Source organism: Azospirillum sp. UENF 211521, from assembly GCF_058780535.1.
This window is the reverse complement of record NZ_JBSNCF010000005.1, coordinates 1-57,671: the sequence shown is the minus strand read 5'-3', so window position 1 is coordinate 57,671 and position 57,671 is coordinate 1. Positions and strand designations below refer to the sequence as shown.

At 71.0% G+C, this 57,671-nt stretch carries 44 protein-coding genes (1 of these 44 running past the window's edge); 24 read left to right on the top strand and 20 right to left on the bottom strand.

Annotated features, from left to right (window positions below; genetic code table 11):
* The 6 genes from ACWPN5_RS29545 to ACWPN5_RS29520 form a co-directional block, all read left to right on the top strand.
* Positions 1 to 244 carry the 3' portion of an ABC transporter substrate-binding protein gene (locus tag ACWPN5_RS29545; protein WP_492299055.1) on the top strand. Its footprint begins 707 nt before the window's first position, so 244 of the gene's 951 nt are visible here — the last part of the coding sequence; its start codon lies beyond the left edge, outside the window; it ends in the stop codon at positions 242 to 244.
* 68 nt (positions 245 to 312) lie between these two features.
* The gene (locus ACWPN5_RS29540) at positions 313 to 1,173 is read left to right on the top strand and encodes an ABC transporter ATP-binding protein (protein ID WP_014199178.1); all 861 of its coding nucleotides are present in this window, start codon (positions 313 to 315) and stop codon (positions 1,171 to 1,173) included.
* Entirely contained in the window at positions 1,170 to 1,919 is a 750-nt protein-coding gene (locus ACWPN5_RS29535) for an ABC transporter permease (RefSeq protein ID WP_145683663.1), read from the top strand. Before ACWPN5_RS29540 ends, ACWPN5_RS29535 begins: the two co-directional genes overlap by 4 nt.
* A 5-nt stretch (positions 1,920 to 1,924) precedes the next feature.
* Complete coding sequence (locus ACWPN5_RS29530) at positions 1,925 to 2,662, top strand: ABC transporter permease (protein ID WP_492299052.1); 738 nt, start codon at positions 1,925 to 1,927, stop codon at positions 2,660 to 2,662.
* A gap of 23 nt (positions 2,663 to 2,685) precedes the next feature.
* Complete coding sequence (locus ACWPN5_RS29525; protein WP_492299050.1) at positions 2,686 to 3,564, top strand: isocitrate lyase/PEP mutase family protein; 879 nt, start codon at positions 2,686 to 2,688, stop codon at positions 3,562 to 3,564.
* 213 nt (positions 3,565 to 3,777) lie between these two features.
* On the top strand, positions 3,778 to 4,098 hold the full coding sequence (locus ACWPN5_RS29520) for a carboxymuconolactone decarboxylase family protein (protein ID WP_200478762.1): 321 nt from the start codon (positions 3,778 to 3,780) through the stop codon (positions 4,096 to 4,098).
* Between the two features lie 263 nt (positions 4,099 to 4,361).
* Here the strand turns inward: ACWPN5_RS29520 and ACWPN5_RS29515 are convergent, their stop codons facing one another.
* The 3 genes from ACWPN5_RS29515 to ACWPN5_RS29505 all read right to left on the bottom strand — a co-directional run bounded on the left by ACWPN5_RS29515 (position 4,362) and on the right by ACWPN5_RS29505 (position 14,922).
* Positions 4,362 to 7,637 carry an efflux RND transporter permease subunit gene (locus tag ACWPN5_RS29515; RefSeq protein ID WP_200478763.1) on the bottom strand — a complete coding sequence of 1,092 codons (3,276 nt, stop codon included), beginning with the start codon at positions 7,635 to 7,637 and terminating at the stop codon, positions 4,362 to 4,364.
* Positions 7,638 to 7,651: 14 nt separating this feature from the next.
* On the bottom strand, positions 7,652 to 8,878 hold the full coding sequence (locus ACWPN5_RS29510; protein ID WP_492299048.1) for an efflux RND transporter periplasmic adaptor subunit: 1,227 nt from the start codon (positions 8,876 to 8,878) through the stop codon (positions 7,652 to 7,654).
* Between the two features lie 293 nt (positions 8,879 to 9,171).
* Entirely contained in the window at positions 9,172 to 14,922 is a 5,751-nt protein-coding gene (locus tag ACWPN5_RS29505; RefSeq protein ID WP_492299046.1) for a trifunctional serine/threonine-protein kinase/ATP-binding protein/sensor histidine kinase, read from the bottom strand.
* Between the two features lie 265 nt (positions 14,923 to 15,187).
* On the opposite strand from ACWPN5_RS29505, the gene ACWPN5_RS29500 reads away from it, so the two are divergent.
* Together ACWPN5_RS29500 and ACWPN5_RS29495 are read left to right on the top strand one after the other, a co-directional pair.
* Positions 15,188 to 17,482, top strand: coding sequence for an NAD(P)-binding protein (locus ACWPN5_RS29500; protein WP_492299044.1), 2,295 nt, complete (start codon positions 15,188 to 15,190; stop codon positions 17,480 to 17,482).
* Entirely contained in the window at positions 17,479 to 18,444 is a 966-nt protein-coding gene (locus ACWPN5_RS29495) for an acetoacetate decarboxylase family protein (protein ID WP_492299042.1), read from the top strand. The genes ACWPN5_RS29500 and ACWPN5_RS29495 overlap by 4 nt, the downstream gene beginning before the upstream one ends.
* A 40-nt stretch (positions 18,445 to 18,484) precedes the next feature.
* On the opposite strand, the gene ACWPN5_RS29490 is transcribed toward ACWPN5_RS29495, so the two are convergent.
* The 5 genes from ACWPN5_RS29490 to hisN form a co-directional block, all read right to left on the bottom strand.
* Positions 18,485 to 19,864: an OmpP1/FadL family transporter gene (locus ACWPN5_RS29490; protein WP_492299040.1), complete on the bottom strand. Its 1,380-nt coding sequence runs from the start codon at positions 19,862 to 19,864 to the stop codon at positions 18,485 to 18,487.
* 13 nt (positions 19,865 to 19,877) lie between these two features.
* Complete coding sequence (locus ACWPN5_RS29485; RefSeq protein ID WP_492299038.1) at positions 19,878 to 21,887, bottom strand: NAD(P)-binding protein; 2,010 nt, start codon at positions 21,885 to 21,887, stop codon at positions 19,878 to 19,880.
* A 116-nt stretch (positions 21,888 to 22,003) separates the two neighbouring features.
* Positions 22,004 to 22,801, bottom strand: coding sequence for an ethanolamine ammonia-lyase subunit EutC (eutC, locus tag ACWPN5_RS29480; RefSeq protein WP_492299036.1), 798 nt, complete (start codon positions 22,799 to 22,801; stop codon positions 22,004 to 22,006).
* Positions 22,798 to 24,192, bottom strand: a complete 1,395-nt coding sequence (locus ACWPN5_RS29475) for an ethanolamine ammonia-lyase subunit EutB (RefSeq protein WP_492299034.1) — start codon at positions 24,190 to 24,192, stop codon at positions 22,798 to 22,800. The genes eutC and ACWPN5_RS29475 overlap by 4 nt, the downstream gene beginning before the upstream one ends.
* Positions 24,193 to 24,225: 33 nt before the next feature.
* Complete coding sequence (hisN, locus tag ACWPN5_RS29470) at positions 24,226 to 25,059, bottom strand: histidinol-phosphatase (protein WP_492299032.1); 834 nt, start codon at positions 25,057 to 25,059, stop codon at positions 24,226 to 24,228.
* A 163-nt stretch (positions 25,060 to 25,222) separates the two neighbouring features.
* Between hisN and ACWPN5_RS29465 the strand changes: the two genes are divergently transcribed.
* The 6 genes from ACWPN5_RS29465 to ACWPN5_RS29440 all read left to right on the top strand — a co-directional run bounded on the left by ACWPN5_RS29465 (position 25,223) and on the right by ACWPN5_RS29440 (position 35,133).
* Positions 25,223 to 26,242 carry an ABC transporter substrate-binding protein gene (locus tag ACWPN5_RS29465; RefSeq protein ID WP_492299030.1) on the top strand — a complete coding sequence of 340 codons (1,020 nt, stop codon included), beginning with the start codon at positions 25,223 to 25,225 and terminating at the stop codon, positions 26,240 to 26,242.
* Between the two features lie 180 nt (positions 26,243 to 26,422).
* Positions 26,423 to 27,430: an ABC transporter ATP-binding protein gene (locus tag ACWPN5_RS29460; protein WP_492299028.1), complete on the top strand. Its 1,008-nt coding sequence runs from the start codon at positions 26,423 to 26,425 to the stop codon at positions 27,428 to 27,430.
* Entirely contained in the window at positions 27,427 to 29,127 is a 1,701-nt protein-coding gene (locus tag ACWPN5_RS29455) for an ABC transporter permease subunit (RefSeq protein ID WP_492299026.1), read from the top strand. Before ACWPN5_RS29460 ends, ACWPN5_RS29455 begins: the two co-directional genes overlap by 4 nt.
* A 3-nt stretch (positions 29,128 to 29,130) precedes the next feature.
* Positions 29,131 to 29,886, top strand: a complete 756-nt coding sequence (locus tag ACWPN5_RS29450; protein ID WP_200477728.1) for a DeoR/GlpR family DNA-binding transcription regulator — start codon at positions 29,131 to 29,133, stop codon at positions 29,884 to 29,886.
* 168 nt (positions 29,887 to 30,054) lie between these two features.
* On the top strand, positions 30,055 to 30,921 hold the full coding sequence (locus ACWPN5_RS29445; RefSeq protein ID WP_492299024.1) for a lysozyme: 867 nt from the start codon (positions 30,055 to 30,057) through the stop codon (positions 30,919 to 30,921).
* Positions 30,922 to 31,050: 129 nt separating this feature from the next.
* On the top strand, positions 31,051 to 35,133 hold the full coding sequence (locus tag ACWPN5_RS29440) for a tetratricopeptide repeat protein (protein ID WP_492299022.1): 4,083 nt from the start codon (positions 31,051 to 31,053) through the stop codon (positions 35,131 to 35,133).
* Positions 35,134 to 35,173: 40 nt separating this feature from the next.
* On the opposite strand, the gene ACWPN5_RS29435 is transcribed toward ACWPN5_RS29440, so the two are convergent.
* The 10 genes from ACWPN5_RS29435 to ACWPN5_RS29390 form a co-directional block, all read right to left on the bottom strand.
* Entirely contained in the window at positions 35,174 to 35,944 is a 771-nt protein-coding gene (locus tag ACWPN5_RS29435; protein ID WP_492299020.1) for a short-chain dehydrogenase/reductase, read from the bottom strand.
* Positions 35,945 to 35,947: 3 nt separating this feature from the next.
* Positions 35,948 to 36,838: a polysaccharide deacetylase family protein gene (locus ACWPN5_RS29430; RefSeq protein ID WP_492299018.1), complete on the bottom strand. Its 891-nt coding sequence runs from the start codon at positions 36,836 to 36,838 to the stop codon at positions 35,948 to 35,950.
* Positions 36,835 to 37,602, bottom strand: a complete 768-nt coding sequence (locus tag ACWPN5_RS29425; RefSeq protein WP_040137559.1) for an ABC transporter ATP-binding protein — start codon at positions 37,600 to 37,602, stop codon at positions 36,835 to 36,837. The genes ACWPN5_RS29430 and ACWPN5_RS29425 overlap by 4 nt, the downstream gene beginning before the upstream one ends.
* Before the next feature lie 127 nt (positions 37,603 to 37,729).
* The gene (locus ACWPN5_RS29420) at positions 37,730 to 38,611 is read right to left on the bottom strand and encodes an ABC transporter permease (RefSeq protein ID WP_172428375.1); all 882 of its coding nucleotides are present in this window, start codon (positions 38,609 to 38,611) and stop codon (positions 37,730 to 37,732) included.
* Between the two features lie 79 nt (positions 38,612 to 38,690).
* Complete coding sequence (locus tag ACWPN5_RS29415) at positions 38,691 to 39,677, bottom strand: ABC transporter substrate-binding protein (protein ID WP_137106917.1); 987 nt, start codon at positions 39,675 to 39,677, stop codon at positions 38,691 to 38,693.
* 51 nt (positions 39,678 to 39,728) lie between these two features.
* Positions 39,729 to 40,538 carry an enoyl-CoA hydratase gene (locus tag ACWPN5_RS29410; protein ID WP_492299015.1) on the bottom strand — a complete coding sequence of 270 codons (810 nt, stop codon included), beginning with the start codon at positions 40,536 to 40,538 and terminating at the stop codon, positions 39,729 to 39,731.
* On the bottom strand, positions 40,538 to 41,731 hold the full coding sequence (locus tag ACWPN5_RS29405) for a CaiB/BaiF CoA transferase family protein (protein WP_492299013.1): 1,194 nt from the start codon (positions 41,729 to 41,731) through the stop codon (positions 40,538 to 40,540). The genes ACWPN5_RS29410 and ACWPN5_RS29405 overlap by 1 nt, the downstream gene beginning before the upstream one ends.
* A complete protein-coding gene (locus tag ACWPN5_RS29400; protein ID WP_492299012.1) occupies positions 41,728 to 43,101 on the bottom strand; it encodes an amidase family protein in 1,374 nt (457 codons plus the stop codon). Before ACWPN5_RS29400 ends, ACWPN5_RS29405 begins: the two co-directional genes overlap by 4 nt.
* Before the next feature lie 95 nt (positions 43,102 to 43,196).
* Positions 43,197 to 44,099 carry a LysR family transcriptional regulator gene (locus ACWPN5_RS29395; protein WP_492299010.1) on the bottom strand — a complete coding sequence of 301 codons (903 nt, stop codon included), beginning with the start codon at positions 44,097 to 44,099 and terminating at the stop codon, positions 43,197 to 43,199.
* A 103-nt stretch (positions 44,100 to 44,202) separates the two neighbouring features.
* On the bottom strand, positions 44,203 to 44,985 hold the full coding sequence (locus tag ACWPN5_RS29390; RefSeq protein WP_145683715.1) for a FadR/GntR family transcriptional regulator: 783 nt from the start codon (positions 44,983 to 44,985) through the stop codon (positions 44,203 to 44,205).
* 157 nt (positions 44,986 to 45,142) lie between these two features.
* On the opposite strand from ACWPN5_RS29390, the gene ACWPN5_RS29385 reads away from it, so the two are divergent.
* From ACWPN5_RS29385 to ACWPN5_RS29345, 9 genes are all read left to right on the top strand, one after another.
* Complete coding sequence (locus ACWPN5_RS29385; RefSeq protein WP_492299008.1) at positions 45,143 to 46,336, top strand: four-carbon acid sugar kinase family protein; 1,194 nt, start codon at positions 45,143 to 45,145, stop codon at positions 46,334 to 46,336.
* On the top strand, positions 46,333 to 47,361 hold the full coding sequence (gene pdxA, locus ACWPN5_RS29380; RefSeq protein ID WP_145683720.1) for a 4-hydroxythreonine-4-phosphate dehydrogenase PdxA: 1,029 nt from the start codon (positions 46,333 to 46,335) through the stop codon (positions 47,359 to 47,361). The genes ACWPN5_RS29385 and pdxA overlap by 4 nt, the downstream gene beginning before the upstream one ends.
* Before the next feature lie 16 nt (positions 47,362 to 47,377).
* Positions 47,378 to 48,532 carry an iron-containing alcohol dehydrogenase gene (locus ACWPN5_RS29375; protein ID WP_492299006.1) on the top strand — a complete coding sequence of 385 codons (1,155 nt, stop codon included), beginning with the start codon at positions 47,378 to 47,380 and terminating at the stop codon, positions 48,530 to 48,532.
* A 79-nt stretch (positions 48,533 to 48,611) separates the two neighbouring features.
* Positions 48,612 to 49,514, top strand: a complete 903-nt coding sequence (locus ACWPN5_RS29370; RefSeq protein ID WP_492299004.1) for a dihydrodipicolinate synthase family protein — start codon at positions 48,612 to 48,614, stop codon at positions 49,512 to 49,514.
* 5 nt (positions 49,515 to 49,519) lie between these two features.
* Positions 49,520 to 50,770 (top strand): sialidase family protein, encoded by a 1,251-nt coding sequence (locus tag ACWPN5_RS29365; protein ID WP_492299002.1) that lies wholly within the window; start codon positions 49,520 to 49,522, stop codon positions 50,768 to 50,770.
* 19 nt (positions 50,771 to 50,789) lie between these two features.
* The gene (locus tag ACWPN5_RS29360; RefSeq protein ID WP_247883135.1) at positions 50,790 to 51,596 is read left to right on the top strand and encodes an ABC transporter ATP-binding protein; all 807 of its coding nucleotides are present in this window, start codon (positions 50,790 to 50,792) and stop codon (positions 51,594 to 51,596) included.
* The gene (locus tag ACWPN5_RS29355; RefSeq protein ID WP_109138944.1) at positions 51,596 to 52,456 is read left to right on the top strand and encodes an ABC transporter permease; all 861 of its coding nucleotides are present in this window, start codon (positions 51,596 to 51,598) and stop codon (positions 52,454 to 52,456) included. The genes ACWPN5_RS29360 and ACWPN5_RS29355 overlap by 1 nt, the downstream gene beginning before the upstream one ends.
* Before the next feature lie 56 nt (positions 52,457 to 52,512).
* Positions 52,513 to 53,598 carry an ABC transporter substrate-binding protein gene (locus ACWPN5_RS29350; RefSeq protein ID WP_492298999.1) on the top strand — a complete coding sequence of 362 codons (1,086 nt, stop codon included), beginning with the start codon at positions 52,513 to 52,515 and terminating at the stop codon, positions 53,596 to 53,598.
* Positions 53,591 to 54,310 (top strand): SDR family oxidoreductase, encoded by a 720-nt coding sequence (locus ACWPN5_RS29345; protein ID WP_492298998.1) that lies wholly within the window; start codon positions 53,591 to 53,593, stop codon positions 54,308 to 54,310. The genes ACWPN5_RS29350 and ACWPN5_RS29345 overlap by 8 nt, the downstream gene beginning before the upstream one ends.
* Positions 54,311 to 54,325: 15 nt before the next feature.
* Here the strand turns inward: ACWPN5_RS29345 and ACWPN5_RS29340 are convergent, their stop codons facing one another.
* On the bottom strand, positions 54,326 to 55,288 hold the full coding sequence (locus tag ACWPN5_RS29340) for a bile acid:sodium symporter (protein WP_492298996.1): 963 nt from the start codon (positions 55,286 to 55,288) through the stop codon (positions 54,326 to 54,328).
* 52 nt (positions 55,289 to 55,340) lie between these two features.
* On the bottom strand, positions 55,341 to 55,772 hold the full coding sequence (locus tag ACWPN5_RS29335) for a MerR family transcriptional regulator (protein ID WP_145683735.1): 432 nt from the start codon (positions 55,770 to 55,772) through the stop codon (positions 55,341 to 55,343).
* Between the two features lie 109 nt (positions 55,773 to 55,881).
* On the opposite strand from ACWPN5_RS29335, the gene ACWPN5_RS29330 reads away from it, so the two are divergent.
* A partial coding sequence (locus ACWPN5_RS29330) for a heavy metal translocating P-type ATPase (RefSeq protein WP_492298994.1) occupies positions 55,882 to 57,671 on the top strand: 1,790 nt, incomplete at its 3' end.

Genomic DNA, 57,671 nt, shown 5'->3' with positions numbered 1-57,671 from the left:
CAAGGGGGTGGACTTCGTCTACGCCAACCCCGAGGAGACCGCCAAGATCATGACCAAATACTACGACATCGACGAGGCGGTGGCGCTGCAGGCGCTGAAGAATTTGGCGACGATCAAGTACTGGAGCGCCGGCGACTTCGAGTATAACGGGATGAACAACCTGATCAAGGGCCTGCAGATCATCGGCGAGGTCAAGGGCGATATCGACTGGTCGAAGCACGCCGACGCCACTTTCCTGAAATGATCGGCCTGAAATAACCGCCCTGAAGAACATCCGCCTGACGCATCACGATGACCGGGAGGAAGCCCCCGATGAAAGCCAACGTCGCCGCCAAGCGCGACCTGCACGAGGAGGCGGGGGCCAACCCCGCTCCGGCCGTCCACGCCGAACTGAAGGGGGTGAGCCGCATCTACGGCGTTCCCGGCCACGGCGGGGTGCACGCGCTGGGCCCCGTCGACCTGACCCTGCGGCAGGGGGAGTTCTTCTCCGTCGTCGGGCCGTCGGGTTGCGGCAAGTCCACGCTGCTCGACGTGCTGTCCGGCCTGTCCGTGCCGACCGAGGGTTCGGTGAGCTTCGAAGGCAAGCCGGTGGCCGGCAAGGTCCCGGACGGCGTCGGGGTGGTGTTCCAGGAGGACGCAACCTTCCCCTGGCTGACCGTGTGGGACAACATCGCCTTCGGCCTGCGCCGGGCGGGCGTCGATCCGGCGGAGATCGAGCGGCGGGTCACCTACGCCGTCGGCTTCGTCGGGCTGAAGGACTTCGCCAAGGCCTATCCGGTGCAGTTGTCCGGCGGCATGCGCCAGCGCGTTTGCATCGCCCGCACGCTGGTGATGCGCCCGCGCCTGATCCTGCTGGACGAGCCGTTCGGCGCGCTCGACGCCCAGACCCGCCTGATCATGGGCGACGAGCTGCTGAAGCTGTGGCGCGAGACCGGCGCCACAGTGATGCTGATCACCCACGCGCTGGACGAGGCGGCCATGCTGTCGGACCGCATCGGGGTCATGTCGTCCCGGCCCGGACGGATCATCGAGGAGATCGAGACGGGCTGGCCGCGCGAGCGCGATTCCCGCATCGCCAGCGAGGACGGCTTCGGCCAAATCACCGCCCGGCTGTGGCGCCTGCTGCGCGAGGAGAGCCTGAAGGCGGCGGGCCTCGCCGGGGGTGGGTCGTGAGCTGGGCGGGCTGGCTCCGGCTGATCGTGGTGAGCGGCGCCGTCCTGCTGCTGGAGGTGCTGTGCCGGGCCGGCGTCATCGCCAAGACGGTCCTGCCAGCACCCAGCGTCATGGCCGGCGATCTCTACCGCCTTCTCGCCTCGGGGGCGGCCAGCGCCGACATCGGCGAGACGCTGGGCAACGTCGCGATGGCGGTGATCGCCTCGATCCTGCTCGGCTTCATCGGCGGCGTGGCGATCCACGCCATGCCGCGGGTACGCCGGGCGCTCGACCCCTTCCTGGCGACCTACTACGCGGTGCCCTTCTTCGTCTTCTACCCGGTGCTGATCGTCATCTTCGGGCTTGGGGCGGCGCCCATCGTGGTGATCGGCACGCTGTTCGGCGTGGTGGCGATGCTGATCAACACGCTGAACGGGCTGGACCGGATTCCGCGCGTCCTGCTGAAGACCGCGCGCGTCCACGGCATGGACCCGGTGCGCACGGCGCTGATGGTCAAGCTGCCCAGCGCCGCACCCTTCCTGTTCACCGGGGCCAAGCTCGCCATCGCCTACTGCTTCATCGGCGTCATCGCGGCGGAGTTCATCATGTCCTCTTCGGGCATCGGCTACAGCATCGCCTATGCCTTCAACAACTTCGACAACGCGCGGATGTACGCGCTGATGCTGTTCATCATCGTCCTGGTGACGGTGCTCAACGCGGTGCTCTTCACCTGGGAGCGCCGGATCATGCAGCGGCGGAGGCGCTGACGGCCATGCACAGAAAGACCGATACGCTCCTCGTCATCGTCGCGCTGGTGACCCTGTGGCAGGTCCTGCACTGGATCGTCGGCAGCGTCGCCCTGACCTCGCCCGCCGACACGCTGGCCCGCGCCGTGGAACTGCTGGGCTCCGCCACCTTCTGGCCGCACGTCGCGGAGACTGGCGTAGCGCTGCTCTATTCGCTGCTGTTGGCGGTGCTCGGCGGGCTGACCATCGGCATCGCGCTCGGCATCAACCGGCTGGCCGGGGAGGTGGCGGAGCCGATCCTGGTGTCGCTCTATTCGCTGCCCAAGATCACGCTCTACCCGGTGATCCTGCTCGCCTTCGGGCTGGGCCTGTCGGCCAAGGTGGCCTTCGGGACGATCCACGGCATCATCCCGGTGATCATCTTCACGATGAACGCGGTCCGCACCATCCCGCCGGTGATGCTGCGCAGCGCGCGGGTGATGCGCCTGTCGCCGCCCCAGCTCGTCTCCACCATCATCCTTCCCGCCGCCTTGCCGGAACTGGTGTCCGGCCTGCGGGTGGGCTTCTCGCTGACCCTGCTGGGCGTGCTGATCGGCGAGATGTTCGCCTCGCAGCGCGGCCTCGGCTACCTCGTCATGAACGCCATCGGCGGGCACGACGTGCGCACCATGATGGCCGTGGTGCTCATCCTCGCCACCACCGCCGTGCTCATCAGCGCCGGCCTGCTGCACATCGACCGGCGCATGCACCGGCGGGCCTCGTAAAGACTTCCGGAGATTCCAACGACATGACCACATCCCTCAAGCCCAAGTCGCTCAAACAACGCCTGTCGCAGCCGGGCCTGATCTCGGCCCCCGGCGTGTTCGACATGATCTCGGCCAAGGTGGCGGACGGCATGGGGTTCGACGCGCTGTACATGACCGGCTACGGCACCGTCGCCAGCCATCTCGGCCTGCCGGACGCCGGGCTCGCCACCTTCAGCGACATGGTCGGCCGGGTGCGGGCCATCGCGCGCGGCACCACCACACCGCTGATCGCCGACGGCGACACCGGCTACGGCGGCCTGCTGAACGTCGATTTCACCATCCGCGGCTACGAGGAGGCCGGGGCCGCCGCCATCCAGCTCGAAGACCAGGAATTCCCGAAGAAGTGCGGCCACACGCCGGGCCGCCGGGTGATCCCTATGGCCGACATGGTGCGCAAGATCCGCGTCGCCTGCGAGGCGCGGTCGTCGAGCGATTTCCTGATCATCGCCCGCACCGACGCCCGCACGACGCTCGGCCTCGACGAGGCGCTGCGCCGCGCCGACGCCTACGCCGAGGCCGGTGCCGACATCATCTTCGTGGAAAGCCCGGAGAGCGAGGCGGAGATGGAGCGGATCTGCCGGACCATCGGCAAGCCGCTGATCGCCAACATGGTGGAGGGCGGGCGCACGCCGGTGATGACCGGGGCGCAGCTGGAATCGCTGGGCTACCGCATCGCCATCTTCCCGGCCACCGGCTTCCTGGCGATGGCCGCGGCGCTGCGCAGCGCCTACGGCGAAATCCTCGCCAAGGGGTCGAGCGCCGAGTATCCGGGCGACCTCTACCCCTTCCCCGACTTCACCCGCCTGATGGGTTTCGAGCGCGTCTGGGAGTTCGAGAGGCGCCACCCCGAGACGGCGTGATTTTCCGCCATCTCAGGGCATTGGTGCGCGGTGCGACGCAACGCTCATGTCGCGATTTCGCATCTCGGACAATTTGCGCACTTCCGTGCGGCGACCCCAGGGTGTCATGGTCGGCAAGTGAACATCCTGGGGATGAAACACCCAGATCATTGGGTCGCAGGCACCGATCGGCGGAAGCCCCAAAGGAGCCTGCGACCGGAGCGGACTGAGCCGATGACCGACACGCCACACGTCAGCAATGCTTTCCAAACGTTCAGCAAAGAAGCGCCGGCCCATCAGCAGGCATGGCTCGAAGCGGTGAAAAGGCTGGAGGTGGCCTCCGCCCTGGACGCCAAAACCGCTGAGCTCGTCTACATCGGAATTCTGGCTGCCGCCCGTCTCGAGAGCGGACTGCCGTTCCATGTCGCCGACGCCAAGCGTTTGGGCGCCACGCGGGACGAGGTCGTCAGTGCCGTGCTGGCGGGTCTTCCCGCGGTCGGCAACGCTGTGATCCAGGCTTTGCCGGTAGCGCTCGCGGCTTACGACCGCAGCTAGGAGACCGGTGTGCGGGTAGGAACATCTGGCGGGGCAATCCGGACGTCGAGCGCCATGGGAGCGGTCGATCGGTTGCTGCGGGCGCTGCCTGCAACCTCGGCACTTCGGCACGCCGGGCGCTGATCGATCTGCGCATGGTCTCCCGTGGTGACGGCGCGACGCCTGGGGGATGATCGTTTCCCATGTTAAGGACGGGTGCTTCCGGCCGGCGCCTCTGGGACGCGCCACAGCCGCGCGGCAGCACCCGATCAACGCTCCGGGGATCAACGCTCGGGGGCGGAGGTTCCCGGGATTTCACGGGTCGCCGGATTGTACCTCCCGGACGCCGCGGGGTCCGCTGCAACGGGCCCCCGGGCGGGCGCTTCCGCGGTCCGCGAGGGATGCTGGTCGGCGGGATGCTGGTTGACGGCCAGGGGCCCGCTGAACAGGCGGCGGATCACCGTGTAGAAAACGGGGGTGAAGATCAGGCCGAACAGGGTGACCCCGAGCATCCCCATGAACACCGCGGTGCCCAGCGACTGGCGCATCTCCGCCCCGGCTCCTTGGGCGATCATCAGCGGCACGACGCCCAGGATGAAGGCGAAGGACGTCATCAGGATCGGGCGAAGCCGGGTGCGCGCCGCCGCGACCGCGGCCTCGAAACGGTCCTTGCCCTCGAACAGCTCGTTCTGGCGGGCGAACTCGACGATGAGGATGGCGTTCTTGGCGGCCAGCCCGACCAGCACGACGAATCCCACCTGCGCCAGGATGTCCACCGCCAGCCCGCGCATCAGCAGGCCGGTCACCGAGGCCAGCAGGCACATCGGCACGATCAGGATGACAGACAGCGGCATCGCCCAGCTCTCGTACTGCGCCGCCAGCACCAGGAAGACGAAGACGACGGACAGCCCGAACACCAACAGGCCGGTGTTGCCCGCCGCCTTCTCCTGGTAGGCCAGTTCGGTCCATTCGAAGCCGAAGCCGTCCGGCAGGGTGTCGGCCGCCGCCTTCTCCATGGCCGCCAGCGCGTAGCCGGTGGAGAAGCCGGGCAGCGTGTTCCCCTGAAGCTCCGCCGCCGGATAGAGGTTGTAGCGGGCGACGCGATAGGGTCCGGTGATGTTCTGGAACTCCGCCACAGCGCCGATCGGGACCATGTCGCCCTGCGCGTTGCGGGTCTTCAGGTTGGCGATGTCGCGCGGGGTCTGGCGGAACCGCCCGTCGGCCTGCGCGGTCACCCGGTAGGTGCGGCCCAGCAGGTTGAACTCGTTGACGAAGGAGGAGCCGACATAGATCTGCAGCGCCTCGAACACCTGGTCGGCGGTGACGCCCAGCATCTCGGCGCGCTGGCGGTCGATGTCGGCGAAGACCTTCGGCGTCTTGGTGTTGAACAGCGAGAACACGCCGACGAGGCCCGGAATGCGGTTCGCCGCACCGGCCAGCTCGTTCACCGCCTCCTCCAGCGCGGGCAGGCCGCGGCCCCGCTTGTCCTCCACCATCATCTTGAAGCCGCCGGAATTGCCGATGCCGCGCACCGGCGGCGGCGGGATGGTGATGATGAAGGCGTCCTCGATGGCGCCCAGCCGGGTTCTCAGGTCGCCCAGCACGGACTCGGCGGTCTGGCCCTTCGGGATGCGGTCGGCGAAGGGAGCGAGAGTGACGAAGATCGCCCCGGCGTTCGGCGCGTTGGTGAAGGTGGCGCCGTCGAAGCCGGCGAAGGGCACGGCGTGGATCACCCCCGGCGTCTTCAGCAGCGTGTCCACCGCGGTGCGCACCACCTCGTCCGTGCGGGCCAGCGACGAGCCGGGCGGCAGCTGCACCACCGTGATGAGATAGCCCTGGTCCTGGTTCGGAATGAATCCGGTCGGCGCCCGGCTGAACTGCCATCCCGTCAGGGCGAGCAGCACGCCATAGACCGCCAGAACGATCACCGGCAGCCGCACCAGCCGCCCGGTGAGCCCGGCGTAGCCGTTGGACAAACGGTCGAAGCCGCGGTTGAAGCCGCCGAAGAAGGCGTTGACCGGGCGCATCAGCGGCGACGGCTTGGGCGGGTGCGCCTCGTGCGGCTTGAACAGCAGCGCGCACAGCGCCGGGCTGAGGGTCAGCGACACCAGGCAGGAGATCACCGTGGCGGTCGCGATGGTCACCGCGAACTGGCGGAAGAACTGGCCGGAGATGCCGCTGACCAGGGCCGCCGGGATGAACACGGCGGTGAGCACCAGGGCGATGGCGATCAGCGCGCCGCCGACCTCGTTCATCGTCTCGTGCGCGGCGTCCTTGGGCTTCATGCCCTGGCGGATGAACCGCTCCACATTCTCCACGACGACGATGGCGTCGTCCACGACGATGCCGATCGCCAGCACCAGCCCGAACAGCGACAGCGTGTTCAGCGAATAGCCCAGTGCTGCCAGCACCGTGAAGGTGCCGATCAGCGAAACGGGGATCGCGACGATCGGCACGATGGAGGCGCGCCACGTCTGAAGGAACAGGATGACGACGATGACGACCAGCGCCACGGCCTCGAAGATCGTCTTATAAACCTCCTCCACCGACTGCGCGATGAACTCCGTCGGGTTGTAGACCACGTCGTAGCGCATCCCGCTGGGGAAGCCCTTGGACAGGTCCGCCATGGTCGCCAGGATGCGGTCGGCGGTTTCCAGCGCGTTGGAGCCCGGCCTCTGGAAGATGACCAGCGGTACCGCCTGCTGGCGGTCCAGATAGGCGTTGAGGTTGTAGTCCTGCGCGCCCAGCTCGACGCGCGCCACGTCGCGCAGGCGGGTGACCGCGGCCCCGTCGGTTTTGACGATGATGTTGCCGAACTCGCGCGGGTCGGTCAGGCGGCCCAGCGTCTCGACGTTGAGCTGGAAGGCGCCGGGGGCCGGCACCGGCGGCTGGTTGATGACGCCGCCCGACACCTGGACGTTCTGCGCCTGGATCGCCCGCACCACGTCGCCGGCGGTCAGGCCGCGCGCCGCCACCCGGTCGGGGTCGAGCCAGACGCGCATGGCGTAGTCGCGGGCGCCGAACACCTGGATGTCGCCCACCCCGTCCAGGCGCGCCAGCACGTCCTTGATCTGCAGCAGCGCGTAGTTGGACATGTAGAGCTGGTCGCGCGTCCCGTCCGGCGAGTTCAGATGGATCACCATCAGCATGTCGGGCGAGTTCTTGCGCACGGTCACGCCGATGCGCCGCACATCCTCCGGCAGGCGGGGCTCGGCCACGGCGAGGCGGTTCTGCACCAGCACCTGTGCGTTGTCCAGGTCGGTGCCCAGCTTGAAGGTGATGGTGAGCTGGAGCCGTCCGTCGCTGGTCGCCTGCGAGGCCATGTAGAGCATGTCCTCGACGCCGTTGACCTCCTGCTCGATGGGGGCGGACACGGTGTCGGCGACCACCTGCGCCGACGCGCCGGGGTAGGTCGCGTTGACGACGATGGTCGGCGGCGCGATCTCCGGATACTGCGCGACCGGCAGGGTCAGATAGGCGAAGACCCCGATCAGCGTGATGAAGATGGACAGGACCGCCGCGAAGATCGGCCGGTTGATGAAGAAGTGCGAGATGTTCATGGTCCCGGCTCCGCTCAACCGGCCGGCGGCTTCGGCGGCTCGATCCGTCCGTCCTGCGGGGTCACCTTGGTGCCCGGCCGGGCCCGGACGAGGCCGTTGATGATGACCTTGTCCGTTTCCTCCAGCCCGGAGCGCACGACGCGCAGCCCGTCCTCGATGGGGCCGAGGCGCACCGGCTTCGGCACCACCGTGCCGTCGTTGCCGACCGTCAGGACGATCTTGTTGGCCTGATCGCTGACCACGGCCTGATCGGGGATCAGAGTGGCGGTGTAGCGGTCCGATCCGGGCAGGCGCAGCCGCCCGAACTGGCCGGGCGTCAGCAGCAGCGACGGGTTGGGAAAGACGGCGCGGGCGCGGATGGTGCCGGCACCGGGGCTCACCTGATTGTCGATGAAATTGAGCGTGCCCTTCAGGGTCCAGCTCTGCTCGTCGAACAGGCGGCCCTCGACCTCGATGCCGCCGTCACGCTGCGACCTCAAGGCGCCGCGCGCCGCCGCCCGCTGGTAGGCGAGGTAATCGGATTCGCTCATGTCGAAGGTGAAGTAGATCGGGTCGAGCGAGACGATGGTGGTCAGCAGGGTCGTCGTGCCGGTGTCGCCACCGACGATCAGGTTGCCGACGCTGACCTCGCGTCGGCTGATGCGGCCGGCGATCGGGGCGGTGATGCGGGTGAAGTTCGCGTTCAGCTCCGCCGTCCGGACGGCGGCCTTCGCCACCTCGACCCCGGCGGCGTCGACGCGGACCTGCTGCTGGCGCTCGTCGAACACGCTGGCCGCGACGTTGTCGCTGCGGCGCAGCTCCGACGCGCGGGCAAGCTGGCGGTTCGACAGGTCCAGCTTGGCCTCGGCCTGCTGCTGCTCCGCCCGCGCCGAGGCCAGAGCCGCCTCGAAGGGGCGGGGGTCGATGACGAACAGCGGGTCGCCCTGCTTGACGATCTGGCCGTCCTGGAAGGCGATGGAGTCGAGATAGCCGCTGACCCGCGCCCGGATCTCCACGAAGTCCACCGCCTGGAACTGGCCGGTGAACTCGTCCCATTCGACGATCTCCTTGCGCAGCGGCGGGCTGACCGTCACCGGCGGGGGTTGGCTGTTCTGGGCAGTCTCGGCGGCGCGGGCGCGGTTGCCGCCGGACGGGCCGGCCAGCCACAGGCCGCCGATCAGCGCGATTGCGGCAAGGAGTGCCGCCAGAGCGGCTTTCATCCGGCTGGGGGAGGCGGCCCCGCCTGTCCTTGCCCCTGTCATGACCGTCTCCGCTCCCGTTGCCGGCGCACCGATGGTTGCATGGATCGGCACAGTTCCACAGGACGCGAAGGTTGCAGCCGTCAGCCTCTATAAAGAGGGATCGGCGCGGCGTTGGTGGGAAAACCGCCGGTCCGGCGATCGGGGCGGACTGTGGGTGAAGGATTCAGCTTCCTCGCTGGAGCTGGTCGGGGCGCCGCCAGCCAACACGACCGCCACGGCCAGATGATCGGCGAGCAATGCCCAGGCACAAGGCTGGCCCGTCCGGTCACCCGCAAGGTCGCCAAGGTCCCAGCTCAGGCCTGAGGGGCCTTTCCGGGGGCACGGCTGGGGAACTCGACGGTGAATCGCGTTCCCTCGCCGGGCTGGCTGTCGAGTTGGATGGTGCCGCCGAGCTGGCTGGTGATGAGGTTGAAGACGATGTGCAGGCCGAGCCCGGTCGAGCCGGTGCCCCGCCGCGTCGTGAAGAAGGGCTCGAAGACCTTGCCGTGGTTCTCCGCCGGGATGCCGCAGCCGTCGTCCTGGTAGACCAGCCGCACCCCGTCGTTCTCCACCGCCTGAGCGGTGATGGCGATCCGCCCCTTTTCGCCTTCCCGGTAGGCGTGGTTGACCGAGTTGGTGATGAGATTCGTCACGATCTGGGCGATCACGCCGGGATAGCTGTCCAGTTCGATGCCCTTGGGGCACTCCAGCCGCACCTCGTGGCCGGGGCGGTGCCAGGTCGGGCGCAGGCTGACCAGAACCTCCTCCAGATAGCCGCGCAGGTCGAAGCGGCGGCGGTCGCTGCGCGTCTGGTCCGAGGCGACCTGCTTGAAGCTCTGCACCAGATCGGCGGCGCGGGTGGCGTTGCTGATCATCAGCGTGGCGGCGTCGCGCGCGGCCTGCATGAAGTCCTGGAAGTCGGCCCGGCGCATCTTGCCGGTGTCGGACAGCGTTTCGAGCGCGCTGATCTTCTCGCCGAGATAAGAGGCGCTGGTCATCACGATGCCGATGGGCGTGTTGATCTCGTGGGCCACACCGGCGACGAGCTGCCCCAGCGAGGCCATCTTCTCCGCCTGGACGAGCTGCTGCTGGGCGGCCTTGAGCTGACCATGGGCGGTGTGGAGCTGCTCGTGGGCGTCGCGCAGCTCGCTTTCACGGCTGCGGTCCACCGTCACGTCCACATAGACCTGGACCATGCCGCCGTCCGGCATGGGATTGCTGCGCACCTGGATGACCCGGCCGTCGGCGAACTCGATCTCGCTGGGGCTGCTCACCAGGGGCGAGGGCATCAGCGCGGTCAGAAGCTGGCCGGAGGCGTTCACCGCGGCGCTCAGCTCGCGGTAGGGAAGGCCGACCCGGCGCAGCGTGTCCGGCAGGCTGAAGAGGGCCATGGCCCGCTCGTTCCAGACGCGCAGCCGCTCCTCGGCGTCGAAGGCCGCCAAGCCGTCGTACATGCTGGCCAGCGTCGCGCGCAGAAGCTGCGACTGCTCGGCCACCTCGCGGGTCCGCTCGGCCACCTGGGCTTCCAGCGTGCGGTTCAGCCGCTCCAACCCGTCGTAGAGGCGGGCGTTCTCGATGGAGATGGCGATCTGCACCGACAGGAGGTTGAGCAGCTCCAGCCGCTCCGGGCTGAAGATGTCGGCGGCGAGGTTGTTCTCCAGATAGAGGATGCCGACCATCTGGTTGCGGTTGCGCAAGGGCAGGCACAGCACGGAGCGCGGCTGCGCCATCCGCGTGTAGGCGTCGTACTGGAAATCGCCGTCGTTGGCGGCGTCGGCCAGGACGACCGGCTCACCGGTCTGGATGACCGCGTCGACGACGCCGCGCACTAGGACCGGCGCCGCGTCGTCGAGGGGGCGGGACTGCAGGACCTCCGCGGCCTCACCCTCGCTGGTGGCGTCGGCCTCGATCCGCCACGCGCCGTCGGTCGGCAGCAGCAGGCAGCCCCGCGTCGCCCCGGCGTTGGTGATGACCAGCTTCATCAGCGTCCACAGCAGGTCGCCCAGCCGGATGTCCTGCGCCAGCGCCTGCGAGGTGCGGATCACCGTCTCGACATCCACCATGTGGGAGCTGGACCCGGAGGAGGAGGAGCGCCGCCGCGACGTGGCGGTGACCGGGCGTTGCGGCGGGAAGCCGTCGTCGACGGGACCCTGGTCCGCCGCCGTCTCGCCGAACAGCTCGGCCAGCCGGGCGTCGAGCGCCCGGACCTTCGCCAGCGCGTCCCAGCGCCGGTAGGCGTGGCGGGCCTGGAACAGCATCGCCTTCGCCGTGAAGCGGTCGCCGCGCGCCAGCGCGGCCTCGCCGGCCCGCTCGCAGGCGAAGGCCTCGTCGTGGGTGAAGCCCTGCTCGCGGGCGCTCTCCGCGGCGGTCTGGTAATGACGGTGCGCCTTGTCCAGCCGTCCGGTGGCGCGCAGCCGTTCGGCCACCACGAGCGCCAGCAGGTGGCGGAAGTTGGTCGGGGCGTGGCGCACCGCGCCGCGCAGCCGGCGCTCCAGCCCGAGCGCCGCGCCCCGCGCCCGCAGCCGCTCGGCGGGGCGCAGGCGGTCCCAGGCGGCGAAGTCGATCAAGGCGGCGATCACCCGCATGCGCAGGTTCATCACCATGCCCATGGATGCGTCGGCGAAGGGACGGCGCTTCGCCATGCAGCGCCGCGCCTCGTCGATCCGACCGAACAAAAGGTTCAGATAGGCGAGGTGGCTGTGCATCGTGTCCAGGGCAAGGCGGTTGCCGCTGGCGGCCAGGGCCGGGACGTCGCTTGCTTCCGTGACGTGGGGTCCGGCGAAGGCGGTGGGGTCGTCGCATTCGCCGAGCAGATTGGCGATGAGCTGCTGGTGGGGCCGCAGCACGCCCGCCGCGGTCTGCTGGTTCAGGCGCGCGATGGCGGCGGCGTGGCCCGCCGCGGTCTGCTGGAGCTGCCGCAGCGGATGGCCGAGAAACAGCCCTTGCGCGACGGCGTTGTTCAGGCAATAGGCGGCGTACTCGATGTCGCCGGTTTCCAGGCCGATCCGGTGGGCGTCGAGAAGGCCGGCCAGTGATTTGGCCACCGGCTGGTGCCAGACCTCGATGAACAGATGGACGACGAACAGCGTCTGGGCGCGGCCCTGGTTGGCGTTCAGCCGGTCGAGCACGCGCAGCGCCACCCGCCCGTACATGGCGCCCGCCGGGACGTCGCCGAGCATCGCGCAGTGCAGCAGCCCGTAGGTGGCGTAGGTGATGCCGGAGGCCGGCAGGATACCCTCAGTCGCCGACAGCCGGACCATGCGCAGCAGCAGCACCGTGTAGAGGTTGGTGTCGTGCAGATAGGCGCTCGCCAGCACGCGCGACACGATGCGGCCGATCGTCAGGAGGCGCGGGTCGGTGAGGGGCGGGCGGTTGACGAGATCCTCCTCGCCCTTGCCGCGCAGCGCGAGTTTGGTCGTGGCGAGTTCCTTGAGCACATGCCGGGTGTCCGCCCGCTCGGGGATCGGGCTGCCGAGCTGGCCCAGAGCGGTGCGGCAGGCGTCCAGCGCCGCCGGCAGGTTCTGCCGCGACACATGCATCTGGATCTGTGTCTCGAAGGCCAGGGCACGGTCGAGGACGGTGCGGGCGTTGGCCTCGATGGCGTCGGCCAGCGGCGTCGCCGCGGCGACGTCGCCGTTCACCGCCGCGATCTCCGCCGCTTCGGCGTGCAGGCTGAGCGCCAGCTGGTACAGCCGCGACCAGCCGTCCGCGGGCAGCAGCCCGACCCCGGTGATGAGATAGTCGAAGGCCGGCCCCAGCGCCGCCGAGGCGCGCGCCGCCTGTCCGGCCAGCAGGTTGTAGCGGGCCAGCCGCTCCCGCTGCTCCGGCGACAGCAGGGACACGGCGCGGTTCAACTGGTTGGTGATCGCGAACAGCCGATCCGTGGCCCGATCGCCGCCCCGTTCCAGGACGAGGCCGATGGCGAGGTGGCAGGCCAGGGCCTCGGCGTCCGGCAGCATGCTGTAGGCCGCCTGCTGCACGCGGTCGTGGACGAAGCGGTAGGTGGCGCGCGGCGAGACGCTGTCCATGTCGGCGTAGCGGTAGGCGTCGCCCACCGGAACCACCAGCCCGCTGCGCAGGGCCGGCCACAGCGCCGCCGCCGTCGCGGCGGAGGTCCGCCGGCTCGCGTCGGCCAGGGTGGCGAGATCGAAGGCGCTGCCGATGCAGGCGGCGGTCTGGAGGACGGTCAGCGTTTCGGCGGGCAGCTCGCGGATGCGGCGGACCACGAAGGTGACGACGTCGTCGACCATCCGTTCCATCCGCTGGGACTCGATGGCCTCCAGGTTCCAGTTCCACACCCCGGCGAGGCCGTCATAGGCGATCAGCCCGCTCTGCTCCAGCGACTCCAGGAATTGCCCGAGGAAGAAGGGGTTGCCCAGCGTGTTGGCGATCAGCCGCTCGGCCAGGGGACGCACGTCGTCGGGGGCTGCGTGCAGCGTGTCGGACAGCAGGGCCACCACCGCGTCGGCGTCGAGCCCGCCGAGCGACACGTCGCGCACCGGAACGCCACGCTCGCCAAAGGTCTGGATGGTGTGGCGCAGCGGGTGGAGCGCGTCGACCTCGGTGTCGCGGCAGGTGCCGACCAGCAGGAAATGGCCGAGGTCCGGGTCGCCCGCCAACCCTTCCAGCAGCTTCAGCGTGGCGAGGTCGGCCCATTGCAGATCGTCGAGGAACAGCACCAGCGGGTGCCCCGCCCCGGCGAAGGCGCGGACGAAATTGCGGAACACATAGATGAAGCGCTCGTGCGCCTCCACCGGACCCAGCTCCGGCACCGGCGGCTGGGGGCCGATCAGCCGCTCGACGTGCGGGATCACGTCGGTGATGACCCGCCCGTTGGGGCCGAGCGCGGCGAGGAGGCGGGCCCGCCAGCGCGCCAGCGACTCCGGACCGGCGGCGAAGGTCTGCCGCACCAGGGTCTTGAAGGCCTCGATCACCGGGGCGTAGGGAATGTCGCGCTTCAGCGGCTCGAACTTGCCGGTGATGAAGAAGCCGTGGCGGGCGATCACCGGCTTGTGCAGTTCCCGGACCAGCGCCGATTTGCCAACCCCCGAATAGCCGGAGATCAGCAGGGCTTCGAACCCGCCCGCGGCGGCGCGCCCGAAGGCGTCGAGAAGGACGCGGAACTGCGCGGTGCGGCCATAGAGCTTCTGCGGGATGCGCAGCACCGGACGGACGTCCCGGCTGGCCAGCGCAAAGGGCTCGATGCGGCCGTGGCTGCGCCATTCGCTCAAGCAGCGTTCAAGGTCGGCGCGCAGGCCGAAGGCGCTCTGGTAGCGCTCCTCCGGGTTCTTCGCCATCAGCCGGGCCACGATGGCGGCCAGAGGCTCGGGCACCAGCGGGTTGAGCTTGTGCGCCGGGACGGGGGTCCGCGCGATGTGGCAATGCACCAGCTCCAGCGGGTCGCCGGACGGGAAGGGCGGCTGGCCGGTCAGGAATTCGTGAAAGGTGGCGCCCAGGGCGTAGAAGTCGGCACGATAGTCCACCGACCGGTTCATCCTCCCGGTCTGCTCCGGCGCCATGTAGGCGAGCGTGCCCTCCATGGTGCCGACGTCCGGGTCGCCCGCTTCTTCGCGCGACAGCTCCGACGCGATGCCGAAGTCGATCAGGTTGAACTGGCCGGTCGCCGGGTTCCAGATCAGGTTGCCGGGGCTGATGTCCTTGTGGACGACGCCGGCATCGTGCACGGCGGCCAGCGCGTCGACCGCCTGGAGCGCCATTCGCAGGAAGACCGCGACGTCCTCCGTCCGCACGTCCGGAAGGCTGTCCAGCGCGGTCCCGCCGATGTCGCGGAACACCATCATCAGCCCAGTGCCGTGGGGCACGCAGTCCAGCGCCTCCACGACCCCGGCGTGGCGCAACCGGCGGGTGATGGCGAATTCGCGCAGGAAGGCCGCCTTGTCCTCGCCGCCGATGTCCGCCCCGGACAGGAATTTGCAGATGACGGGCAGGCCGTCGTCGCGCCGGACGGCGCGCAGCACGGTGGAGCGCGACCCCACATGCAGCGTCTCGACAACGCGGAAGCCCGATAACGCCGGCACGGTTGCGGTTGGGATGGCCCCGATCACGACGCAGCATCCTCATGTCGCGTGGTTGCGACATCCGTTATAGAAGGTCGCGCCAGGGTGGAGCAAGCGCAGGGCGTGGCAGCCGGGTCTTTGCACGATTTTTGCTTTGCGATCGCACGGGTCATAGGACGGGAGCATCGGCGAAACTGCGTAATAGTTCAATCGCGGTACGACAATTTATGCTAACCTCCCCCACAATTTCTGACGAGTGCCGGGAAAACTCCGCGGCGCCGTCGCGGGGATGCCGGATCGGTCGGGGGAGAGCATGGCGAAGACGAGGGTTGCAATTCTGGGTGGTGGCGTCGGCGCCCTCACCACGGCGCATTTCCTGTCCGACACGGACGAGAAGCGGGCGCGCTACGACGTCACCATCTATCAGATGGGCTGGCGGCTGGGCGGCAAGGGCGCCACCGGGCGCGACCAGTGGAACCGCATCCAGGAGCATGGCCTGCACGTCTGGTTCGGCTTCTACAACAACGCCTTCAAGATGCTCCAGGACGTCTTCGACGTCTGGAAGCGCTCGCCGGACAACACCTTCCAGTCCTGGCGCGACGTGCTGAAGCCGCAGCGCTTCACCCCCATCGGCATGGTGCTGGACGGCGGCAAGCCGGCCTATTGGCCGCTGACTTGGCCGGTGCTGGGCGGCGAGCCGGGCTCGGCCAACGTCATGCCGACCCTGCCGCAGGCCATCGCGTCGCTGGTCGGCGTGGTGCGCGACGTGTTCGAGAACTGGGACGAGCTGAGCGGCCTGATCGTCGACGGCAAGCTGGTCCACATCGACGGCCGCACCGTCGCGCCGATGCCCGTCCTGCCGGCCGACCAGCAGGTCCTTCCGGCCTCGCTCGCCACCCGCTTCGCCGACGCGATCCGAAGCTGGAAGGACCGGGAGGTCCGCCATCTGGCGCAGGCCGAGGCGCTGGTGAAGGGCGCCGCCGTGACCACCGCGAAAGACGCCGCCATCGCCGCCCACCGGCTGATCCGGGCGCTGGCCGACGGGGCGCAAAATAGGCCTGGGTCCAACCCGTCGGCGGCTCCGCCGGTCGAGCATTTCCACGACCTGATGACGCTGCTGCGGCTGATCGAGGCCGCGGCGGCCACCCTGCCCAGCAACCATGTGGCGCGCGACCTGCTGGCCTTCGTGCTTCCCTTCACCGTCGGCATCATCGCCGATTTCGGGATTGAGAAGCGCACCGCCGATTCGCTGGACGAGCTGGAATTCACCGACTGGCTGATCCGCCATGGCGGCGACGCCGCGGCGCTGAAGCAGAGCTGCTCGCTGCGCACCTGCTACGACACCTTCATGCAGTACAAGGACGGCGACTATCGGCAGCCCAACTGGGGTGCCGGCGTCGCGGCGCAGTCCTGCGTGCGCATGTTCGCCACCTGCCGCGAATCGGTGATGTGGAACATGGAAGCGGGCATGGGCGAGGTCATCATCGCGCCCATCTACCAGACCCTGCTCCAGAACGGCGTGAAGGTGAAGTTCTTCCGCCGCGTCGAGGACATCGGCCTGTCCGAGGACCGCGCGCTGGTCGAGACCGTGCGCCTCGCCCGGCAGGTCGATCTGGCCGACGGCGGGGACGACTACCAGCCGCTGATCACCGTGCCGCTGGAGGACAAGAAGTTCCTGCTGGCCTGGCCGCTGGAGCCGCTGTGGGACCAGATCAAGGACGCCGACAAGGTCCAGGCGGCGCTCGCCACCAACAACTCCTCGCTGGAGTCGCACTGGTGCGCGTGGGAGCCGGTCGGGACCGAGACGCTGCAGCGCGGCCGCGACTTCGACGTCGCCGTCCTCGGCATCTCCATGGGCGGCTTCAAGGCGATGAACGACCAGCCGACCCTGGCGGCGGAGCTGCAGGCGGCCTCGCCGGCCTTCAACGCGATGACCAGCAACATCGGCATCATCCCGACGCTGTCCATGCAGCTGTGGTGCGGTCCCGACCTCCAGGGGCTGGGCTGGGAACCGGGGCAGCCGGCCGCCGTCGCCGGGCCGGAGCCCTGGTCGATTTGGGCGGAGATGGGGCAGACGCTGCCCTACGAGTTCCGCCCCGGCGAGACCGGCGCGCCGAAGTCGGTGCATTACATCTGCGGCGTCTGGCAGACCGGACTGGTCGCCCGTCCGACCACCGACCTCGCGGTGCCGCAGGAGGCGCTGGACAACGTCACGAACAGCGCGGCGGAGTGGCTGGACGCCTACATGGGCAATTTCTGGCCGAAGGCGACGGTCTCCGGCCAGGGCGGCGTCGGCTTCAACTGGAACGTCCTCTACGACCCGTGGAACGGCACCGGGCGGGAGCGGCTGTCGCACCAGATCATCCGCGCCAACGTCGATCCGACCGAAACGCTGCCGGGCAGCGCCGCCGGCTCCACCAAGTTCCGGCTGCGCACCGACGCGAGCGGGTTCTACAACCTGTTCCTGGCCGGCTGCTGGGTCCGCACCGGCTTCAACACCTCCTGCATCGAGGCGACGGTGATGTCCGGCATGCAGGCGGCGCGGGCCATCTCCGGGGCGCCGCTGTTCATCTCCGGTGAGAACTTCCTGAACGGGGCGCCGTCGTGACCGCCCCCCGCTACGTCTCCTTCGCCGGGCACGGCGAGGTGTCGATCGCCGCACCCGGCGTCTTCACCGACAGCCTCGCCACCGCCTTCGTCGTGCGCAGCAACCCGGAGAACACCCAGGCGCTGGTCGACACGCTGCTGAACGCGGCGCCCGCCGGGGCGGTGCGCTACACGGTGGCCGGTCCGGTGGCGCTGTGCACCTTCCTGTCGGTGGGGCGCTGCACCAGCCCGGCCGAGCCGTTCGGCTGGATTCCCTACCGGGAGGCCTCGCTGTGGCTGCCGCTGATCGAGCATCGGCCCGGCCACTGGCCGCGGCTGGTGCTGTGGATGCCCTACGTCTTCCCGGACGCGACCATTCCGCTAGTCTGCGGGCGGGAGGGCTGGGGCTTCGCCAAGTCGCTGGGCCGCATCACGCTGCCGGAGGAGGGGGCCGAGGCGCCGCGTTTCGTCTGCGAGACGACGCTGTTCCGCACCCTGTCCTCCGACTGCGAGGGGGTGTTCGCCCCTCTGCTGACGGTGGAGGGCGGGCCGTGGACCCCCGGTTCGGCGTGGCAGAGCCTTGAGGATCTTGCCGCCGATCTCGGCGACGCGCTGAAGGCCCTGCTGCGCCCCGGCGGTCTGGTCGAGGGGGTGGAGGTCGCCGTCAAGGCGGTGGAATCGCTGCTGGCCGGCACGGTGCCGGTCATCAACCTGAAGCAGTTCCGCGGCGCCCCGGACAGCGAGCTGGCCTGCTATCAGGCGCTGATCGACTGCCCGATGCACGTTGACCGCTTCCGCGGCGCGTGGCCGATGCGGGGTGACTTCACGCTGCGGGTGGCCGACTACGCCAGCCATCAGGTCATCTCGGACTTCGGCTTCGCGGCCGGGCCGGACGGCAGCGCCACCGTCCATGTGGATTTCGCCATGCAGATCCACATGGACTTCCGCGCCAACCCCGGCCGGGTGGTCTGGCAAGCGGAGTGAGGCACAGGGCGCCGGCCCCGGAAAGGGCCGGCGCTTTCTTTTAAAATGCGACGCTGACGTTCAGCGCCACGATGTCGGTGCCGTTGCAGAACTTCCCCGGATTGACGGCGGAGCCGTTGGGCGGCGTGCCGTTGCTCACGCATTCCTGGAAGCCGTGGGAAAAGGCGCCGTCCAACCGCACCGTCTCGGAGACGGCGTAGCCGACGCCGAGGCCGGCGTGCTTGGTGATGACCACCGGCACGACCGAGACGATGTCCTGTGCCGGGGCCGCCTTGTCGGCCCAGCGGAAGCCGGCGCGCAGGGTCAACGCGTCGGTCACTCGGTAGGCGGCGCCGACCGCGAAGATGTTGATGTCGCGGTAGCGCTGCGGCAGCGTCTCCCACACCGTGCCGAGGCCCGGCACGTCGACGCGGATGTTGTACTGGCGCAGCGCCTGCGCCCAGAAGGCCCGCCGGTAGTCGAAGGCGACCGTCAGGTCGGGCCGCAGCCGGTGGCTGATCCCGATGCCGAACTCGGCGGGGAGCTGGAAATTCCCCAGCGTGTATTTCGCGGGCTGGGCCAGCCGTGAGCCGTCGGACCCCAGCACGATCACAGAACCGTCGCCGGTCAGGTTGTTGAGCGCCGTGCGGAACTGATAGAAGCTGCCGATGGTGGTGTCGGCCTGCGGCTTCCAGGTCAGGCCGAGCCGGCCGCTCACCCCGTCGCCCTCCACGCCGGCGCGGGCGATCGACGGGTCGAAGATGTCGAAATAGACGCCGCCGCCCATCCCGACCATGGCGGTGGCCGCACCGAGCATCGGCCCCTGTCCGGTCAGCCGCCCGCTGTTGGCCAGGGCGCCGAGCTGGTCGGCCCCCTGGAGGACGCGGAAGCCCAGGCCCGCCCGCACATAGTCGATGGCGCCCGCCACCGTGACCTTCGGCGTCACGTCCCAGGCGGCGGCCAGCGGGACGCGCATGAACATCGCCTCGCTGCCGGTGCGCAGCCCGGTGTCGACGCCGGACGGCAGGCGGGCCATGAAGCTGCCCTCGCCGTACTCGGTGCCGAAACCGCCCTGGGCGTAGGCGCCCAGCCCGAGGGCCAGAGTCTCGTGCCGCCAGACGAACCCGCCCTGGGGGATGTAGTAGCCCTGGAAGGGGAAGGTGTCCTTGCCGTGCGCCACCTCGCCCGTCCGCGTCTGCGTGGCGCGCAGCCCGGTCGGGGCGGCGACCACCAGCCCGCCCTCCACATAGGAGGAGGAGCGCTGCGTCAGGGTCGCCGGGTTGAGGATCATGGCGGCGCCGCCGATGTCGGACGCCGCCCCGGTGCCGCCCATGCCCATGGATACGGCCCCGAACCCTTCGAAGGTGTAGACGTCGGTGGCATGGGACGGAAACGCGGCGGCCAGGGTGGCCGCCGCGGCAAACGCTGCGATCACGCGCATTGAATCAGGGTTCTCAATCGGACGGGGTGAGGTCGATGGATTGGCGGGCGATGGCCTCGGCGGCCTGCTTTCCGGAAAGGACCGCGATTTCGGCGCTGCCCGCGCTGAACCAGGTCCGCGTCCAGTCCCCCGCCAGGAACGCGTTGACGAAGCCGCTGTCACCCGGCTTCAGCCGTGTCTCCACCGTCGCCGGGAAGCATTGAACGTAGAGCTCCGACGGGTCGAGGTTGTAGCGGTAGTAGGAGGAATAGACCTGGCTCTGGTCGAACACGCCGTCTTTGACGGTGTTGGGCCACAGCACCCCGATGTTGGCGTTCAGCCACTGCGTGGCGTCCCGGCGGACGTCCGCGGCCATCCGCTGCGGCAGGCCGCAGGCGTAGGGTGGGGCGCCGGCCGGCCAGCGGGCGGTGCCGCAGAAATACTCCACGGCCTTGACGGTGCCGGGCGGCCAGGATTCGGCGGGGATGAGATGGCTCATCTCGCCCCAGCTGTCGAGTTCTTCAACATAGCTGGTCATGGCGGTCGGGCCGGCCTTCCAGCCCATTTCCTCGATGCTCGGCGTCATCCAGAGCTGGACCGCCTGGGTCGGCACCGCCGGGGTGACCTCGACCATCTGCTTGAAGCGCAGATTGGCGTCCATCAGCTCGGCCGCCGGGTCGGCCAGCGCGGCGGGCGGCATGGCCAGCACGACGAGATCGAAATCCTTGCCGACCTCCAGCACCGATTCCCCGGCGGTGCAGTGGCAGAACACCGATTCCAGGTTGATGCCGGCGTCGCGGATCTTGTCGCCGTCGACGATCTGGCTCCAGTCCGGCTCGGACGGCCAGCAGTAGAGCCATTTCCCGTCGTCGCCGTAGCCGACCTTGACGAACGGGTCATAGGTGCCGTTGACGAGATTGACCTGCCGGTTCAGGCGCACCCGCTCCACCCAGGCGCCGTTCTCCGAGGTTTCCAGCTTGGTCAGGCGGTGGAACAGCTTGATGTCCACCCCGCGCTGCTTCAGCACGAACCAGGCGGGCGTGAAGACGGTGTCGCCCATGCCGGCGTTCATCTTCCACAGCGGCGCGCCCTTGTAGGCGAAGCCCATCAGCAGAAGAATCTCCGCCGCGGCGCCGGCGGCGAAGCGCGCGTTCTCCGGCCCGTCGGTCGCTTCGCCGTTCTTGTAGGAGAAGCACATGTCGTAGAGCAGGCGCACCGGCGCCGACCACGCGAAGGTGTCGGAGATGCCGTTCTTTTGCAGCCACTCACGGAAGTCCTCGCCGTTGATGCGGTCGAAGCCGTCCTTGCCGTAGGGCAGCACGTCGGCGAAGCAGCCGATGGCGAAGGCGAGGCCGAAATCGGCGAAGCAGGCGAACTCCCAGCCCTCGTCCGACAGCTTCAGCAGCGGTTCCAGGACCGCCTGGAAGCCCTTCTGGACGAGCTTGAGCAGATCGACGATCAGCCCGTGGTCGAGGGCGCCGTCGCCGGCTTCCTCGATGTGGGCGCGCGCCTTCTCAAGGGCGTCCAGCCCGAGCTTCGCGGTGAGGTGGCCGGGCAGATGGTCGTGCTTGGCGACCAAGTTCTGCAGCGCACCGATCAGGAAGGCCTCAAAGCCGTTCGGGCCGAGCGACCGCGGGTCGCCGGGGGTGCCGGAGCGCTCGGGGAAATCGAGGTTCCAGGAGTGCCAGCGGGTCTTGCCGAAGCGCGGGATGTCCTGCATCAGCGTCACCTGATACAGCGGGCGGAAGGCGTCCTGCCAAGTCTGGAAGGCGTAGTCCGCGGGCTCGTCCCACTCCGCGTAGGCGCCGCGCACCATCCGGAAGGCGTTGTCGTAGAAGCCCAGGAAGATGTGCAGCCCGTGCTCCTCGATGCGCTGGCCCTGCTTGGCGTTGCGGCCGCTGGCCCCCTTGCCGCCCAGCCGCCAGCCATGGCTGACCAGCGTCACGTCGTATTTCTCGCGCAACGCCTCGGTCGCCGTGAGAGTCAGCGCGGCGGACACGCCCCCAAGCCCGCCGCCCAGCACCAGCACACGCGTCTTTCCCATCGCAGCCACCCCGAGCCCCCGGTTGTTTTGCCGGGGGATTGTGCTTGGCATCGCCGGTTGTCGCAATGGGATTAAGACGAATGCGAACATTCCGCCGCCGCACCGGTGCGAATCGGTTACGGGGCGCCGGCCCCCGGCAGTTCCGGCGGGGCGGCGGGAGCCGGGCTATCGAGCCGGATACCCGAGCGCTGCTGGGCGAACATCGCGCCGAGCAATGCGGCCGCCTGGGCGGCGGCGGCGGCGGGGGCGAGGCCGCCGACTCGGACGTTGGAGATGCAGTTGCGCTCGCTGTCCACCCGGCCCGGCCGTGGCTCCCAGGTCAGATAGAGGCCCAATGAATCAGCGGCGCTCAGTCCCGGCCGCTCGCCGATCAGGACGACACTCGCCCGCGCCTGGAGCAGCGCGCCGACCGGGTCGCCCAGCGCCACCCGCGCCTGCTCCGCCACCACCACCGGCCCGACCCGCATCCCGGCCGCCTGGAGCTTCGGGATCAGGGCCTCCAGCACCGCGACGGCGTTGGCCTGCACGGCGGTGCCGCTCAGCCCGTCGCCGACCACCAGCGCCACGTCGGGGGCGCGGACCGGCTCCGACAGGCGGCGCTGCGACTCCTCCGACAATTGCCGGCCGAGGTCCGGGCGTTTCAGGTAGGCGGCGCGGTCGGGCGCGGCGCTGGTCACCGCGACCGCCGGCCAGCCGCGCTCCGCCAGCGCCGCCAGCAGCGCCGCGGCGTCGAGCGGCGTGTGCACGGCGTCGCGCGCCTGGGCGTGGGCGGCCTGGAAGGCGAGGTGGGCGGCGGTGGGCAGGCCGCTCCCGGCGTGGCCCAGCGCGATCCGCGCGTCGGTGTGGCGGCGCAGATGCGCCCAGCGATCGGGCTGGGCTGGGGAGGGGAGGGGCAGCGGCTCGGACTCCGTCATGGCTGTTCCTCCGGCAGAGGCAGGGCGGGCAGAAGACAGGACGCGGCGGGGTCGAAGCGCAGGCGCCCGGCGGAATCGGCGATGCCGGCGGCCTGCTGCCACGCCTCGAACTCCGGCGCGGGGCGGCGGCCGAGCACCTGACGCACATAGAGCGCGTCGTGGAAGGAGGTGCTCTGGTAGTTCAGCATGATGTCGTCAGCCCCCGGCACCCCCATGATGAAGGTGCAGCCGGCCACGCCGAGCAGGGTCAGCAGGGCGTCCATGTCGTCCTGGTCGGCCTCCGCGTGGTTGGTGTAGCAGACGTCGCAGCCCATCGGCAGGCCGAGCAGCTTGGCGCAGAAATGGTCCTCCAGCCCGGCCCGCGTGATCTGCTTGCCGTCGTAGAGGTATTCCGGCCCGATGAAGCCGACCACCGTGTTGACCAGCAGCGGCCGGTAGCGGCGGGCGACGGCGTAGCAGCGCGCCTCCACCGTCTGCTGGTCCACCCCCTCATGCGCGCCGGACGACAACTCGCTGCCCTGGCCGGTCTCGAAATACATCAGGTTGTCGCCGACCGTGCCGCGGTTCAGCGCCTTGCCAGCCTCCCACGCCTCGTCCAGCAGGGCCAGCGAGACGCCGAAGGCGCGGTTGGCGGCCTCCGTCCCGGCGATGGACTGGAAGACCAGATCGACCGGCGCTCCGCCCTCCATCGCCCGCAGCGCCGTGGTCACATGGGCCAGCACGCAGGACTGGATCGGCGCGCCGGTGCGCAGGCGAAGCTCCTCCAGCATCTCCAGGAGGGTGGTCATCGCCTCCACGCTGTCGGTCGCCGGGTTGATGCCGATCACCGCGTCGCCGCTGCCGTACATCAGCCCGTCGAGGACGCTGGCGGCGATGCCGCGTGGGTCGTCCACCGGGTGGTTGGGCTGCAGGCGCGTCGATAGGCGCCCCGGCAGGCCGATGGTGTTGCGGAAGCGCGTGACGACGCGGGTCTTGGCGGCGACGGCGACCAGGTCCTGCAAGCGCATGATCTTCGACACCGCCGCGACCATCTCCGGCGTCAGGCCGGGGGCAAGCGCCGTCAGGGCCGCCGCGTCCGCCGCCTCCGACAGCAGCCAGTCGCGGAAGCTGCCGACGGTCAGATGGGCGACCGGGGCGAAGGCGGCGCCGTCATGGCCGTCGACGATCAGCCGGGTCACCTCGTCCGCCTCGTAGGGGACGACCGCCTCGCTCAGGAAATGGCGCAGCGGCAGGTCGGCCAGGGCCATTTGCGCGGCCACCCGCTCCGCCGCGCTGGCGGCGATCAGCCCGGCCAGCGCGTCGCCCGAGCGCGGCGGCGAGGCGCGGGCGAGCAGCGTCTTCAGATCGGGAAACCCGTACCGCGTCCCGGCCAGAGTGTGGGCGAATGCCATGGCGTCCCCTCTCCCCCTCCTCGGTTCGTCCGCTCAACCCGCCGCCCGCGCGATGGCGGCGATGGTCTCGGCGTGCAGGTCGGCGGTGGCGGCGGCGACCACGCGGCCGTCCGACTCCATGGTCAGCGGCTTGCCCTGCCAATCCGTGATGACCCCGCCGGCCCCCTCGATCACCGGCTGCATGGCCAGATAATCATAGGGCTGGAGCCCGGCCTCGATCACCAGATCGATGTGGCCGGAGGCGACCAGCCCGTAGATGTAGCAGTCGCCGCCGAAACGCCGCGTCCGCGCCTGCCGGCTGACCGTCTCGAACACCCGCAGCCCCGCCGCGTCGAAGGCGTCGGGCGAGGTGGTGTAGACCGTGGCGTCGGCCAGCCGGCGGCAGTCGCGCGTGCGGCAGGGCCGCTCCGCTTCCGTCCCGTCGCTGTAGAGTGTGGGGGCGCCGGCGCGTCCCGTCCAGCGTTCGCCCAGCACCGGCATGTCGATCACCCCGACCGCCGGGACCCCACGCTCCAGCACCGCCAGCAGCGTGCCGTAGACCGGCCAGCCGCTGATGAAGCTGCGCGTGCCGTCGATGGGGTCGATCACCCAGACGATCTCCGAGTCGAGCCGGTCGCGGCCATGCTCCTCCCCGAAGATTCCGTGGTCCGGGAAGCGCTCGGCGATGCGGCGGCGCAGCGCGGCCTCGACCTCGCGGTCGGCGATGGTGACCGGGCTGTCGTCGGCTTTGGTGTCGATGGCGACCGGCGTGCGGAACCAGCGGCGGGACAGGCCGCGCGCCTCGTCCGCCAGGGCGGCGGCGAAGCCGGCCAACTCCCCGGTCAACGCCGCACGGTCGATGGTCGCATCCTTGGTGGTGGGGCTCATGATTTGCCTTATTTTTGTGCGGCTGCGCAAATGCACGCCAACTGTGCAATCATGGTAGACACAAACGCACAGAAGTGCAAACCTCCACTTAAATCCACGGCGGGCACGGGCTCGCCACCGGCCGGGGCGCCGGGAAAGGGCATGCGGAACAGAGGGGTTGGCGATGGTGGAGTTTGCTGGGAAGTCGCTGCTGGCCGGCGTGGTGCTCATGGGCGCGGCGGTGCTGCCGGCCGTCGCGCAGGCGGGGACGCTGACCGTCTACACGGCGCTGGAGGAGGACGAGATCGCCGACTATGTGGCGGCGGCGAAGAAGGACCTGCCGGACATCGACCTGAAGGTGCTGCGCTTGTCCACCGGCGACCTCGGCGCCCGCATGCTGGCCGAGGCGTCCAACCCGCAGCACGACGTGATCTGGGGCTGGGCCGTCACCAACATGCTGGACCCGCGCGTCATGGCGCTGGTCGAGCCTTACGCCGCCAAGGGCTCCGACGTTCTGCCGGCCGCCTACAAGGGGGCGGACGCGCGCTGGTTCGCCGCCACCGGCTACATGGCCGCCTTCTGCGTCAACACCGAGCTTCTGAAGGCCAAGAACCTGCCGGTCCCGACCTCCTGGAAGGATCTGACCAACCCGGTCTACAAGGGCGAGGTGGTGATGCCGAACCCGGTTTCCTCGGGCACCGGCTATCTCCAGATCGCCGCGATCCTGCAGAGCCAGGGCAACGAGAAGGGCTGGCAGTTCCTGAAAACGCTGGACGGCAACGTCGCCCAGTACATCAAGTCCGGCTCCAAGCCCTGCAAGTCGGCCCGCTCGGGCGAGTTCGCCATCGGCGCCTCGCTGGCCTTCGCGGCCATCAAGTCGGTCGAGGAGGGCTTTCCGCTCAAGATGGTCATCCCGACGGACGGCGCCGGCTACGAGCTGGAGGCGTCGGCGCTGATGAAGACGTCGAAGAACAAGGAGGACGCCAAGCGCTTCCTCGACTGGACCCTGTCGCCCAAGGCCGCCGCGCTCTACACCAAGTACAAGGAGATTGTGACGATCCCCGGCGCCCCGGTCGCCAAGGCGGCGGAAGAGGCCGGCCTGCCGGCGGACGTCCAGAAGGTCCTCTACCCGATGGACTTCGCCAAGTCCGCGGCGGAGCGCGACGCCATCCTGAAGACCTGGCAGGGCAGCATCGGCCGCTGAGGCCTGTTCCCCTCTCCCGTCCCGGGAGAGGGTGCCCGCGAACGCGGGCGGGTGAGGGTCGCGCAAGAATCAAGGCACGCAGTCTTGGCGTCCCTCTCACCCTTCCCGCGCTTTCGCGCGGGCCCCTTCCCTCTCCCGGGGCGGGAGAGGGAGTCATTCCCCGCTCCAGATGGCCGCGCCATGGATTTGCAGATCAAGAACCTCCTGAAGACCTTCGACGGCTTCGTCGCCCTCGACCGCATCAACCTGACCGTGGAGGAGCGGGAATTCGTCTGCCTGCTGGGACCGAGCGGCTGCGGCAAGACCACGCTGCTGCGCATCGTCGCCGGGCTGATGCCCTACGACACGGGCGAGCTGCGGATGGGCGGGCGGGACCTCGGCGCCGTGCCGGCGCGCGACCGCGGCTTCGGCATCGTCTTCCAGTCCTATTCGCTCTTTCCCAACATGACGGTGGCCGAGAACATCGGCTACGGCCTGAAGATCCGCAAGGCGCCCGGCGACCGCATCGCGGCGCGGGTGAAGGAGCTTCTGGAGCTGATCAAACTGCCGCAACTCGCCGACCGCTACCCCTGGCAGCTCTCCGGCGGGCAGCAGCAGCGCGTGGCGCTGGCCCGCGCGCTGGCCGTCGATCCGTCGCTGATCCTGCTGGACGAGCCGCTGTCCGCGCTCGACGCCCGCGTGCGCGCCGACCTGCGGGCGGAGATCCGCGACGTGCAGCGCCGGCTGGGCATCCCCACCATCATGGTCACCCACGACCAGGAGGAGGCGCTGACCCTGGCCGACAAGGTCGTCTGCATGAACCATGGGCTGATCGAGCAGGTCGGCACGCCGCAGGATCTCTACCTGCGCCCGCGCACCCGCTTCGTCGCCGACTTCATGGGCAGCAGCAACCTGCTGCCGACCGGCTGGGTGCGCGACGCCATGCCCCACCTGCTGCCCGGCCGTCCGGATGGGGCGGAGAACGCCTATGAGGCTTGCGTCCGTCCGGAGCGGATTGCCGTCGCCCCGGCGGCGGATGGGGAGGGGCGGGTGATCGACCTCACCTTCCTCGGCAACATCCGCCGGATGCGCCTGTCCTGGCGGGGGCGGGAGCTGCTGGCCGAAACCCACCAGGACCCCGGCGTCGGACCGGGCGCCACGGTGGACGTGTCGGTGGCGGCGGAGGCCTGCGCCTGGGTGCGCGCATGACCATGCCCGCCCTGACCCTTCCCGGCAAGACGCCCAACGCCGCCCGGCCCCGCCGCCTGCGCCGCCCGCTGGACGAGAGGCTGCTCTACGGCGCCTGCGTGCTGGTGCCGGTGGTGGCGCTGGTCCTGTTCTTCCTGCTGCCGCTGGGCACCATCGTCTGGCGCAGCGTTCTGGAGGAGGAGGGCGGCGTCGGCCTCGCCAACTATCTGGCCCTGTTCCAGACGCCGGGCATCCTGCGCGCGGTCGGCAACAGCCTGCTGGTCGGCGGCGCCACCACGGTGGTCTGCCTGCTGCTCGGCTTCATGGTCGCCTACGCCGTGCAGCGCACGCGCATCCCGGGCAAGCGCTTCGTCGCGGCGGCCCTGTCGCTGCCGCTGCTGGCGCCCTCGCTGGTGCTCGGCCTCGGCCTGATCTTCCTCTTGGGCCGCAACGGGCTGGTCAGCAACCTGATCGGCACGCGGCTGAACATCTACGGCTTTCCCGGCCTGCTGATCGCCAACGTGCTCTACGCGCTGCCCCAGGCGGTGCTGATCATCCAGGCGGCGCTGCGCCAGTCCGACGCCCGCTACTACGACGCGGCGGAGGTGATGGGGGCGACCCGGCTCCAGCAGTTCTTCGGCATCACCCTGCCCAACGTGAAGTTCGGCCTGCTCAGCGCCGGCTTCGTGGTCTTCACCGTGACGATCACCGATTTTGGCAACGCGGTGACCATCGGCGGCGACTTCTCCGTCCTGGCGACCGAGATCTACAACCAGGTCACCGGCCAGATGAGGTTCGGCATCGGCGCCGCGGTCGGCATTCTGCTGCTGCTGCCTACCGGGATCGCCGTCTACATCGAGCGGGTGGCCGCCCAGCGCCAGTTCGGCACCGCCTCGGAAAGCGCCCTGCCGCCGGTCCCTGATTACGTGGCGGTGCGCGACATCCCGCTCTTCCTCGCCACCATGACGCTGGCCCTGTCCATCGTGGCGGTGGTGGCGACGGTGGTCTTCGCCAGCTTCGTCCGGCTGTGGCCCTACCGGCTGGACCTCACGCTCAAGCATTACTCGATCACGCTCAGCGGCGGCTACGACCCGCTGTGGACCTCGCTCGCCGTGTCGGCCGGGGCGGCGGCGATCGGCACGGCGCTGCTCTTCGCCCTGGTCCTGGGGCTGCGGCGGATGCCGCCGGGGGTGGCGAAGGCGGTCTATCTGCTGGCCGTCCTGCCGGTCGGCGTGCCCGGCCTGGTGCTCGGCCTGTCCTACATCTTCGCCTTCAACCTTGCGGGAACGCCGCTGCACATGCTGTATGGCACGGTGCTTCTGCTGGCGCTGTGCAACTTCTACCACTACCACACGCAGGGTTTCCTCACGATGGTCACCGGAATGCGCGCCGTGCCGCCGGCGCTGGAGGAGGCGGCGAGCTGCCTCGGCGGTGGCGTCCTGCGGGTGCTCGGCGACGTGGTGGTGCCGGTGATGGTGCCGACCCTGCTGTCGGTCTTCTTCTTCCTGTTCATGCGCTCCATGGTCACGCTGTCGGCGATCATCTTCCTGGTCACGCCCTCGACCAACCTCGCCGCGGTGACGGTGATGCGGCTGGACGAGGCCGGCTTCGTGTCGCAGGCGGCAGCCTTCTCCACCTGCATCATGGCGGCGGTCGCCGTGGCGGCGCTGGCGATGCGCGGCGCCCTGGCGCTGGCGACCCGGCGCAAGGCGGCCTGAGCGATGCTTCAGGAGGAACGCCACCAGCGCATCCGCGCCCTGCTGACGGCGCTTCACCGGGTGTCCACCGACCGCATCGCCGGCGACCTCGGCGTGTCGCGCGAGACGGTGCGGCGCGACATCGTGGAGCTGGAATCGCGCGGCGAGCTGCGCCGCGTCCATGGCGGCGTCGTCGCCGTCGGGCCGGAGCCGGAACCCCCGATCGCCGTGCGCAGCCAGGTCCGCCTGAAGGAGAAGCGGGCCATCGCCAAGGCGGCGGCGCGGCTGGTCTCGCCCGGCCAGACGCTGTTCCTCGACTTCGGCAGCACGGTGTCGGCCCTGGCGGAGGAACTGGCGAGCCTGCCCGGCCTGACCATCGTCACCAACTCCTTCGACGTGGCGCAGACCGTCGCCAACCAGAACCGCAGCCGGGTGGTGCTGTTGGGCGGCCGGGTGGACGAGGGATTGCCGGCCACCTTCGGCGAAGGCACGGTGGCGGAGATCCACCGCTACCGCGCCGACATGGCGCTGCTGTCGCCGGTGGCGCTGCACCCCCGCTACGGCGCCACCAGCTTCGACCCGCGCGAGGCGGAGGTGGCCCGCGCCATGGTCGGCAACGCCGGACGCACGGTGATCCTGGCCGACCACAGCAAGATCGGGCAGGCCAGCCGGGTCAGCTTCTGCCCGGTGGAGGGCATCGACACGCTGGTCACCGACGCCCGCTCCCGCGACCTGCCGGAACTGGCCGCGCTGGCCGTGCCGGACGTGATGTTCGGCTGAACCGCCCGATGTTAAGAAAACGCTTTACACGAAAAGGAAAATAATCCTTACTACGGGCATCAACGCCCGAACTGCGCCCGCCCGGCTCCGCCGCGGCGGGCGTCGTCGTTTTCGGCCGTGCTTGTCGTGAACGGTGTGGAACCGTCCCGACCCTTCGCAGGAGCGACCATGACCACCCTCCTTGCGGCTTCGCCGCCCTCCACCGTCCGGGCGGCACCGCCGCCCGCCGCGTTCGATCTGGCCCGCCATTTCGAGGGCTTGTCCCGAACCGCCTACCGCTGCCCCGCCGGTGTGTGGACCATCGGGTACGGCCACACCCGCGATGTCGCCCCCGGCGACGCCGTCACCACCGAACGGGCCGAGCGCCTGCTGGCCGACGATCTGGCCGAGGCGGCCTCGCTGGTCGACGGCGCGGTGACCGTTCCCCTGACCGACGGGCAACGGGCCGCGCTGATCGACTTCGTCTTCAACGTCGGGCCGGGCCGGGCCAAAAAGGGCAAGGACCCGGGGAGGGACGGCTTCGTCCGTCTGCGCAGCGGCAAGCCGTCCACCCTGCTGCGCAAGCTGAACGCCGGCGACGCCGAGGGGGCCGCCAGCGCGTTCGGCGCCTGGGTCTATGGCGGTGGCCGGCTGCTGCCCGGTCTTGTGCGGCGCCGGCGCGCCGAGGAGCTGCTGTTCCGCGGGGCGGACTGGCGGAGCGCCCTCAACGACGGCCCGATGGCCCAGGCGGTGGAGCCGGCGGTGCCGTCCGTCACGACCGCCGCCGTCCGCGCCGCCGCAGGGACGCTGGCGGTCGGCGGCTCACTCGGCGTGGTGGCCGAGGCGCTGGGCCCGGTGCTGCAGGTGACCCAGCAGGTGCAGGACCTCGCCGGGCAGGCGCAGGGCGTGGCGGCCCAGGCGCAGGGCGTGTCCGCCGCCATCCGGGACCTGGCCGGGCTGCTCGGCTGGGCGCCGTCGCCGGCGGTGGCGGTGCTCGCCACCGGCCTGGTGGTGACGCTGGCCCTGCTGTGGCGGGAGCGGCGCTCGCGCGGCTGACCACAACTACGGTTCGCGGCCCCGCCGTTTTCCGGGGCGGCGGGGCCGCGAAGCCGCGTGCGTTGGCGGCGGTGGATGTGCTGTACTCCAGGTTCGCCGATCGAGACCCTCCAGCCGCGAACCGCCGCCATGCCGCTCTCCTCCATTCCCGGTCGTTCCGCCGTCCTCGCCAGCCCCGTCGCCGAGGCGATCCGGCTTGAACGGTCCGGTCGTCCCGCCGCCGCCGAGGCGGTGCTGCGCGGCATCCTGGCCACCGACGGGACCAACGAGGAGGCGTGGCTGCGGCTGGGCGGCCTCGCGCTCACCGACGGGCGCCACGGTCGCGCCGCGCGCTGCTTCGCCCGCGTCATGCTTCTGGCGCCGGACCGGGCGCAGGCGATGCACAATCTCGCCGAATCGCTGCGCCTGACCGGGCGGAAGGGGCGGGCATCCATCGCCTTCACGCGGGCCCTGCGGCTGCGTCCGGACTATCCCAGGGCGCTGACGGCCTTCGCGCTGATGATGCAGGATCAGGGCACGGGACGCGGGGCGCGGCACCTCGCCGCCCGTGCCCTGATCGCCGACCCGGCCTTCGCGATGGGATGGCGCAATCTGGCGATGCTGCTCCAGCCCCTGAACCAGCCGGAGGCGATGGTCCGGCTGCTGCGCCGGGCGGTGCTGTCCGATCCCGGCAACGCCGGTCTCCAGGCCGCCCACGGCATCGCCCTGTGCGAGATCAAGGAAGCCCGCCGCGGCCAGGAGGCGCTGCGCCGCGCCGTCGCGCTGGCACCCGGCGGGGCCGAGGTCCTGGGCCAGCTGGCGTCCGGGCTGATGCACGCCGGCGATTCCGACGGAGCCCTGCTGGCATCGTCGCGCTGCCGCCGCATCGACCCGATGGCGTCGGCGGCGGACGCGCAGGATGCCCTGACCTGGATGATGATGGGCGACTTCCGGCGCGGCACCGCCGCGATCCGGCGCGCCCTGGCCCTGGACCCGGGAAACCCCGGCGTCCTGACCAACGCCGCCCTGCTCCTGCACGCCGGGAACGGCGGCGACGAGAGCGTCCGCTGGAGCCTGCGCGTCCTGCATCTGGACCCCACCAGCACCGTCGCCCGCTTCAACCTGTCGATGTCGCTGCTGCAGCGGGGCGATTTCGCCCGCGGCTGGTCGCTTTACGAGGCGCGCTGGTCGATGTGGGGGGCGAGCTACCCGAGCCACGCCCCGGCCTGGGACGGCGGCCCGCTGAACGGCCGCAGCATCCTGCTGACCGCCGAGCAGGGGCACGGCGACACCCTGCATTTCGTCCGCTATGCCACCCTGCTGGCCGAGCGCGGCGGGCGCGTGGTCCTGCATGTCCAGCCGTTGCTGAAGCGGCTGCTCGCCAACACCCCCGGCGTCACCGCCGTGCATGGCATGGACGAGGAACCGCCGGCCTGCGACCTGTGCGCGCCGCTGCTCAGCCTGCCCCGGCTGGTCGGCACCCGGCTGGAGAGCATCCCCGCCGCCATGCCCTACCTGCGCGCCAGCGCGGCCGACCGCCCGGCGTGGCGGGAGCGGCTGGCCGGCGAGCGGCGGCTGAAGGTCGGCCTCGTCTGGGCGGGCGAACCGCGCAAGGGCGACATGAAGGCCAACTCGGTCGATCGGCGGCGCAGCCTGACGCTCGATGCCCTGGCCCCGCTGGCCGGCATCCCGGGCGTTGCCTTCTACAGCCTGCAGATCGGCGAGGCCGGCGCCCAGGCCAAGGCGCCGCCGCCGGGGATGGCGGTGGTCGACTGGACCGGCCACATCCGCGACTTCGCCGACACCGCGGCCTTCATCGACGAGTTGGATCTGGTGGTGACGGTGGACACCTCGGTCTGCCATCTGGCGGGCGGGCTGGGCAAGCCGGTGTGGGTGCTGTCGCGCTTCGACGCCTGCTGGCGCTGGCTCGGTCACCGCGAGGACAGCCCCTGGTACCCGACCATGCGCCTGTTCTACCAGGACGAGCCGGGCGTCTGGGAGCCGCCCATCGCCCGGCTGGCCGCCGCTCTGGCCGCTCTGGCCGCCGAGCGCGGAGCCCTGCCGGGACCGGACACCCGGCAGGCGACGCAACGGGTGGCGGAACGGGCGCCGGACCCGTTGGGCGCGGGGCTGACGGCGGCGCTCGCCGCCCACCGCTCCGGCCGCTTGGCGGAGGCTGCGGGCGGCTACCGCCGGGCGCTCGCCGCCGATCCGGCGCGGGGCGACGCGCTGCATCTTCTCGGGCTGACAGCTCTGGCCGGTGATGACCGGGGCGGCGATCGTGAGGAGGCCGGGCGCTGGCTCGACCGTGCCGTCGCCGTCGAGCCGGCGCGCGCGGTCTTCCGCAACTCGCTGGGCGAGCGACACCGCTCCGCCGACCGGTCCGAGGCCGCCGGCCGCTCCTACCGTCAGGCGACCATGCTCGACCCCGGCTATGCCGAGCCGTGGGTCAACCTCACCAAGCTGTCGGTCGCCGCCGGCCAGCCGGGCGACGGCGTCCGTCTGGCCCGTCGGGCGGTGCGTCTGTCGCCCGGCCTGCCCGACGCCTGGCGCGGCCTCACCCAGGCGGCGCTGGAGCAGGGCGCGGCCACCGTGGCCGAGCGGGCCGCCCAACGGGTGCTGGCGCTGGCCCCCGCCGACGCGGAGGCGCTGGGCCACGCCGCGCGGCTGGCCGGCCGGCGCGGCGAGCGGGATTTGGCCGAACGGCTGCTCGGGCGCGTCCTGCGCCTCGCCCCGGAGTCGGCGCCGGCGTGGCGCGAGCGCGCCGACCTGTGCCTGAAGGGCGGCGGGCACGCCGCCGCCCTGCCGATGCTGCAACGGGCGCTCGCCCTCGCTCCTGATTTCCCGGAGGCGCTCAACAACTGCGGTGGGGCGCTGCTCGGGCTGCGCCGTCGCGAGGAGGCGGGGCGCCAGTACCGCCGGGCCATCCAGCTCCGCCCCGGCTACCCCGACCCCTGGAACAACGCCGGCAGCGCCCTGCAGGAGCGCGGCGACACCGCCCAGGCCCTGGATCATTACCGGCGCGCGGTGGCGCTCTCCCCCGAGCATCCGGTGGCCTACGCCAACATGGGCGAGACGATCCGCGCCTCGGCGGCCGGGCTGGCGGATTTCCGGACGGCGGAGACGCTGTGCCGCCGCGCCCTGACGCTGGTGCCGGACCATGGCGCCGCCCTCAACGCGCTGTCCGTGTTGTGCCTGGACCTGCGACGCTTGGAGGAGGCCGAAGCCGGCTTCCGCACGCTCATCGACCGCGACCCGGGGAGCGCCCAGGCCCGCTTCAACCTGTCGCTGGTCCTGCTGACCAGCGGCCGCCTGCGCGAAGGGTGGGAGCATTACGAGGAACGCTGGCGGATCGGCGAGATTCCCGTTCCCAAAGCGCCCGGCCGGCTGTGGACCGGCGAACCGCTGGAGGGACGCACCATCCTGCTGCACGCCGAGCAGGGGCATGGCGACACGCTGCAGTTCGCGCGCTACGCCCCGCTGGTGGCGGCGCGGGGCGGCCGCGTCCATCTGGCCGTGCACAACGGCCTGCGGCGCCTGATGGAGCGCCTTCCCGGGCTGGAGGGGGTGTACGACCTGTACGGCGGGTTGCCGGCGACGGAGTTCCACTGCCCGCTGCTCAGCCTGCCGCGCGCCTTCGGAACGGAGCTTGGCAGCATCCCCACGGCGGTCCCCTACCTGACCGCCGATCCGGCGGAGGTGGAGCACTGGCGGGCGCGCCTGCCCGCGGACGGGCGGCTCAAGGTCGGGCTCGTGTGGTCCGGCGACCCGCGCCCGCACAGCCCCAAGGCCAACGCGGTTGACCGGCGGCGCAGCCTGACCCTGGCCGCCCTGGCGCCGCTGGCCGCCGCCGGGGACGTTCTGTTCGTCAGCCTGCAGAAGGGCACCCCCGCGGAGCAGGCCAAGGAGCCGCCGCCCGGCATGGACCTGATCGACCCGATGGACGCGGTGACGGATTTCGCGGACACGGCGGCGCTGATGCGCTGTCTGGACCTGATCGTCACGGTGGACACGTCGGTGGCCCATCTGGCCGGTGGGCTGGGCCTGCCGGTGTGGGTGCTGTCGCGGTTCTCCGGCTGCTGGCGCTGGCTCGAACACCGTGCGGACAGCCCCTGGTACCCGACGCTCCGGCTGTTCCACCAGCCCGGCCCCGGCGACTGGGAGCCCGCCGTCGCCCAACTGGCGGAGGCGTTGACCGAGCGGCTGCGATCGCACGCGGCCCATCCGTTTTGACTGGCCGGCATGACCGGGAAGGGCCGTCGCGCGATCCGGATCAGCGGAAGCGTCCGCCGCCGTCCATGTCGACCACCGCGCCCGACAGGTAGGCGACGCGCGGCGAGCTGAGAAGCGTGACCAGGGAGGCGATCTCTGTCGGTTCGGCGAGGCGCCCGAAGGGAAGATCGCCCAGGGCTTCGGCCCAGCGTTCCTCGTCGTCGAAGCGCGTCTTGGCGCGCTTGCGGTAGACCGCCGCGACCCGGTCGGTGCGCGTCGCCGAGGGGTTCACCCCGAAGACGCGGACGTTCCAGTCGGTGCTGCGGGCGCCCACCGCCTGGGTGAAGGCGATCAGCGCCGCGTTGCCCGCCGAGCCGCAGGCGTAGTCCCAGCGCGGCGTCATGCCCATCATGCCGATGACGTTGACGATGGTGCCGCCGCCGCGCTTCCGCATCGCCTCGACGAACAGCTTCGTCATGTGGATGTAGCCGAAGACCTTCAGCTGCCACGCCGCTTCCCATTCGGCCATGCCGAGGTCGAGGACGCTGCCGCCGGGGATCGCCCCGGCGTTGTTGACCAGCACGTCGATGTCGGGAAGCGCCGCAGCGAGGCGTTCGCGGGCCTCACCGTTCGCAAGGTCGGCGGCCATCGTCTCGACCGCCACGCCGTGACGCGCGCGGATGCCCGCCGCCGCCGTCTCCAGCGCCGCCGCGTCGCGGGCGACCAGGACGGGCAGGGCGCCCTCGGCGGCGAAGGCCTCGGCGCAGGCGAGCCCGATGCCTTTTGAGCCCCCGGTGACGAGGACCCGCTTGCCGGACAGGTTCAAGTCCATTGCTCAGCCCTCCGCTTGGTCGGTTGCCGGTTCTGCCGCCGCGTACCAGTCCGCGATCTGCGGGCCGGTGGCGAAGGCGACGTGCGGCGAGGCCTGCAGCAGGTCCAGCATGGCCTCCAGCTCGTGCAGCCGGTGCGGCACCGCGATCAGATGCGGGTGCAGGCCGATGGCCAGGACGCGCGGGTTCGCCTCGCATTCCTGCTCGAACAGCCGCAGGGTGTGGCCGAGCCGGCTCAGCATCTCGCCCGTCGCGTGCTTCTCGATGGCGTAGACGATGGAGTCGTTGATCTCCAGGTTGTAGGGCATGGCGAGCAGCGGGCCGTGGGCGGTGCGCATCCAGCTCGGCAGGTCGTCGACCACCCAGTCGAACACGTGGTCGATGCCCTGGCGGCGCAGCAGGTCGGGCGTCTGCACCGTTTCGCGCAGGCCGGGGCTCAGCCAGCCGCGCGGGCGCGTGCCGGTGAAGCGCTCGATGCGGTCCAGCGCCGCCTCGATCAGCGCCTCCTCGCCGTCGCCGGCGTGGTTGATCGCCTTCTGGTGCATGCCATGGCCGATGAACTCCCAGCCGGCGGCGAGCATGGCCTCGGCGGCCTGCGGGTATGCGTCGATGACGCCGGCGTTCAAGCTGGTCGAGGCCGGCACGCCGCGGTCCCGGAACAGTTTCAGGATGCGCGGCAGGCCGCTGCGCATGCCGTAGTCCGCCCAGCTGAAGTTCGGCACGTCCGGCACCGTCTCCCGCCCGTGGGGCGGGGTGATGATGGTGCGCGGCATCGCCTCGTCGAAGCGCCAGTTCTCCACGTTGACGACCAGATGGGCGATGATCCGCCGCCCCTGGAAGTCGGGCAGCGCCGGCCGCGCGTCGGACAGGCGGTAGCTGATCCGGGGGTTGGTCATGCGTGTTCCTTCTGGGCTTCGCGCATCTCGGCCATGATGGCGGCCTTGTGCCGGATGAAGGCCGGGTCGGTGAGCTGGTCCACCGAGCGGGGCCGAGGCAGGTCCACGGTGATCTCGCGGGTGATCCGCCCCGGCCGGGCCGACATGATGCAGATGCGGTCGGCGAGCAGGATCGCCTCGTCGATGTCGTGGGTGACGAACAGCACCGTGGTGCCGAGCGACTGCCAGACGTCGAGGAGAAGCTGCTGCATGCTCATGCGCGTCTGGGCGTCGAGCGCGCCGAACGGCTCGTCCATCAGCAGCGCCTTGGGGTCCATGACCAGGGCGCGGGCGATGCCGACGCGCTGGCGCATGCCGCCGGAGAGCTGTGAGGGCAGGGAGTGGGCGAAGCGCTCCAGCCCGACGAGGCGGAGCAACTCGCGGATCTTCGGCTCGTATTCGGCGCGCGGGCGCTTCTGGACGCTCGGTCCGAAGGCAATGTTCTGCTCCACCGTCAGCCAGGGCAGCAGGGCCGCCTCCTGGAAAACGACGGCGCGTTCCGGGCCGGGGCTGTCGACCGTGCCGCCGTTGAAGGACAGCGCGCCGGAGGTCATCTCCTCGAAGCCGGCGATGAGGTTGAGCAGGGTGGACTTGCCGCAGCCCGAGGGGCCGAGCAGGGCGACGAACTCGCCCTCGCCGATGTCGAGATTGACGCGGTCGAGCGCGATGACCGGCTGCTTGCCGGGATAGGTCTTGACGACCTCGCGGAAACGTATGGTGCCCATGTGTGTCTCCGTCCTTTAAAGCGGATCGTGATCCGCTTTGGACCGCGACGGCGGTCCCGGCCGCCTGTGCGGCCGAAGCCCGCCGGCGAATGAGGCGATATCAGTGCGAGGCGAACCGGTGTTCGCCTCAGCGCGAGGCGGATTGGAGCCGGCGCCAGCGCAGGGCCCAATGCTCGACGGTCACGATCAGGCGGTCGCTCAGCAGGCCCATGGCCCCGATCGACAGCATGTCGGCGATGACCACGTCCATGCGGCCGACGTAGTAGGCGTCCCACAGCACGTAGCCGAGCCCCGACTTGACCGCGACCATCTCGGAGACGATGACCGCCGTCCAGGCGATGCCCAGGCCGATGCGCAGGCCCGTGAAAATGGCCGGCAGCGCCGCCGGCAGGACCACGCGACGCAGCACGTCGAAGCGGCTGGCCCCCATCATCTCGGCCGCCCGGATCCAGTTGCGGTCGACGTCGCGGGCGCCGTGCGTGGCGTTCACCACGATCGGGTAGAAACCGCCGAGAGCGATCAGGAAGATCGCGCCCATGTCCTGGATGCCGAACACGGCGATGGAGAAGGGCAGCCACGCGGTGATGGGGATGGGGCGGAGAAGCTGGATCGTCGGGTCCACCGTGCCGGACACGGCGCGGCTCCAGCCGATCATGACGCCCGCCGGGATGCCGATGGCCATGGCGAGCACGAAGCCCTGCGCGACGCGCATCGACGAGAACAGCACGTTGCTCAGCCAAGTGCCGCTGTAGGGGTTGAGGCCCATGCCCTGCGGGCCGAAGGCCCAGACGACCCAGGCGTCCCAGACCCGGTCGGGCGTCGGCAGGACCCCGCCGGCCAGCGAGCCGCCCGATCCCGCGAGCTGCCACGCCGCGATCACCAGGATGGGCAGCAGCGCCGCGCGCATCGCCGCCCCGGTCCGGCCCGCCGGGAACAGGCCCCGGCTCTTCACCTTCGGAGCCGCCGGCACGGGGGCCGCGTCCAGAGCTCTTGCGGGCGCGTCATTCATCACTTCAGTCCTCCGCCATTCTTGTCGGCCGCCACGCGGTCGGAAGGCCGCCCGCCGGAGCGGGCGGCGGCTTGCCGTGTCACTGCGCCTTCTCGACGAAGGAGGCGTCCCAGTACTTCTCGATGTCGCCCGACACGTCCTTCGGAATGACGCCCAGCTCGTTGAAGGCCTTGGCCTGACGCTTGATCTGGTCGACGGTGGTGACGGAGCCAAGCTCGATCACCTTGGACGCCTCGGCGGCGAGCTTGGTGTCGAGGCCGGTCAGCGACGCGTAGGCCTTGGTGAACTCCTCCGGCGAGGCGGCGAGCTTCTTCTGCGCCTGCAGATAGGCCCAGACGAAGCGCTCCATGGCGGGGCGCTTCTCGGCCATCGACTTGCGGTTGGCGGCCAGCATGCCGAGTTCCGCGCCGACCGACTTGGACTGGCTGTATTCGAGATTCTTGGCGAAGAAGCCGTAGCCTTCCATCACGGGGATGGATTCGAAGGGCTCCCAGGTGACGATGGCGTCGACCTCGCCGCGCTGCAGGGCCTGATCGAAGTTGGCGCCGCCGCCCTGGATGTTCACGGCCTGGAAGCTGTTGTAGGGGATGTTCTTCTCGGTCAGGGTCGCGGCGAACTGGAACCACACCGCCGAACCGGGGGCGATGGCGACCTTCTTGCCCTTCAGGTCGTCCCAGCTGTCGAGCTTCACGCCCTTGCGGCCGATCACGTATTTCGGGGAACTGCCGACGCCCATCACGCCGACCATGTCGGTGGCGCCCTGGGCCAGCGAGATCGCGAGGTCGGCCGGTCCGACCGTGGCCATGTCGAGGGAGCCGGCGAGCAGCGCCGTGCGCGCGTCGGCGTAGCGGGCGAACTCGACCGTCTTCAGCTCGACCCCGAGCTTCTTGAGGTCGTCGGTGATCATCACCACCGGGGCGAGATGGCCCACCTTCTGATAGCCCACCGTCAGCTCGACCGGCTTCGGCAGGGGAGCGGGTTCCGCCGCGCGCGCGGCGGGCGACAAGGCCAGACATCCGGCGATGACCGCGCCGATGGTGTTGAGACCCAGATGCTTCCAGTTCATGACTTGTCTCCCTGTTTATGGTTCGCCGCCCCGTGGGGTCGATCCTCCGCCTTACTCTCCCTTAAACCCGGGTTCTCTTTTTTGCGCGAAGGCGGCACGCCCCTCCGCGTAATCGGCGCTGGCGAAGCAGCGGGCGACGAGCGCGTCCACCGCTTCCACGTCGGCGGGACCGTCGGTCCGCAACGCTTCCAGCATGGCCCGTTTCGCCGCGCGCAGCGTCAGCGGCGCGTTTCCGGCGATCAGGCCGATATAGTCCTCCACAGCGCCGTCGAAGGCGGACGCGGCGGCCACGCGCTGGACGATGCCGAGGCTCGCCGCCTCGTCCGCCGTCACGATGCGCGCGCTGAACAGCAGGTCGGCGGCCGCCGCGGCGCCCATCCGTTGCACCACAAGGCGCACCAGGGGGAAGCCGTAGCCGAGGCCGAGCCGGGCCCCCGGCATGCGGAAGCGCGCGCCGTCGTCGCTGAGCCGCAGGTCGCAGCACAGCGCCAGTTCCAGCCCGCCGCCGAAACAGATGCCGCGGATGGCCGCGACCGTGGGCACCGGGGCGTTGAGGAGCGCCTCGGTCGCCGCCGACACCGCCTCCTCGTAAGCGGCGGCCTGGGCCGCGTCGGCGCGGACGGTGCCGAATTCGGAAATGTCGGCCCCGGCGGAGAAGGCGCGCTCCCCAGCACCCCGGACCAGCAGGACACGGACCGCGGGGTCGGCCACGGCGCGGCCGATGCGCTCGGGCAGGGAGCGCCACATCTCCAGCGTCATCGCGTTGAGCCGCCGGGGCTGGTCGAGCGTCAAGCGGGCGATTCCGCCGGACACGTCAAGCCCCACCACGCCGCCAACCGCGCCCGGTTCCTGCTCGGCCATCAGACGATCCCCTGTGCCTTGAGGGCGGCGACGTCCGCCGCGGACAGGCCGATGGCGCCCAGCACCTCCGCCGTGTGCTCGCCCGCGTCGGGGGCGGGCCGTTCGATGCGGGCCGGGGTGCGCGACAGGCCGACCGGCTGCCCGACGAGGCGCATGGCGCCGCGCGCGGGATGCTCGCAGGGCACGGCGATGCCGAGATGCCCGACCTGCGGGTCGGCGAAGACCTCGTCCATGCGGTAGATCGGCCCCGCCGGAACCCCTTCCTCCTCCAGCCGCGCCAGCCATTCCGCGGTCTTGCGGGTGCGGAACACCTCCTCCAGCAGCGGCTTGAGCGTCGGGCGGTTGCGGAAGCGCTGCTCCTGCGTGGCGAACTCGGGGGCGTTGGCGAGATCCTCGCGCTCGATGGCCCGGCAGAAGGACTGCCACTGGCCGTCGCCGCCGACGCCGATGTTCAAGTGGCCGTCGGCCGTCGCCATCACGCCCATGGGGGTCGAATAGGGGTGGTCGTTGCCCGCCGGCTGCGGGACCTCGCCCTCCACCAGATAGCGCGCCGCCTGGAAATCCATCAGGGCGATCTGGGACTCCAGAAGCGAGGTCTGGACCCACTGCCCCTCGCCGGAGCGGTCGCGTTCCGACAGGGCGACCAGGATGCCGATGGCGGCGTAGAGGCCGGAGGCGCTGTCGGCGACCGCGATGCCGGCCCGGACCGGTCCCTGGCCGGGAAGCCCGGTCACGCTCATCAGCCCGCCCATGCCCTGGGCGATCTGGTCGAAGCCGGCGCGCTCGCGGTAGGGGCCGGTCTGGCCGTAGCCGGAGATCGAGGCCAGGATGATCCGCGGATTCACCGCCTTCAGCGCGTCGTAGCCGATGCCGAGCCGGTCCTTCACGTCGGGCCGGTAGTTCTCGACCACCACGTCGGCCGTGCGCACCAGCTCCAGGAACAGGTCGCGGCCCTGCGGGGTGCGGAGGTTGAGCGACAGCGACCGCTTGTTGCGGTGCAGGTTCAGCATGTCGTAGCCGTGCCGGGGGCCGCTCATCCCCTCGTTGCGGTCGACGCCCGGCGGCGCCTCGACCTTGATGACGTCGGCCCCGAAGTCGGCGAGCACGCGGCAGCAGGTCGGGCCGGCGCGCACGCGCGTGAGATCCAGGACTCGGATGTGCTCAAGAGCTTTTGCGGGTTCGGATCGGGTCATGAGCCACGCTGTGCAAGAGGACTGGGAAAATCGGTGATCTCGGTTGGCCGCCGCCGGTGCCAGCCGGTCCGCGCCTGCAGCGCGGCGGCCAGCGCCAGCAGAGCGGCGTCCGTTCCGGGGCGGCCGACGATCTGGAGCGCCACCGGCATCCCGCGGTCGTCGAACCCGACCGGCACGGCGACCGCCGGCAGGCCGAGGGCGTTGACGAAGCGGGTGTAGGCGCTGAGCCGGTAGAGCGTCGCCGCGTGGAAGTCCGGGGAGGCTGGGTCGGCCACCGCGACCGGCGGCGTGCGGATCGGCATGACCGGCAGCAGGAGGGCGCCGGCCGCGCCGAACAGGCTGTCCAGGACGGGTGCCGTGGCCTCGGCCAGCGCCGCCTTGGCCGCCGCGAGGCGGTCCGGCGCGATGTCCAGGCCCTTGGCGAGCCGCCGGGCGAGGGTCGGCTCCCGCGCGGCGAGGGCTAGCCCGCCATGCTGGGCCGCCGCCTCGGCCTGAAGAATGAGAAACAGGGGGTCGGACAGCGCTTCGATGGTCGGCAGGCCCGGTCGTTGCTCCAAGGTGACGCCGCAGGCGGCGATGGCCTCCGAGCCGTCGCGGCAGGCCGCCCGGATCGGCGCCTCGGACGCCTCGACCGCGTCGGAGAGGAGAGCGACGCCGGCCGGCGGCTCGGACGGGAACGTCCTATCCGTCGCCAGAACGGGCGCCATCAATTGGATGTCGCGCGCGCTGCGCGCCAGAAGCCCGATGGTGTCGAGGCTGGGGGCCAGAGTCATCGCGCCGGTGACCGGCACCACGCCGAAGGTCGGCTTCCAGGCGGTGATTCCGCAGGCCTGCGCCGGGATGCGCAGCGACCCGGCGGTGTCCGATCCCAGAGCGGCGAACACCGCCCCGGCCGCCACCGCGACCGCCGACCCGGCGGAGGAGCCGCCGGGGACGATGTCGCGGTTCCAGGGGTTGAGCGCCTTGCCCACGCCGGACGGCTCGTAGGCCAGCGCCGTCATGGTGGTGAAGCCGACCCGCCGCGCCCCGGCCCCGTCGAGCCGTTCCAGCACCGCCGCCGCACGCCGCGGGGCCGGGCCTGACGCGTCGTCCGCGGCAGCGGGAAGGCCGCAGCCGGGGGAGCGCCCGACGCTGTCGAACATGTCCTTGGCAGCGTAGGGCAGGCCGGCCAGCGGGCCGGCGGCGTCCGTTTCGGCGGTGCCAAGCGCGACGAAGCAGCCGAAGCGGGCCTGAACCTCCGGCGCCCAGGCCGCGCAGGCCGCGGCGGCCTCGGCGCGGGCCGGCGGCGGGAGGCCGCTCCAATCCGCGAAACCGGGACCGGCCGCGCGGGGGTCGTCAGGAACTTCGGGGTTCTGGCTGGTCCAGGACATTCGGCCCACTCCCTCATCGCCGGACCTGATGATGAGGGTCTGCACAGTTGCCTAGAAGAACAATTGCGACACACCTGATTTCGAATTTCTCGAAATCACGGCTTCGGCACCGCCTGTTCCCGCAGGAAATCCAGAAGCCGCTGGCTGGGCGCATCCAGCGCGTCGGGTGAACGAACGCAAATCTCGAAGCTGCGTTCCGCCCAGTCCTCGTCGAGGGCGACCAGTTCGACGCCGAGCGCGTTGGACAGCGGCAGCACGGCGCGCTTCGGCAGGACGCCGACGCCCAGCCCCAGGCTGATCATCTGGCACATCACCTCGAAGCTGCGGACCTGGACACGCACCTTGATGAAGCGGCCCTCCGCCCGCGCCCGCTCGGCCAGCAGGCCGTGCACGGCGGTCCCGCCCTCCAGCGCCACATGCTCCTCGTCCAGAAGCTCGGCGAAGCGCAGGCTGGACCGGTCGGCCAGACGGTGCCCGCGCGGCAGCGCCACCCACAGCCGATCCTTGGCATAGGGGTAGCGGACCAGCCCCTCGGTCCCACGGCCGCCGACGATGACTCCGATGTCGGCCTTCTTGCGGTAGAGCGCGTCCAGCGTGTCGGCGCTCGGGCGTTCCTCCAGTTCCAGCTTGATGCCGGGGTTCTCGGCGGCGAAGCGCGAGAGGTCGGCGGCGAGGCATTCCACCAGCGCCGAGGAGGAGGCGTAGACCCGCACATGGCCGCGCACGCCGGACCGGTATTCGGCGAGCATCGCCTCCAGCTGCGCCCCCAGATACACCATGTCGTGGGCGTAGCGCAGCACGAGCAGCCCGGCCGGGGTCGGCTCGATGCCGTGCGGGCGCCGCTTCAGCAGCGGCATGCCGGCGTCGTGCTCCAGCAGCCGGATGCGCCGGCTGGCCGCGGACACCGCGAGATTCAGGGCCTCGCTGGCGCGGCTCAGGCTTTTCAGCTCGCAGGCTTTCACGAACAGCCGAAGCGTCGCCAAGTCATGGTGAAGCACGGTCCACACACCCTATCCGCTGTCCGCCGGTCCTCCCAGAGTGCCATTACCGGCGCGGGCGGGCGAGTGTGATGACAGGGGGACGGGACCCAGGGTTCCCGGATCACAGGGACAGGTCGAGCACCCGTCCCTCGAACACGCGGTCGCGCGACCCTTCCAGATGCCGGCGCATGCGCGCCCGCGCGGTGTCGGCGTCGCGGCTGCGGATGGCTTCGAAGATGCCCCGGTGCTCCTCCAGAACGTGGGACAGCCCGCCGCTCGGCCCCAGCAGGGACGAGCCGTGGAACTTCATGCCGACGGCGATGTGGTCCTTCAGCGCCTGCATCGACGACGCGTAATAGTGGTTGTTCGCGGCGTCCGCGATGGCGGCGTGGAAGGCGAAGTCCGCGTCGTCCCGGTGCCGGTGGGCGCGCGTCGCGTCGGCCATCAGGTCGAGCGCCGAGACGATGTTCGACAGCGCCGCGTCGTTCCAGCGCAGGGCGGCGTGGTAGGCGTGGTCCGGCTCGATGGTCAGGCGGAATTCGTAGCAGCGCTGGATGTCGGCGATGGTCTCCACCGGCGCGTAGCCGAGCAGCGGCCGGCTTTCCTCCACCGTCGCCCGCACGAAGCTGCCGGCCCCCTGGCGCGAGTAGATCATCCCCTCGTCGCGCAGCCGGCGCAGCGCCTCGCGCACGATGGGGCGCGACACCTGGAAGCGCGTGGCGAGCTCGTTCTCCCCCGGCAAACGCTCGTTCGGCTGGTAGTCGCCGGCGCTGATCTGGGTCAGCAGAAGCTGATAGACGCGCTGGACGAGAGGGGTGTGGCGCCCCCGCGCCGCGGCGTGGCCCTCGCCATCCCCGGGCATCGGCGACGCGCCGTCCTCCAGCCCCCGTTCGCGTGACTCCATACGGCTTTCTCCTGCGGCATCCTGTCAACTTGTAAAGATGTAAACCCATTCGGACGGGTGGTTCAAGCGAAAAACCAGCAATCAACATTACAACATGTTGACAGGTAGTTTGTTGTGTGTCTCAATGATCCCGCCTTGAACAACGGGTCGGAACGTCATGCCGCCGCTTCACCTGATCGCCGACGACCTGACCGGCGCGCTGGACAGCGCGGCGGCCTTCGCCGGCCCGGCCGGGCCGGTCGCGGTCCACTGGGAGGGCGTTCCCGCCGGTCTGGCGGCGGGCGCCTCGGTGGCGCTCGACACCGGCACGCGGGACATCGGCGACGCGGCGGCGGCGCGGCGGCGGGTGGCGGCTCTGGCGACCCGCCTTCCGGGCGGCGCGGCGCTGCGCTTCGCCAAGCTGGACAGTTTGCTGCGCGGCCATGGCGCGGCGGAGATCGCCGCCTGGATGGCGGTGGACCGTCCGGACCATTGCATCGTCGCCCCGGCCTTTCCCTTCCAGGGGCGGGTGACGCGCGGCGGCCGCCAGCAGGTCCGCCAGCACGTCACGGGCGCGGACGGCTGGACGCCCGTCGCCACCGATCTGACCAAGGCTCTGGAATCGGAGGGCGAGCGGGTGCGGCTGTGCCGTCCCGGCGACGCGGTGCCCCCCGGCGTCAGCCTGTGGGACGCCGAGACCGACGCCGACCTCGCCGCCATCGCGGCCACCGGGCTGGCCCTGCCCGGACGGGTGCTGTGGTGCGGCAGCGGCGGCTTGGCGGCGGCCCTGGCGGCGGTGATGGAAACCGGTCGCGGACCGGCGCCGTCGCCCAATCCCTTGCCCCGGCCGCTGTTGGGACTGTTCGGCACCGACCACCCGGTGACGATGGTCCAGCTCGACGCCTGCGGCGGCGACGTTCTGGTCCTGCCGGATGGCGGGACCGCCTCCGCGGCGCGCGTGGCCGCGCGTCTGGCGGAGCGCGGCGCCGCGCTGGTCCGCCTCGGCCTGCCCGACGGGCTGGCGCGCGACGCGGCGGCCGAGCGCATCGGGCGGGAGCTCGGCGCGCTGGCCCGCCGCCTCGTCCCGCCGGCGACCCTGCTGGTGTCGGGCGGCGAGACGCTGCGCGCGCTCTGCCAAGCGCTCGGCGCCGGTCGCCTCGACCTTGACGGCGCCCTTCTGCCCGGCGTGCCCTGCTCGACCCTGCGCGGCGGCGCTTGGGACGGGGTGCGCGTCGTCTCCAAATCGGGCGCCTTCGGCGACCCCCATCTTTTGCGCCGGCTGATCCGCGGGGACTCCCCCGACGCGGACCGGGCGGCCTCGGAACCAACGCGCCAGGGCACGCCCTGGCCGCATCGAGGAGAACGAGCATGACCCCCCATCTGGCCATCACCATGGGTGATCCGGCCGGCGTCGGACCCGAGATCATCGTGAAGGCCTGCGCCCGCCTGAAGGAGCGGCTGGACGCCGGGAGCCTGCGGCTTCTGGTGATCGGCAGCAACCCGGCGCTGATGGCGGCGCGCGAGGCCCTGGGCAGCGACCTCGCCTTCCCCGAGGTGACGGCGGACGAGGAGTGGCCGGCGCTCGCCTGCCTGCAGGCCGGGCCGGAGGGCGAGCCGATCCGCCCCGGCGAGCTGTCGGTGGACGGCGGCCGCTTCGCCTATCTGGCGGTGGAGCGCGCGGTGCGGCTGGCCGAGGCCGGGCGTATCCACGGGCTGGTCACGGCGCCGCTGAACAAGGAGGCGATGAACAAGGCCGGCTACCACTTCGCCGGCCACACCGACCTGCTGGCCGAGCTGACCGGCGCCCGCGGCTCGGTGATGATGCTCGCCCACGGCAACATGCGGGTCAGCCACGTCACCACCCACATTGCGCTGGAGGACGTGCCGAAGCGCCTGACGCCGGAGCGGCTGCGCTACGTCATCGACCGCACCGACGAGACGCTGGCCGGGTTGGGGCTGGAGCGTCGCCGCATCGCCATCGCCGCCCTCAACCCCCACGCCGGGGAAGGCGGGCTGTTCGGCCGGCAGGACATCGAGATCACCGCTCCGGTGATCGAGCGCTGCGTGGCCGAGGGGCTGGACGTGGTGGGGCCGGTGCCGGGCGATACGGTGTTCGTCAAGCTGCGCGCCGGCCAGTTCGACGCGGTGGTCGCCATGTACCACGACCAGGGGCACATTCCGGTCAAGCTGCTGGGCTTCCACGTCGATCCGGCGACCGGCCGGTGGGACGCGCTGAGCGGTGTGAACATCACGCTCGGGCTGCCGATCATCCGCACCTCCGTCGATCACGGCACCGCCTTCGACATCGCCGGCAAGGGCATCGCCAACGAGCTGAGCCTGATCGAGGCCATCGATTACGCCGAGAAACTGGCCGCCGCCCGCCGCCAAGCCGTCTGAGGAAGGAGCACCCGCCATGACGGAGTCCATCCACGCCACCCCGCCGGATATGTTCGCTCCCATCGAGCTGGTCCGGCCCCCGCGCGTCCTGTTCGGCGGCGGTCTCGTCGCCTCGGTCGGCGCCTGGGCGCGGGAGAACGGCATCGCCCGCACGCTGGTGGCGGCCGACGCCTTCAACGCCGCCCGCGTCGGGTTGCTCGACCTGCCGGGCGCGGTGACGGTCTTCGACCGCGTGCAGCCGGAGCCCGACACCGCCAACCTCGACGACCTGCTGGCCGTGGCCGAGGCGGCGGAACCGCAGCTCGTCGTCGGCTTCGGCGGCGGCAGCGCCATGGATCTGGCCAAGCTGGCGGCGGTGCTGCCGGGCAGCGGCCAGACCCTCGCCGACGTCGCCGGGGCGGAACGGGTCCGCGCCAAGCGCGCCGCCCTTGCCCAGGTGCCGACCACCGCCGGCACCGGCAGCGAGGCCGGCACCCGCGCCCTGGTCACCGACCCGGCCACCGCCAGCAAGATCGCCGTTCAGAGCCTGCATATGCTGGCCGATCTGGCGGTGGTCGATCCCGACCTGACGATGACCGTGCCGCGGGCGGTGACCGCCGCCACCGGTGTGGACGCGCTGGCCCACTGCGTCGAGGCCTACACCAACCGCAAGGCCCATCCGGCCATCGACCTCTACGCGCTGGCGGGCATCCGGCTGATCGGGCGCTGGCTGCCGCGCGCCGTCGCCGACGGGTCCGACCGCGAGGCGCGGGCCGGTCTGGCCCTGGCCTCGCTCTATGGCGGCTTCTGCCTGGGGCCGGTCAACACGGCGGCAGGCCACGCCGTCGCCTACCCGCTGGGCACCCGCCACCATGTGCCGCACGGCGCCGCCAACGCCCTGGTCTTTCCCCATGTCCTGGCCTTCAACGCCCCGGCGGTGCCGGAGAAGACGGCCGGGGTGCTGGCGGCGCTGGGGCTGAAGCCGGTCAGCGAACCGGCGGCGGTCCTTCAGGCGACCCACGGCTGGTGCCTGTCGCTCGGCTGCACCATGTCGCTCTCCGACCTCGGCGTGCCGGAGGACGATCTGCCCCGCATGGCCGAGGAGGCGCACGCCATCCGCCGCCTGCTGGACAACAACCCGCGCCCGGTCGAACGCGAGGACATTCTGGCGATGTACCGCGCCGCCTACTGACGGCCGCCTATTGACGACGGTCCGGACCGAAGCCGGACCCCCTAAGAAAAGCCCCCAGGAAACGCCCAAGGTAGATGCGATGAGCAAGATCACAGGACCCTTCGTCGCCGTCGTCACCCCCTTCGACGCGGAGGAGCGGATGAACGAGGCGGCGCTGCGCCGGCAGGTGGCGCGGCAGGCGGCGGCCGGCAACGGCGTCTTCTGCGCGGGCACCAACGGCGAGTTCTACGCGCTCTCCGTCGACGAGAAGCGCCGCGCCGCCGAGCTGTGCGTGGAGGCCGCCGCCGGCCGCGTGCCGGTGCTGGCCCACATCGGCGAGATCTCCACCCACCAGACCATCGCGCTCGGCCGCGAGATCGCCCGGCTGGGCGTCAAGGCGGTGTCGGCGATCACGCCGTCCTTCATCGCCTGCTCGCAGGAGGAGCTGGTCGGCTATTACCGCCGGGTGGCCGACGCGCTGACCGTTCCGCTCTACCTCTACAACATCCCGGCGCGCACCGGGAACACGCTGACCCCGGAAGCCGCCCGCACCCTGGCCGACCACCCCAACATCGTCGGCATCAAGGACAGCGCCGGCTCGCAGGACAGCCTGGACGGCTTCCTCGCCGTGGCCCGCGAGCGTGACGATTTCGACGTGATGGTCGGCCCGGATTCGCTGATCCTGCACGGGCTGCGCAACGGCGCCGCCGGCTGCGTCTCCGGCCTCGGCAACGTCGCGCCGCTGACGCTCAACCGCATCTGGACCGCCTTCATGGCGGACGAGAACGAGGCCGCCGAGGCCGCCCAGGCCCATTTCGGCCAGCTTCGCAAGGACCTCTACGCGCTGGGCTTCCCGCCCTCCATGGTGAAGCGGGCGCTCTGCCACGCGATGCCGGAGGTCGGCCACAGCCGGGGCCCAGTGCTGATCGACGAGGAAGCCGACCGCGCCATCGCCACCCTGGCCGCCCGCTACGCCGAGGCCGCCGACGGTTCGCAGGAGTGACGACCATGACCACCGCATCCACCCTGTCCCAACAGGCCGCTCCGCCGCCGGCGCCGGAGCGCCGCGGCCCGCTGGTTCCGGCGGCCGGCGATCCCCGCCGCATCGACGCCTACCTGCCGTCGCCCTGCGTGCAGAACCACGCCGCCAATCTGGCGCTGCTGCCCAACGGCGACCTGCTGTGCGCCTGGTTCGGCGGCACGCAGGAGGGCATTCCCGACGTGTCCATCCACGTCGCCCGCCTGCCGGCCGGCGGCGACCGCTGGGAGGCGCCGGTCAAACTGTCCGACGATCCCGGCCGGTCGGAGCAGAACCCGGTCCTGTTCCCGGCGCCCGACGGCACGCTGTGGCTGATGTACACCGCCCAGATCTCCGGCCACCAGGACACCGCCATCGTGCGTTGCCGCGTGTCGGCCGACCAGGGGCGGAGCTGGGGGCCGGTGCGCACCCTGTTCGAGGCCGAGGGCCACACCGGCGTCTTCATCCGCCAGCCGGTGGTGGTGCTGGACAACGGCGACTGGCTGCTGCCGACCTTCCTGTGCCACGGCACGCCGGGCCGCGCCTGGGTGGGCGACCACGACACCAGCGCCGTGCGCATCTCCAGCGACGGCGGCCGGACCTGGACGGAGCATGCGGTTCCCGGCAGCACCGGCTGCGTCCACATGAACATCGTGCCGCTGGCGGACGGGCGGCTGGCCGCCTTCTACCGCAGCCGCTGGGCCGACCATGTCTACCGCAGCCTGTCCAGCGACGGCGGGCGGACCTGGACCGCGCCGGAGCCGACGGAGCTGCCCAACAACAACTCCTCCATCCAGGTGACGGCCATGTCCGACGGGCGGCTGGCCATCGTCTACAACCACGCCAGCGCCGCCGACGCGACCGGTCGCCGGCTGGGCCTGTACGACGACATCGAAGAGGCGGGCGAGGCGGCGAGCCCCGCCGCTCAACCGGCCGCCGAGCCCGCGGTTGAATCTCCGGCAGAGGGGCGGACGGCCTTCTGGGGGGCGCCGCGCGCGCCGCTGACCCTGGCGCTGTCCGCCGACGGCGGGGTGACCTGGCCGCTGCGCCGCGACCTGGAGGTCGGCGACGGCTATTGCATGACCAACAATTCGAAGGAGAAGCTGAACCGGGAGTTCTCCTACCCGGCCATTCTCCAGACGCCGGACGGCCGGCTGCGCATCGCCTTCACCTATTTCCGGCAGGCGATCAAGTACACCGAACTGCCGACCGATTGGGTCGAATCCGGCAGCGGGCGATAAAGGGGAAGGAAGCATGCCCATGAGAGCGACACAGATGGCGCCCATCGCCGGCCTGCGGCCGGTCGCACCGACGCTGATCCAGATCCGCAACCTGAAGAAGACCTACGCCGCCGGCCGGGTCCAGGCGCTGTCGAACATCAACCTCGACATCGCCGACGGCGAGTTCGTCTGCGTCGTCGGCCCGTCGGGCTGCGGCAAGAGCACGCTGCTGCGCATCCTGGCCGGGCTGGACGACTACGACAGCGGCCAGGTGATGCTCGGCACCAAGACGGTCTCCGGCCCGTCGCGCGATGTCGGCGTGGTGTTCCAGCAGGCCAACCTGCTGCCCTGGCTGACGGTGCGCGAGAATGTGGCGCTGCCGCTGCGTGTCGGCGGCGGCCGGCCCGACGGGGCGGACGACGTGGACCGTCTGCTGGAGGTCGCTGGTCTGAAGGATTTCGGCGGCCGCTACCCCTACGAGCTGTCGGGCGGCATGCAGCAGCGCGCCGGCATCTGCCGCGCCCTGGTGCGCAACCCGCGCATCCTGCTGATGGACGAGCCGTTCGGCGCGCTGGACGCCCTGACCCGCGAGCGGATGAACCTGGAGCTGCAGCGCATCTGGCAGAGCACCGGCAAGACGGTGATGCTGATCACCCACTCGATCTCCGAGGCGATCTTCCTCGCCGACCGGGTGATCGTGATGTCCGCGCGCCCCGGCCGGGTTCTGCGCGAGCTGACCGTGGACATCCCGCGCCCGCGCAGCAACGACACCATCATCAGCCACCCGGATTACCCGGCGCTGGCCAAGGAGATCCGCGCGCTTCTGACCGGACAGGGAGAGGAATGATGAGCAAGCCCGACATCACGTTGGCGGTCGCCGATCCCACCATCGAGTCCGCCCCCGCCTCCGAATCCCCGCCGCGCGCGCCGCGCCCGGTCAACGGCACGCTGATCGCCGGCCTGGGGCTGGTGGCGCTGTTCGCCGGCTGGGCGCTCGCCGTCCGCTTCCTCGACGTGCCGTCCTACATCCTGCCGTCGCCGGCCGCGGTGTGGAAGGCGCTGTGGTCCGGTCTGGCGGTGTCGCCCTCCGACCCGCTCGGCTACTATCTGCCGCTGTGGGGCACGCTGAAGAACGCCGCCATCGGGCTGGCGGCCGGCGGCGGGCTCGGGCTGCTGCTCGGCTCGCTGATGGCGGAGAGCCGCACCATCGAAAAGCTGCTGATGCCCTATGCCTTCGCTCTGCAGAGCCTGCCCAAGGTGGCCATCGCGCCGCTGGTGGTGATCTGGTTCGGCTTCGGCGACGGGTCGAAGATCGCCATCGCCGGGCTGCTGTCCTTCTTCCCGATCCTGATCAACAGCTTCACCGGGCTGCGCTCCGTCGATCCGGAGAAGATCGACCTGATGCGCTCGCTCTCCGCCTCGCGCTTCGAGACCTACCGCATCGTCAAGCTGCCGAACGCCGCCCCTTACATCTTCGCCGGCCTGGACATGGCGGTGGTCTACGCCCTGCTGGGCACCATCGTGGCGGAGTTCCTGGGCGCGCAGCAGGGCATGGGCGTCGTCATCACCCAGGCCCAGGCGGTGACCGACGTTGCCGGCGTCTTCGCGGCCCTGGTCATCCTGGGCGCCTTCGGCATCCTGCTGCACGGCATCGTGCGCGGTCTGGAGCAGCGCATCGTCCATTGGGGCAACCGCGGCCGCAAGTGAGCCGCGGCCCGAACAGCTTGAAGTCAAACAACGCGATCAAGGGGGAGGACACCATCATGACCACTTTCAGCGTCACCCGCCGCCAGTGCCTGCAGGCCGCCGGCGTCTTCGCCGCCGCCATGGCGCTCGGCCCGCGCTCGCTCTTCGCGCAGTCCGCCCCGCGCACCGTGCGGCTGGGCGTCGGGCTGAAGTCGCTGAACGCCAGCGTCATCAACCTGCTGATCGGCGAGGCGCTGGGCTACAACGCCGCCGAGGGCTTCACCGTCAAGGGCATGGCGGTGGGCGGCAACGCCAACGTCCAGGTCGCGGTGGACCGCGGCGACGTGGAGGTCGGCATCGCCGTGCCGTCCTACGCGCTGCCGATCCTCGCCAAGGGCGAATGGGGCGAGGCCATCAGCTTCTACCAGTACACCTACCCCTACAAATGGGACGTGGCGGTGAAGCCGGGCTCCGCGCTGAAGACCTATGCGGACCTCAAGGGCAAGAACATCGGCGTGTCCGACTTCGGCGGCACCGAGTACCCGGTGACCCGCAACGTGCTGAAGAATCTGAGCATCGATCCCGATCGCGACGTGAAGTGGACGGCGGTGGGCGGCGGCGTTCCGGCCGGCGTGGCGCTGCAGCGCGGGGCGGTCGACGCGCTCGCCTACTACGACACCGGCTTCGGCCTGATCGAGGGGGCGGGCATCCCCTTCGAGATTCTGACCCGCCCGCAGGGCCTGCCGATGATCGGCGGCCAGTTCCTGATGACGCTGCGCGAGCGGCTGAAGACCGACCGCGCGCTGATGGTCGGCTTCGGCCGATCCGCGGCCAAGGCCTCGACCTTCCTGCTCGCCAACCCGACGGCGGGGGCCAAGGCCTTCCTCAAGCTCTACCCGGAGACCGCGCCGCGCGGCAGCAGCGAGGAGGAGGCGGTCAAGGCGGTGCTGGTCGCGGTCAGCCGCCGCATCAAGCTCTACCAGCCGCCCTATCCGGGCTTCAAGATGGGCCAGATCAACCCGGACGAGTTCACCACCGAGATGGCGCTGAACGGCATGGAGGCGAAGGACCTGTCGCGCTTCTACACCAACGACCTGATCGCCGACATCAACGCCTTCGACGCCGAGGCGGTGAAGGCCCAGGCGATGAGCTACAATGGCTGAGCGTTCCAAGGTGGAGCGGCCCGCGTCGCCGGGCCGGGCGCTGGTGACCGGGGTCAGCTCCGGCATCGGCGCGGCCATCGCGGCTCGCCTGCTGGACGACGGCTGGGAGGTGGTGGGGCTGAGCCGCACCGCCCCGGCCATCGACCATCCGGCCCTGCGCTTCGTCGCCGTCGATCTGATGGACGCCGGAGCGCTGGCCGACGCACTGACCGGCCTGCCGCCGGTGCGGGCGGTGGTCCACGCCGCCGGCATCCTGCGCGTCGGCCGGCTTGGCGAGGCGGACAGCGCCACGGCCGACGCGCGGGCGATGTGGCGACTGCATGTCGAGGCGGCGACCCAGCTCGTGGAGCACGCCGTCCCCGCCATGGCGGAGGGCGGGCGCGTCGTGCTGATCGGCAGTCGCACGTCGGACGGCTCGGCCGGGCGCGGCCAGTACGCGGCCAGCAAGGCGGCGCTGTCGGGGCTGGCCCGCTCCTGGGCGATCGAGCAGGCGCCGCGTGGCGTCACGGTGAACGTCGTCGCCCCCGGCGCGACCGACACGCCGATGCTGGCCGACCCCAACCGCGCCGGCGTGCAGCCGAAGCGGCCTCCCATCGGCCGCTTCGTGAAGCCGGAGGAGGTGGCGGCGTTGACCGCCTTCCTGCTGTCGGACGCGGCGGCCAGCATCACCGGCCAGCGCATCGTGGTGTGCGGCGGCGCCTCGCTGGTGTGAGGCGCCTTTTCCGGCTCAGCGCGCCGGCACAAGGCGCGGCACCCAGCGGACGTAGGTGAGCATCGCCGCCAGCTCCACCAGGGTCTGCGTCACCACGACCGCCGGCACCAGCGCCCCGCCGTCCGGGACGGCGAAGGCCAGCGGCAGGACGACCAGAGAGTTGCGCGTGCCGCCGCTGAACACGACGGCCCGCGCCGCCTCGGTCTCCAACCGGAACAGGCGCGCCACCGCCCGTCCGGCGTAGGGCATCGCCAGCGCGAAGGCGATGTAGAGCGGCACGGCGAGGACCACCGCCCGCGCCTGGGCCGCCACGTCGGCGGCGACCGCCGCGATGACCAGGAACAGCACCACCGCCATGAGCGGCACCGGCAGCCACGCCAGGGCGTCCGCGGCGGCCTTTCCGGCACCGCCGCGCGCCGCCCAGGCCTGCGTCGTCCCGGCCAGCGCCAGCGGCACGGCGATCAGCCCGACGAAGGCGTCGATGAACGGACCCGGCCGCATCAGCGCCGCCGCCCCCTCCCCGGCGAACAGGCCGAGATAGACGGGCAGAAGCAGCATCTGGACAAGCAGCAGCACCGGCGTCGCCGCCAGCACCAGCCGCGCGTCGCCGCGCCCGAGATGGGTGAAGACGACGACATAGTCGATGCAGGGCGCCAGCAACACCAGCAGCACGCCGAGCCGCACCGCCGCCTGCTCCGCCGGGAGCACCGACACCAGCCCGATGACCACGCAGGGCACCACCGCGAAGTTGACCAGCAGCAGGGCCGACAGGAAGCGGGTGTTGGTCACGCTTTGCCGCAGGTCGCCCAGCGGGACCTGGAGAAAGGTGACGTAGATCAGCGCGGCGAGGGCGGGGTTGATCCCCGCGTCCCAGAGGTCGCCCGGCAGAACGGCGGCGCTCAGCAGGCCGGCGGCGACCGCGGCGAAATAGACGGGGACCTGATGGGTTTCCAGATCCGCGCGGGTAACGGCGGCCATGTCTCGGCTCCCGGTCATGGATTGTCTTTATTGGCCTGCGGAATCCGCCGGGTCACGGGCAGCAGCGGCCGTCCTCGTGATGGGGCGACAGCGCCTCGATGATGCGGCACTCGGCGACCCGGCCGCCGCGCCGGCACTGGTGGGCCAGCCGGTCCAGCTCCTCGCGCAGGCGCTCCAGATCGGCGATCTTCCGCTCCACTTCGTTGAGCTGCTCGACGACCAGCGCGTCGACCTCGCCGCAGGGGCGGTCCGGCTGATCGGCGAGATCGAGCATCGCCCGGACGGTCTCCAGCGGGAAGCCGAGGTCGCGCACCCGCCGGACGAAGGTCAGCCGCCGCACATGGTCGTGGCCGTAGCTGCGGTAGTTGCCCGCCGTGCGGGCGGGCGCCGGCAGGATGCCGATCTTCTCGTAGAAGCGGATGGTCTCGACCTTGGTGCCGGTCAGCTTGCCGAGCGCGCCGATGGACAGCTCCTGTTTCGCCATCACAAACCCTCTTGACCCTGTAGTAACTCCAGGGTCCATGGTAGCGCACGACAGGCAGCCGCGCACCCTCCAATGGCGCGGCGCGCCACACCGCCGGTCGGAGTGGATCATGCAGGACAGGACTTTGGAGGCCGCCGCGCCGGGCACCGGGCAGGCCCTGCGCTACAAGGTGGCGGGCATGGATTGCCCGAGCTGCGTCGGCAAGATCGAAACGGCGTTGCGCCGCCTGCCGGGGGCGTCCGGCGTCGGGCTCAACCACCATTCGCAAATCCTGAGGCTGACGCTGGACGAGGCGGCGACGCCGCGCGCGACGGTCGAGGCGACCATCCGCGGGCTCGGCTTCGCGGTGGAGCCCGCCGACACGCTCCGGGTGTCCGAGGGCGACGGGGTGACGACCGACAACGCCGCCGCGACGGAGCCCCGCTGGTGGCAGACCGGCCGGGGCCGCGTCACGCTCCTGATCGCCCTGCTGGTCGGGGGCGGTTCTCTGCTGTCCCTGCTGGCGCCGGCGGTGTCGGAGGTCGCCCTGATGCCCGCCGCCCTGTTCGGGCTGGCGGTCTTCGGGCGCCGCGCCGTTCGGCTCGCCCGCTCCGGGTCGCCCTTTAGCATCGAAATGCTGATGTCGGTGGCGACTCTGGGCGCTCTGCTCATCGGCGAGGCGGAGGAGGCCGCGGTGGTCGTCCTGCTCTTCGCCATCGGCGAGCTGCTGGAGGGTGTGGCCGCCGGGACCGCCCGTTCCGGCATCCGGGCGCTGTCGGCTCTGGTCCCGCGGACCGCCCTGCTGATCGAAGGGGAGAGCGCCCGCGCGGTGCCGGTGGAGCGGTTGGAGGTCGGGCAGCTCGTTCTGGTCCGGCCCGGCGACCGCGTGTCCGCCGACGGCGTGGTCGAGGAGGGCGAGTCCGACATCGACGAATCCCCCGTCACCGGCGAGTCCGTGCCGGTCGCCAAGTCCGTGGGCTCCCCGGTCTTCGCCGGCGGCATCAACGCCACCGGGGTGCTGCGCGTCCGCGTCACCCGCAAGGCGTCGGACAACACCATCGCCCGCATCGTCCAGCTCGTCGAGGAGGCGCAGGCCGCCAAGTCGCCGACCGCGCGCTGGATCGAGCGGTTCAGCGCCCGCTACACCCCCGCCGTCATCGCCGTGTCGGTCCTCACCGTCCTGGTGCCGCCGTTGGCCTTTGGCGGGGACTGGCACAGCTGGATCTACCGCGGTCTGGCGCTGCTGCTGATCGGCTGCCCCTGCGCGCTGGTGCTGTCCACCCCGGCGGCCATCGCCTCCGGGATCGCGGCGGGCGCCCGGCGGGGCCTGCTCATCAAGGGCGGCGCCGCGCTGGAGGCGATCGGCAAGGTGCGGACCATCGCCTTCGACAAGACTGGCACGCTGACCCTGGGGCAGCCGCGGGTGACCGACATCGTCCCGCTCGACGGAAATGAGCGCACGCTGCTCGGCCTCGCCGCCACCGTCGAGAGCGGCTCGGCCCACCCGCTGGCCCGCGCCATCCTGGAGCGCGCGGCGGTGGACGGCGTCCCGCTGCGCCCGGCCCGCGACCGCAAGGCCGTTCCGGGACGCGCGGTGCAGGCGGTGGTCGGCGGGCGCCTGATCGAGGTCGGCTCCCCCCGCCACGCCGTCGAGCGGGGTGGTGCCGGCTCCCTGCCCGCCGACTTGCCCGCCGACACCGTCGCCGCCTTTGAGGAGGAGGGCAAGACGGTCGCCGTGGTCCTGGCGGACGGACGGCCCATCGGGCTCCTGGCGCTGCGCGACGAGCCGCGGCCCGACGCCGCGCGGGGGATCGCCGCGTTGCGTGGGCTCGGCGTGCGCAGCGTCATGCTGACCGGCGACAACCGCCGCACCGGTCAGGCGGTCGCCCGGACGCTCGGCTTGGCTGTCGAGGCCGAGCT

Bases quoted from the DNA above. Each gene is read 5' to 3' on its own strand.
- ACWPN5_RS29540 (WP_014199178.1), top strand. From the start codon at position 313: ATGAAAGCCAACGTCGCCGCCAAGCGCGACCTGCACGAGGAGGCGGGG.
- ACWPN5_RS29530 (WP_492299052.1), top strand. From the start codon at position 1,925: ATGCACAGAAAGACCGATACGCTCCTCGTCATCGTCGCGCTGGTGACC.
- ACWPN5_RS29525 (WP_492299050.1), top strand. From the start codon at position 2,686: ATGACCACATCCCTCAAGCCCAAGTCGCTCAAACAACGCCTGTCGCAG.
- ACWPN5_RS29520 (WP_200478762.1), top strand. From the start codon at position 3,778: ATGACCGACACGCCACACGTCAGCAATGCTTTCCAAACGTTCAGCAAA.
- ACWPN5_RS29515 (WP_200478763.1), bottom strand. From the start codon at position 7,637: ATGAACATCTCGCACTTCTTCATCAACCGGCCGATCTTCGCGGCGGTC.
- ACWPN5_RS29510 (WP_492299048.1), bottom strand. From the start codon at position 8,878: ATGACAGGGGCAAGGACAGGCGGGGCCGCCTCCCCCAGCCGGATGAAA.
- ACWPN5_RS29500 (WP_492299044.1), top strand. From the start codon at position 15,188: ATGGCGAAGACGAGGGTTGCAATTCTGGGTGGTGGCGTCGGCGCCCTC.
- ACWPN5_RS29490 (WP_492299040.1), bottom strand. From the start codon at position 19,864: ATGCGCGTGATCGCAGCGTTTGCCGCGGCGGCCACCCTGGCCGCCGCG.
- ACWPN5_RS29485 (WP_492299038.1), bottom strand. From the start codon at position 21,887: ATGGGAAAGACGCGTGTGCTGGTGCTGGGCGGCGGGCTTGGGGGCGTG.
- eutC (WP_492299036.1), bottom strand. From the start codon at position 22,801: ATGACGGAGTCCGAGCCGCTGCCCCTCCCCTCCCCAGCCCAGCCCGAT.
- ACWPN5_RS29475 (WP_492299034.1), bottom strand. From the start codon at position 24,192: ATGGCATTCGCCCACACTCTGGCCGGGACGCGGTACGGGTTTCCCGAT.
- hisN (WP_492299032.1), bottom strand. From the start codon at position 25,059: ATGAGCCCCACCACCAAGGATGCGACCATCGACCGTGCGGCGTTGACC.
- ACWPN5_RS29465 (WP_492299030.1), top strand. From the start codon at position 25,223: ATGGTGGAGTTTGCTGGGAAGTCGCTGCTGGCCGGCGTGGTGCTCATG.
- ACWPN5_RS29460 (WP_492299028.1), top strand. From the start codon at position 26,423: ATGGATTTGCAGATCAAGAACCTCCTGAAGACCTTCGACGGCTTCGTC.
- ACWPN5_RS29455 (WP_492299026.1), top strand. From the start codon at position 27,427: ATGACCATGCCCGCCCTGACCCTTCCCGGCAAGACGCCCAACGCCGCC.
- ACWPN5_RS29450 (WP_200477728.1), top strand. From the start codon at position 29,131: ATGCTTCAGGAGGAACGCCACCAGCGCATCCGCGCCCTGCTGACGGCG.
- ACWPN5_RS29445 (WP_492299024.1), top strand. From the start codon at position 30,055: ATGACCACCCTCCTTGCGGCTTCGCCGCCCTCCACCGTCCGGGCGGCA.
- ACWPN5_RS29440 (WP_492299022.1), top strand. From the start codon at position 31,051: ATGCCGCTCTCCTCCATTCCCGGTCGTTCCGCCGTCCTCGCCAGCCCC.
- ACWPN5_RS29435 (WP_492299020.1), bottom strand. From the start codon at position 35,944: ATGGACTTGAACCTGTCCGGCAAGCGGGTCCTCGTCACCGGGGGCTCA.
- ACWPN5_RS29430 (WP_492299018.1), bottom strand. From the start codon at position 36,838: ATGACCAACCCCCGGATCAGCTACCGCCTGTCCGACGCGCGGCCGGCG.
- ACWPN5_RS29425 (WP_040137559.1), bottom strand. From the start codon at position 37,602: ATGGGCACCATACGTTTCCGCGAGGTCGTCAAGACCTATCCCGGCAAG.
- ACWPN5_RS29420 (WP_172428375.1), bottom strand. From the start codon at position 38,611: ATGAATGACGCGCCCGCAAGAGCTCTGGACGCGGCCCCCGTGCCGGCG.
- ACWPN5_RS29415 (WP_137106917.1), bottom strand. From the start codon at position 39,677: ATGAACTGGAAGCATCTGGGTCTCAACACCATCGGCGCGGTCATCGCC.
- ACWPN5_RS29410 (WP_492299015.1), bottom strand. From the start codon at position 40,538: ATGGCCGAGCAGGAACCGGGCGCGGTTGGCGGCGTGGTGGGGCTTGAC.
- ACWPN5_RS29405 (WP_492299013.1), bottom strand. From the start codon at position 41,731: ATGACCCGATCCGAACCCGCAAAAGCTCTTGAGCACATCCGAGTCCTG.
- ACWPN5_RS29400 (WP_492299012.1), bottom strand. From the start codon at position 43,101: ATGTCCTGGACCAGCCAGAACCCCGAAGTTCCTGACGACCCCCGCGCG.
- ACWPN5_RS29390 (WP_145683715.1), bottom strand. From the start codon at position 44,985: ATGGAGTCACGCGAACGGGGGCTGGAGGACGGCGCGTCGCCGATGCCC.
- ACWPN5_RS29385 (WP_492299008.1), top strand. From the start codon at position 45,143: ATGCCGCCGCTTCACCTGATCGCCGACGACCTGACCGGCGCGCTGGAC.
- pdxA (WP_145683720.1), top strand. From the start codon at position 46,333: ATGACCCCCCATCTGGCCATCACCATGGGTGATCCGGCCGGCGTCGGA.
- ACWPN5_RS29375 (WP_492299006.1), top strand. From the start codon at position 47,378: ATGACGGAGTCCATCCACGCCACCCCGCCGGATATGTTCGCTCCCATC.
- ACWPN5_RS29370 (WP_492299004.1), top strand. From the start codon at position 48,612: ATGAGCAAGATCACAGGACCCTTCGTCGCCGTCGTCACCCCCTTCGAC.
- ACWPN5_RS29365 (WP_492299002.1), top strand. From the start codon at position 49,520: ATGACCACCGCATCCACCCTGTCCCAACAGGCCGCTCCGCCGCCGGCG.
- ACWPN5_RS29360 (WP_247883135.1), top strand. From the start codon at position 50,790: ATGAGAGCGACACAGATGGCGCCCATCGCCGGCCTGCGGCCGGTCGCA.
- ACWPN5_RS29355 (WP_109138944.1), top strand. From the start codon at position 51,596: ATGAGCAAGCCCGACATCACGTTGGCGGTCGCCGATCCCACCATCGAG.
- ACWPN5_RS29350 (WP_492298999.1), top strand. From the start codon at position 52,513: ATGACCACTTTCAGCGTCACCCGCCGCCAGTGCCTGCAGGCCGCCGGC.
- ACWPN5_RS29345 (WP_492298998.1), top strand. From the start codon at position 53,591: ATGGCTGAGCGTTCCAAGGTGGAGCGGCCCGCGTCGCCGGGCCGGGCG.
- ACWPN5_RS29340 (WP_492298996.1), bottom strand. From the start codon at position 55,288: ATGGCCGCCGTTACCCGCGCGGATCTGGAAACCCATCAGGTCCCCGTC.
- ACWPN5_RS29335 (WP_145683735.1), bottom strand. From the start codon at position 55,772: ATGGCGAAACAGGAGCTGTCCATCGGCGCGCTCGGCAAGCTGACCGGC.